This is a genomic window from Streptomyces sp. NPDC036764 (genome assembly GCF_055609385.1).
On record NZ_JBVJPT010000001.1, the window covers coordinates 405,689 to 461,422 of the forward strand.

53 protein-coding genes (2 of these 53 only partly in view) are annotated in these 55,734 nt (G+C 71.8%); 24 read left to right on the forward strand and 29 right to left on the reverse strand.

Translation table 11 applies throughout. The features are described from left to right. On the forward strand, positions 1-595 hold the 3' portion of the coding sequence (locus ACZ69Q_RS01735; protein WP_471034529.1) for an aminopeptidase P family protein. Its footprint begins 533 nt before the window's first position; the window shows 595 of its 1,128 coding nt (coding positions 534-1,128); its start codon lies beyond the left edge, outside the window; the stop codon is at positions 593-595. Positions 596-656: 61 nt separating this feature from the next. Then, complete coding sequence (locus ACZ69Q_RS01740; RefSeq protein WP_471034533.1) at positions 657-1,604, forward strand: aminoglycoside phosphotransferase family protein; 948 nt, start codon at positions 657-659, stop codon at positions 1,602-1,604. A gap of 147 nt (positions 1,605-1,751) precedes the next feature. Here ACZ69Q_RS01740 and treZ read toward each other — a convergent pair whose 3' ends face one another. Beyond that, positions 1,752-3,497 carry a malto-oligosyltrehalose trehalohydrolase gene (gene treZ / locus ACZ69Q_RS01745; RefSeq protein WP_471034536.1) on the reverse strand — a complete coding sequence of 582 codons (1,746 nt, stop codon included), beginning with the start codon at positions 3,495-3,497 and terminating at the stop codon, positions 1,752-1,754. A gap of 184 nt (positions 3,498-3,681) precedes the next feature. On the opposite strand from treZ, the gene ACZ69Q_RS01750 reads away from it, so the two are divergent. The 3 genes from ACZ69Q_RS01750 to ACZ69Q_RS01760 all read left to right on the forward strand — a co-directional run bounded on the left by ACZ69Q_RS01750 (position 3,682) and on the right by ACZ69Q_RS01760 (position 6,153). Next, positions 3,682-4,233 (forward strand): FHA domain-containing protein, encoded by a 552-nt coding sequence (locus ACZ69Q_RS01750; protein WP_471034539.1) that lies wholly within the window; start codon positions 3,682-3,684, stop codon positions 4,231-4,233. A gap of 139 nt (positions 4,234-4,372) precedes the next feature. Then, entirely contained in the window at positions 4,373-5,743 is a 1,371-nt protein-coding gene (locus ACZ69Q_RS01755; protein WP_471034542.1) for a M14 family zinc carboxypeptidase, read from the forward strand. Beyond that, positions 5,740-6,153 carry an SSI family serine proteinase inhibitor gene (locus ACZ69Q_RS01760; RefSeq protein ID WP_471034544.1) on the forward strand — a complete coding sequence of 138 codons (414 nt, stop codon included), beginning with the start codon at positions 5,740-5,742 and terminating at the stop codon, positions 6,151-6,153. The genes ACZ69Q_RS01755 and ACZ69Q_RS01760 overlap by 4 nt, the downstream gene beginning before the upstream one ends. Before the next feature lie 69 nt (positions 6,154-6,222). Here the strand turns inward: ACZ69Q_RS01760 and ACZ69Q_RS01765 are convergent, their stop codons facing one another. Then, the gene (locus tag ACZ69Q_RS01765) at positions 6,223-7,473 is read right to left on the reverse strand and encodes a M14 family zinc carboxypeptidase (RefSeq protein ID WP_471034548.1); all 1,251 of its coding nucleotides are present in this window, start codon (positions 7,471-7,473) and stop codon (positions 6,223-6,225) included. A 385-nt stretch (positions 7,474-7,858) separates the two neighbouring features. Continuing rightward, complete coding sequence (gene treY, locus ACZ69Q_RS01770) at positions 7,859-10,222, reverse strand: malto-oligosyltrehalose synthase (RefSeq protein ID WP_471034552.1); 2,364 nt, start codon at positions 10,220-10,222, stop codon at positions 7,859-7,861. A gap of 81 nt (positions 10,223-10,303) precedes the next feature. On the opposite strand from treY, the gene ACZ69Q_RS01775 reads away from it, so the two are divergent. Then, complete coding sequence (locus ACZ69Q_RS01775; RefSeq protein ID WP_471034554.1) at positions 10,304-11,989, forward strand: MFS transporter; 1,686 nt, start codon at positions 10,304-10,306, stop codon at positions 11,987-11,989. Here the strand turns inward: ACZ69Q_RS01775 and glgX are convergent. After that, on the reverse strand, positions 11,986-14,136 hold the full coding sequence (gene glgX, locus ACZ69Q_RS01780) for a glycogen debranching protein GlgX (RefSeq protein WP_471034559.1): 2,151 nt from the start codon (positions 14,134-14,136) through the stop codon (positions 11,986-11,988). The two genes, ACZ69Q_RS01775 and glgX, sit on opposite strands and share 4 nt — an antisense overlap. A 191-nt stretch (positions 14,137-14,327) precedes the next feature. Here glgX and ACZ69Q_RS01785 point away from each other — a divergent pair, with 191 nt between their 5' ends. From ACZ69Q_RS01785 to ACZ69Q_RS01800, 4 genes are all read left to right on the forward strand, one after another. Further along, entirely contained in the window at positions 14,328-15,137 is an 810-nt protein-coding gene (locus ACZ69Q_RS01785) for a Tat pathway signal sequence domain protein (RefSeq protein ID WP_471034564.1), read from the forward strand. An 85-nt stretch (positions 15,138-15,222) separates the two neighbouring features. Next, a complete protein-coding gene (locus ACZ69Q_RS01790; protein WP_471034567.1) occupies positions 15,223-16,533 on the forward strand; it encodes a copper amine oxidase in 1,311 nt (436 codons plus the stop codon). A 103-nt stretch (positions 16,534-16,636) separates the two neighbouring features. Beyond that, positions 16,637-17,875 (forward strand): SAV2148 family HEPN domain-containing protein, encoded by a 1,239-nt coding sequence (locus ACZ69Q_RS01795; protein ID WP_471034571.1) that lies wholly within the window; start codon positions 16,637-16,639, stop codon positions 17,873-17,875. A 144-nt stretch (positions 17,876-18,019) separates the two neighbouring features. Next, a complete protein-coding gene (locus tag ACZ69Q_RS01800; protein ID WP_471034575.1) occupies positions 18,020-18,757 on the forward strand; it encodes an exonuclease domain-containing protein in 738 nt (245 codons plus the stop codon). Positions 18,758-18,783: 26 nt separating this feature from the next. On the opposite strand, the gene ACZ69Q_RS01805 is transcribed toward ACZ69Q_RS01800, so the two are convergent. Together ACZ69Q_RS01805 and ACZ69Q_RS01810 are read right to left on the reverse strand one after the other, a co-directional pair. Continuing rightward, positions 18,784-19,284 (reverse strand): YbaK/EbsC family protein, encoded by a 501-nt coding sequence (locus tag ACZ69Q_RS01805; RefSeq protein ID WP_471034579.1) that lies wholly within the window; start codon positions 19,282-19,284, stop codon positions 18,784-18,786. After that, complete coding sequence (locus tag ACZ69Q_RS01810) at positions 19,245-20,213, reverse strand: DMT family transporter (protein ID WP_471034584.1); 969 nt, start codon at positions 20,211-20,213, stop codon at positions 19,245-19,247. The genes ACZ69Q_RS01805 and ACZ69Q_RS01810 overlap by 40 nt, the downstream gene beginning before the upstream one ends. 94 nt (positions 20,214-20,307) lie before the next feature. Between ACZ69Q_RS01810 and ACZ69Q_RS01815 the strand changes: the two genes are divergently transcribed. Further along, positions 20,308-21,231, forward strand: coding sequence for a LysR family transcriptional regulator (locus ACZ69Q_RS01815; RefSeq protein ID WP_471034588.1), 924 nt, complete (start codon positions 20,308-20,310; stop codon positions 21,229-21,231). 113 nt (positions 21,232-21,344) lie between these two features. Here ACZ69Q_RS01815 and ACZ69Q_RS01820 read toward each other — a convergent pair whose 3' ends face one another. Beyond that, positions 21,345-22,208: a phosphotransferase enzyme family protein gene (locus ACZ69Q_RS01820; protein WP_471034593.1), complete on the reverse strand. Its 864-nt coding sequence runs from the start codon at positions 22,206-22,208 to the stop codon at positions 21,345-21,347. Between the two features lie 170 nt (positions 22,209-22,378). On the opposite strand from ACZ69Q_RS01820, the gene ACZ69Q_RS01825 reads away from it, so the two are divergent. From ACZ69Q_RS01825 to mgt, 4 genes are all read left to right on the forward strand, one after another. Further along, positions 22,379-23,314 carry a carbohydrate ABC transporter permease gene (locus tag ACZ69Q_RS01825; protein WP_471034597.1) on the forward strand — a complete coding sequence of 312 codons (936 nt, stop codon included), beginning with the start codon at positions 22,379-22,381 and terminating at the stop codon, positions 23,312-23,314. Further along, the gene (locus ACZ69Q_RS01830; RefSeq protein WP_471034600.1) at positions 23,311-24,144 is read left to right on the forward strand and encodes a carbohydrate ABC transporter permease; all 834 of its coding nucleotides are present in this window, start codon (positions 23,311-23,313) and stop codon (positions 24,142-24,144) included. The genes ACZ69Q_RS01825 and ACZ69Q_RS01830 overlap by 4 nt, the downstream gene beginning before the upstream one ends. 5 nt (positions 24,145-24,149) lie before the next feature. Then, positions 24,150-25,427, forward strand: coding sequence for an ABC transporter substrate-binding protein (locus ACZ69Q_RS01835; RefSeq protein ID WP_471034604.1), 1,278 nt, complete (start codon positions 24,150-24,152; stop codon positions 25,425-25,427). Between the two features lie 98 nt (positions 25,428-25,525). Continuing rightward, positions 25,526-26,728: a macrolide-inactivating glycosyltransferase gene (gene mgt / locus ACZ69Q_RS01840; RefSeq protein WP_471034606.1), complete on the forward strand. Its 1,203-nt coding sequence runs from the start codon at positions 25,526-25,528 to the stop codon at positions 26,726-26,728. Positions 26,729-26,794: 66 nt separating this feature from the next. Here mgt and ACZ69Q_RS01845 read toward each other — a convergent pair whose 3' ends face one another. Next, positions 26,795-27,745 (reverse strand): zinc metalloprotease, encoded by a 951-nt coding sequence (locus ACZ69Q_RS01845; RefSeq protein ID WP_471034607.1) that lies wholly within the window; start codon positions 27,743-27,745, stop codon positions 26,795-26,797. 202 nt (positions 27,746-27,947) lie between these two features. Between ACZ69Q_RS01845 and ACZ69Q_RS01850 the strand changes: the two genes are divergently transcribed. Next, a complete protein-coding gene (locus ACZ69Q_RS01850) occupies positions 27,948-28,268 on the forward strand; it encodes a hypothetical protein (RefSeq protein WP_471034609.1) in 321 nt (106 codons plus the stop codon). 84 nt (positions 28,269-28,352) lie between these two features. Here the strand turns inward: ACZ69Q_RS01850 and ACZ69Q_RS01855 are convergent, their stop codons facing one another. Beyond that, complete coding sequence (locus ACZ69Q_RS01855; protein WP_471034611.1) at positions 28,353-30,620, reverse strand: MMPL family transporter; 2,268 nt, start codon at positions 30,618-30,620, stop codon at positions 28,353-28,355. Between the two features lie 326 nt (positions 30,621-30,946). On the opposite strand from ACZ69Q_RS01855, the gene ACZ69Q_RS01860 reads away from it, so the two are divergent. From ACZ69Q_RS01860 to ACZ69Q_RS01875, 4 genes are all read left to right on the forward strand, one after another. After that, positions 30,947-31,495 carry a DUF1697 domain-containing protein gene (locus ACZ69Q_RS01860; protein ID WP_471034612.1) on the forward strand — a complete coding sequence of 183 codons (549 nt, stop codon included), beginning with the start codon at positions 30,947-30,949 and terminating at the stop codon, positions 31,493-31,495. Next, positions 31,488-31,865, forward strand: a complete 378-nt coding sequence (locus ACZ69Q_RS01865) for a nuclear transport factor 2 family protein (protein WP_471034615.1) — start codon at positions 31,488-31,490, stop codon at positions 31,863-31,865. The genes ACZ69Q_RS01860 and ACZ69Q_RS01865 overlap by 8 nt, the downstream gene beginning before the upstream one ends. A gap of 2 nt (positions 31,866-31,867) precedes the next feature. Then, positions 31,868-32,884 (forward strand): ketopantoate reductase family protein, encoded by a 1,017-nt coding sequence (locus ACZ69Q_RS01870; RefSeq protein WP_471034619.1) that lies wholly within the window; start codon positions 31,868-31,870, stop codon positions 32,882-32,884. A 178-nt stretch (positions 32,885-33,062) separates the two neighbouring features. After that, positions 33,063-33,353: a hypothetical protein gene (locus ACZ69Q_RS01875; protein WP_471034621.1), complete on the forward strand. Its 291-nt coding sequence runs from the start codon at positions 33,063-33,065 to the stop codon at positions 33,351-33,353. Between the two features lie 24 nt (positions 33,354-33,377). Here ACZ69Q_RS01875 and ACZ69Q_RS01880 read toward each other — a convergent pair whose 3' ends face one another. From ACZ69Q_RS01880 to ACZ69Q_RS01950, 15 genes are all read right to left on the reverse strand, one after another. Next, positions 33,378-34,118 carry a sirohydrochlorin chelatase gene (locus tag ACZ69Q_RS01880; RefSeq protein WP_471034623.1) on the reverse strand — a complete coding sequence of 247 codons (741 nt, stop codon included), beginning with the start codon at positions 34,116-34,118 and terminating at the stop codon, positions 33,378-33,380. A 6-nt stretch (positions 34,119-34,124) separates the two neighbouring features. Then, on the reverse strand, positions 34,125-35,018 hold the full coding sequence (locus ACZ69Q_RS01885) for an ABC transporter permease (protein WP_471034625.1): 894 nt from the start codon (positions 35,016-35,018) through the stop codon (positions 34,125-34,127). Further along, positions 35,005-35,793 (reverse strand): ABC transporter ATP-binding protein, encoded by a 789-nt coding sequence (locus ACZ69Q_RS01890; protein WP_471034627.1) that lies wholly within the window; start codon positions 35,791-35,793, stop codon positions 35,005-35,007. The genes ACZ69Q_RS01885 and ACZ69Q_RS01890 overlap by 14 nt, the downstream gene beginning before the upstream one ends. A 41-nt stretch (positions 35,794-35,834) precedes the next feature. Further along, positions 35,835-36,938 (reverse strand): aliphatic sulfonate ABC transporter substrate-binding protein, encoded by a 1,104-nt coding sequence (locus ACZ69Q_RS01895; RefSeq protein ID WP_471034630.1) that lies wholly within the window; start codon positions 36,936-36,938, stop codon positions 35,835-35,837. A 187-nt stretch (positions 36,939-37,125) separates the two neighbouring features. Next, positions 37,126-38,460, reverse strand: a complete 1,335-nt coding sequence (locus tag ACZ69Q_RS01900; RefSeq protein WP_471034631.1) for a sulfate adenylyltransferase subunit 1 — start codon at positions 38,458-38,460, stop codon at positions 37,126-37,128. 2 nt (positions 38,461-38,462) lie between these two features. Continuing rightward, entirely contained in the window at positions 38,463-39,401 is a 939-nt protein-coding gene (gene cysD, locus ACZ69Q_RS01905) for a sulfate adenylyltransferase subunit CysD (protein WP_471034634.1), read from the reverse strand. Further along, on the reverse strand, positions 39,398-39,934 hold the full coding sequence (gene cysC, locus ACZ69Q_RS01910; RefSeq protein ID WP_471039994.1) for an adenylyl-sulfate kinase: 537 nt from the start codon (positions 39,932-39,934) through the stop codon (positions 39,398-39,400). Before cysC ends, cysD begins: the two co-directional genes overlap by 4 nt. A gap of 36 nt (positions 39,935-39,970) precedes the next feature. Next, on the reverse strand, positions 39,971-40,681 hold the full coding sequence (locus ACZ69Q_RS01915; protein WP_471034637.1) for a phosphoadenylyl-sulfate reductase: 711 nt from the start codon (positions 40,679-40,681) through the stop codon (positions 39,971-39,973). After that, a complete protein-coding gene (locus tag ACZ69Q_RS01920) occupies positions 40,678-40,857 on the reverse strand; it encodes a hypothetical protein (RefSeq protein WP_471034638.1) in 180 nt (59 codons plus the stop codon). Before ACZ69Q_RS01920 ends, ACZ69Q_RS01915 begins: the two co-directional genes overlap by 4 nt. Continuing rightward, a complete protein-coding gene (locus ACZ69Q_RS01925) occupies positions 40,854-42,551 on the reverse strand; it encodes a nitrite/sulfite reductase (protein ID WP_471034640.1) in 1,698 nt (565 codons plus the stop codon). Before ACZ69Q_RS01925 ends, ACZ69Q_RS01920 begins: the two co-directional genes overlap by 4 nt. A gap of 128 nt (positions 42,552-42,679) precedes the next feature. Further along, complete coding sequence (locus ACZ69Q_RS01930) at positions 42,680-42,763, reverse strand: putative leader peptide (protein WP_310591794.1); 84 nt, start codon at positions 42,761-42,763, stop codon at positions 42,680-42,682. 126 nt (positions 42,764-42,889) lie between these two features. After that, the gene (locus ACZ69Q_RS01935) at positions 42,890-43,462 is read right to left on the reverse strand and encodes a GNAT family N-acetyltransferase (RefSeq protein WP_471034641.1); all 573 of its coding nucleotides are present in this window, start codon (positions 43,460-43,462) and stop codon (positions 42,890-42,892) included. A 69-nt stretch (positions 43,463-43,531) separates the two neighbouring features. Beyond that, positions 43,532-44,821: a hypothetical protein gene (locus tag ACZ69Q_RS01940; RefSeq protein ID WP_471034643.1), complete on the reverse strand. Its 1,290-nt coding sequence runs from the start codon at positions 44,819-44,821 to the stop codon at positions 43,532-43,534. 145 nt (positions 44,822-44,966) lie between these two features. Then, positions 44,967-46,217, reverse strand: coding sequence for a GAF domain-containing protein (locus ACZ69Q_RS01945; protein WP_471034644.1), 1,251 nt, complete (start codon positions 46,215-46,217; stop codon positions 44,967-44,969). Between the two features lie 405 nt (positions 46,218-46,622). Beyond that, positions 46,623-48,257 carry an acyl-CoA dehydrogenase family protein gene (locus tag ACZ69Q_RS01950; RefSeq protein WP_471034646.1) on the reverse strand — a complete coding sequence of 545 codons (1,635 nt, stop codon included), beginning with the start codon at positions 48,255-48,257 and terminating at the stop codon, positions 46,623-46,625. 133 nt (positions 48,258-48,390) lie between these two features. Between ACZ69Q_RS01950 and ACZ69Q_RS01955 the strand changes: the two genes are divergently transcribed. After that, positions 48,391-49,542: a YihY/virulence factor BrkB family protein gene (locus ACZ69Q_RS01955; RefSeq protein WP_471034650.1), complete on the forward strand. Its 1,152-nt coding sequence runs from the start codon at positions 48,391-48,393 to the stop codon at positions 49,540-49,542. A 29-nt stretch (positions 49,543-49,571) separates the two neighbouring features. Here the strand turns inward: ACZ69Q_RS01955 and ACZ69Q_RS01960 are convergent, their stop codons facing one another. Then, positions 49,572-50,423, reverse strand: a complete 852-nt coding sequence (locus tag ACZ69Q_RS01960; RefSeq protein ID WP_471034653.1) for an NmrA family NAD(P)-binding protein — start codon at positions 50,421-50,423, stop codon at positions 49,572-49,574. An 80-nt stretch (positions 50,424-50,503) separates the two neighbouring features. Between ACZ69Q_RS01960 and ACZ69Q_RS01965 the strand changes: the two genes are divergently transcribed. Then, on the forward strand, positions 50,504-51,445 hold the full coding sequence (locus ACZ69Q_RS01965; RefSeq protein ID WP_471034657.1) for an AraC family transcriptional regulator: 942 nt from the start codon (positions 50,504-50,506) through the stop codon (positions 51,443-51,445). A 167-nt stretch (positions 51,446-51,612) separates the two neighbouring features. Next, a complete protein-coding gene (locus tag ACZ69Q_RS01970; RefSeq protein WP_471034660.1) occupies positions 51,613-52,314 on the forward strand; it encodes a helix-turn-helix domain-containing protein in 702 nt (233 codons plus the stop codon). A gap of 112 nt (positions 52,315-52,426) precedes the next feature. Here the strand turns inward: ACZ69Q_RS01970 and ACZ69Q_RS01975 are convergent, their stop codons facing one another. The 3 genes from ACZ69Q_RS01975 to ACZ69Q_RS01985 all read right to left on the reverse strand — a co-directional run bounded on the left by ACZ69Q_RS01975 (position 52,427) and on the right by ACZ69Q_RS01985 (position 54,616). After that, a complete protein-coding gene (locus ACZ69Q_RS01975; protein ID WP_471034663.1) occupies positions 52,427-52,825 on the reverse strand; it encodes a VOC family protein in 399 nt (132 codons plus the stop codon). 73 nt (positions 52,826-52,898) lie between these two features. Next, positions 52,899-53,531 carry a VOC family protein gene (locus tag ACZ69Q_RS01980; protein ID WP_471034665.1) on the reverse strand — a complete coding sequence of 211 codons (633 nt, stop codon included), beginning with the start codon at positions 53,529-53,531 and terminating at the stop codon, positions 52,899-52,901. A 62-nt stretch (positions 53,532-53,593) separates the two neighbouring features. After that, positions 53,594-54,616, reverse strand: a complete 1,023-nt coding sequence (locus ACZ69Q_RS01985) for a DUF5954 family protein (RefSeq protein WP_471034667.1) — start codon at positions 54,614-54,616, stop codon at positions 53,594-53,596. A gap of 149 nt (positions 54,617-54,765) precedes the next feature. Between ACZ69Q_RS01985 and ACZ69Q_RS01990 the strand changes: the two genes are divergently transcribed. After that, positions 54,766-55,425, forward strand: a complete 660-nt coding sequence (locus ACZ69Q_RS01990; protein ID WP_471034669.1) for a ThuA domain-containing protein — start codon at positions 54,766-54,768, stop codon at positions 55,423-55,425. A 145-nt stretch (positions 55,426-55,570) separates the two neighbouring features. On the opposite strand, the gene ACZ69Q_RS01995 is transcribed toward ACZ69Q_RS01990, so the two are convergent. Then, positions 55,571-55,734, reverse strand: the final stretch of a protein-coding gene (locus tag ACZ69Q_RS01995; protein WP_471034671.1) for a ferritin-like domain-containing protein. The gene runs 1,015 nt beyond the window's last position; only the last 164 of its 1,179 coding nucleotides appear in the window; its start codon lies off the right edge, out of view — the gene reads right to left on this strand; its stop codon occupies positions 55,571-55,573.

Consider the following 55,734-nt stretch of genomic DNA (forward strand, 5'->3'; position numbering starts at 1 on the left):
CGGTCGCCGCGAGTCCGAGGTGGCCGCCGACCTGGCCGCTCTGCTGCGCCGCTTCGGCCACTCCCAGGTCGACTTCACGATCGTCGCGTCCGGGCCCAACGGCGCCAACCCGCACCACGAGGTGGGCGACCGGCTGATCGAGAACGGTGACATGGTCGTCCTCGACTTCGGCGGCCTGAAGGACGGCTACGGCTCCGACACCTCCCGCACCGTCCACGTCGGCGCACCCACCCAGGAGGAGCGCCGGGTCCACGACCTGGTCCGCGAGGCCCAGGAGGCGGGCTTCAGGGCGGTGCGGCCGGGCGTCGCCTGCCAGGAGGTCGACCGGGCCGCCCGCGCGGTGATCGCGGACGCCGGATACGGCGAGTACTTCATCCACCGCACCGGGCACGGCATCGGCGTCACCACGCACGAACCGCCGTACATGATCGAGGGCGAGGAGCAGCCCCTCGTGCCCGGCATGTGCTTCTCCGTGGAGCCCGGTGTGTATCTGCCCGGCCGGTTCGGAGTGCGGATCGAGGACATCGTGACGGTCACCGAGGACGGCGGCCGGCGCCTCAACGACACGACCCGCGAGCTGGTCATAGTCGACTGACCCGCCGACCGATCCCGGCGCAAGGAGCCCCCGTAGACCCCCGAGCGACAGCGGCGCGACCATGACCCAGGCACCGACACCCACAGCGGACACCGTCCGCCGACTGGTCCGTTCCCTGCTCAAGGACGGCGTGGACGACTCGGCAGGACCCGAGGTCCGGCCCGCCTCCCCGGGCGCCCGACCCGCCACCTGGTGGGTCGGCACCCGCCACGTGCTGCGCCTCGCCCCCGACCGGGAGACCGCCGTCCGCAGGCGCCGCGAACTGCGTCTGCGCGACCTCGTCCGGCCGCACGTCCCCGTCGCGGTGCCGACCAGCGTCGCGTACGGCGAGTGGGCGCCCGGGCTGAGCTACACCCTGGACACCAAGGTCCCCGGCGGGTCGGGCGCGGAGCACGACGTCTCCGCCGTCGGGGAGGCGGACCTGGCCGGGCTGCTCACGGGGTTGCGCGAGGTCCCGGTGCGGCAGGCCGAGACGCTCGGCGTGCCGCGGGCCGCACCGCGCCCGCTGGATGCCCTGCGCCGGGGCGCCGAGAGCGCAGCCGCTCGCCTGGCCGACGCCGACGAGTTCGACGCCACCCGGCTGCGCCAGCTCACCCAGCCGGCCGCCGTGCAGCTCGCCGCGCAGCCCGGCACCGCCGTCCTCGTCCACCACGCCCTCACCGGCGACCACCTCGTCGTCAGCGCCGACGGCCGGGTGCGCGGCGTCCTGGGCTGGGCCGACACCGTCATCGGTGACCCCGCCGAGGACATCGCCGGGCTGGCCCGCGCCGTCGGATCACCGGCCGCCGTCCGCGCCGCCACCCTCGCCGGCTACGGCGCCCGCCCCTGCCTGCGCGGCCTGTGGCTGGCCCGCTGCGACGCGGTGGTCCACCTCGCGGCCCGCCTCGACGGCGAGGGCGAGGTGCCCCTCGCGCTGCTGCGGGCGCAGTTGCACCACGCCTGGGAGACGATCCTGCTGGAGCGCGTGACGGAGCTCAGGGAGGACGACGAAGAAGGCGACGAGCTCTAGACGAGGGGGACGACGATCTCTGGACGACGGACGACGAGCTCTAGACGACGGGGACGACGATCTCTGGACGACGGACGACGAGCTCTGGATGAAGGGGACGACGAGCTCTGGACGAAGGCGACCAGCTCTGGCGCCTCCCGCTCGGCATCAACCCTGCAACAGCACCACACCCGACTCCCCGGGCACCTGCAGCACCCCGTCCGCGCCCGGCGCCTCCACCGGCTCCCACGCCGCCAGTACGTCCGCCTTGCGCGGCCCCAGCGGGATCGCCGCCGGCTCCTTGGCGAGGTTGACGGCCACGCGTACGTCGCCGCGGCGGAAGGCGAGCCACCGCTCCTGCTCGTCGAAGGCCACCTTGGTGTCGGCGAGATCGGGATCGGTGAGGTCGGGCTGCTCGTGGCGAAGGGCGATGAGGCGGCGGTACCAGGCCAGCACACGCGCGTGGGGCTCGCCGTCGAGCTCGGACCAGTCGAGGCAGGAGCGCTCCCGGGTCGCCGGGTCCTGCGGGTCGGGCACGTCCTCCTCGGCCCAGCCGTGCGCCGCGAACTCCCGCCGTCTGCCGCGCCGTACAGCCTCGGCGAGCTCCGGATCGGTGTGGTCGGTGAAGAACTGCCAGGGCGTCCCGGCGGCCCACTCCTCACCCATGAACAGCATCGGCGTGAACGGCGCGGTCAGTGTCAGCGTGGCCGCGCAGGCCAGCAGGCCGGGGGAGAGCGTCGCCGCGAGCCGGTCGCCCTGGGCCCGGTTGCCGACCTGGTCGTGGGTCTGGCCGTAGCCGAGGAGCCGGTGCGCCGCGACGCGGGCACGGTCCAGCGGGCGCCCGTGGCCGCGGCCGCGGAAGCTGGAGTAGGTGCCGTCGTGGAAGTAGCCGCCGGTGAGGGTCTTGGCGAGGCCCGCCATGGGGGCACGGGCGAAGTCGGCGTAGTAGCCCTGGGACTCGCCGGTCAGGGCCACGTGCAGGGTGTGGTGGAAGTCGTCGTTCCACTGCGCGTGCAGGCCGAGGCCGCCCTTCTCGCGCGCGGTGATCAGCCGGGGGTCGTTCAGGTCCGACTCGGCGATCAGCGACAGGGGCCGGCCCAGTTCGGCGGAGAGTGCGTCGACGGCGGTCGACAGCTCCTCCAGGAAGTGGCACGCGCGTGTGTCCTTCAGCGCGTGCACCGCGTCCAGCCGCAGCCCGTCGATCCGGTAGTCCCGCAGCCAGGCCAGCGAGCTCTGAACGAGATACGCGCGCACCTCGTCCGAGCCGGGCGCGTCCAGGTTGACGGCGGCGCCCCAGGGCGTCTGATGCGTGTCCGTGAGGTAGGGGCCGAAGGCGGGCAGATGGTTCCCGGACGGGCCGAAGTGGTTGTGGACCACGTCGAGGACCACGCCGAGGCCCAGCTCGTGCGCCCGGTCGACGAAGCGTTTCAGCGCCTCGGGCCCGCCGTACGGCTCGTGCACGGCCCACAGCGAGACGCCCTCGTATCCCCAGCCGTGCCGCCCGGGGAAGGGGCTCAGGGGCATCAACTCGACGTGCGTGATGCCCAGTTCGGCCAGATGTCCGAGGCGCTCGGCGGCCGCGTCGAGCGTGCCCTCGCGCGTGTACGTGCCCACGTGCAGCTCGTACAGCACCGCACCGGGCAGCGGTTTGCCCGCCCACTCGGTGCGCCATGCGTAGGTGCCCTGGTCGACGACCGCGCTCAGCCCGTCCGGGCCGTCCGGTTGCCGGCGCGAGCGCGGATCGGGCAGCACGGGGCCGTCGTCGAGCGCGAAGCCGTACCGTGTGCCGTCCCGCGCTTCCGCCTCCCCCCACCACCATCCCGCGCGATCGGGATCGCGCTCCAACGCGCGCGCGGCGCCCTCGCAATGGAGCGTCACACGGTCGGCCTGCGGTGCCCACACCTCGAACTGCACGGACGGTTCCCCTTCGTCTGCTCACCGTGATGTAGCCCGTCCATGGTGCTTCAAACGAGATCAATCCGCTTTTGAATCTTCCCTTTTGCGGCGGGTGTCGCGGCGGATGCGCCGGGCGCGCGAGCGTGGCGGTCGTTTCCCCGTTTTCTGGACACCCGGGGTTCACTGACCGACAATCAGCACCGTGACGTCGTCATTCGAGTTCAACACGTACCCCGCGCGGCTCTCCGACGCGGAGCGCGACAGGGCGCTGAAGGTGCTGCGTGACGGCGTCGCCATGGGCAGGCTGTCGCACGACACGTTCGTGCGGCGCATGGAACTGGCCCTCGCCGCCCGTCGTGCGGACGAGCTCGCCGTGCTCACCGCCGACCTGCCCTCCGAGAGCCGTCTGTCGCGCGCGGTGTTCGGCACCGTCGAGGCGCTCTCCGGCTTCACCGTACGGCTGCGCAGGGCATGGCAGGCCGAGCGGCTGCCCAAGCTGCTGCTGCCCCACCCCACGAGCGGCCATCCGCTGCGGATAGGCCGCGACCCCGCCAACGGACTGCGGCTGACCCACGAGACGGTGTCCCGGGTGCACGCCGAACTCAGCCACCAGGGCGGTATCTGGGTCCTGCGGGACCTCGGCTCCACCAACGGCACCACGGTGAACGGCCGACGGGTGATCGGCGCCGTCATGGTCCGCGAGGGCGACCAGGTCGGCTTCGGCCGGATGTCGTTCCGCCTGGCCCTGCACTGAGCCGTCAGGTGGCCCGTGCCGTCGCCCGACCGGAACTGTCGAGGTAAGTCCCTTTGCCTTTCACGGTGTTGACGTAGTCGACAACTCGTGACTGACTGTGCGTACACCATGCACACCAGGTGAATCGACGGCACCACATTTGTGGAGGTGTGCCCTGCCGCCACTCCTCCGCTACCCGACCGTCGACGAGCTCGGCGCCCGGGCGGCCGCACTCGTCGCCCGCCGCCCCCGTGACACCCGGTTGCGCCGTGTGGGCACCTCCCGCGCGGGCACACCCCTGTGGCTGCTGTCCGTTGGCCACGGCAGCCGCCAGGCCCTGGTCGTGGCGGGGCCGCACGCCAACGAGCCGGTCGGCGGCGGCACCGTACTGCGACTGGCCGAACGGGTGCTCGCCGACCCCCGCCTGCACGAGGGCGCCGACGCCACCTGGAACCTGCTGCTGTGCCTCGACCCCGACGGCCTGCGCCGCAACGAGGGCTGGCTGCGCGGCCCGTACGCCCTCGGCGGCTACTTCCGGCACTTCTTCCGGCCGGGCTTCCTGGAACAGCCCGAATGGCTGCCCGACGGCGCGGACTCCGCCACGCTGCCCGAGACCCGCGCCCTGCTCGACCTCCAGGACGAACTGCGGCCCTTCCTCCAGTGCTCGCTGCACGGCGTCGACGTCGGCGGCGGCTTCGTCGAGCTCACCCACGACCTGCCCGGCCTCGCCCAGCGCGTCGCGCACTCCGCCGCCCGCCTCGGCATCCCGCGGGAACGCGGCCCCTACGACACCCTGTACTGGCCGGAGCTGGGGCCCGCCGTCTACCGGATCCCCAGGCCCCGGCGGGGCGACCTGGCCGCCGCGATCACCGAGGCGGCCGTCGAGTCGACCTGGTTCCATCCGCACCGGCACGGCACGGTCACCGCGGTGGTCGAGGCCCCGATGTGGGGTGTGGCCGCGGTGGAGGACGGTGCGCCGCCCGCAGATGAGGAAACGGTCCTGCGGATGGTGAGCCACACGCTCCGCCATGACACGGGCGTCCTGCAACGACTGCTGGAGCGCATACGGCCGCACCTGCCGGCCGGGCCGGAGACGGCCCGGCTGCTCGCCCCGGTCGACGACTATTTACTGGTCTGCCCCGGGCTGGCCGACACCTGGGACCCCGACCTCGAGGATCCCGTCGGCGCGCACGCCCTCCCTCCGCTCAGCACCGCCCACCTCGCGGCCCTGCGCATCGCCGGGCGGCGTCTGGCCCTGCGCACCGCCGGGCTGCTGCACCAGCTCGTGACGGGCGCCGGGCGCGATCCGGCCGGGGCGCTGCCGGAGCTGGACCGGCTCATCGACGAGTGGTGCGAGGACTACCGCGACGGCTGCGGGGCGCGCTGGATACCGGTCGCCCGCCAGGTGGAGTACCAGGCGCGGGTGGTGCTCGCCGCGTTCGAACTCGCCGCGCGCCACGCGCCCGCGTGCTCCCGTTCGGGTGAGGCGGGCTGGAATGCCGGCGCCGCCGTGCCGATACACCGGGAATGACGCGAAGCATCTCAGCGGTACGAGGCGGTCTGCTCGCGGCGGCCGCCGCCCTCGCCCTCGGCGCGGCCACGCCGCCGGCGACGGCACAGGACTCCGACTCCGGCAACTGGCTCTTCGTCACGGTCACCCGCGGCGACGGCCGACATGGCGGGACGCCCGGCACCCTGCTGCTGTGCGACCCGCCACAGGGTCACGCACGGGCGGCCGAGGCCTGCGCGGACCTCGACCGGGTGGGCGGCGACATCAGCCGGCTCCGGCAGAAGGACGCCTTCTGCCCCATGATCTACGCGCCGGTGACCGCCCACGCGCGCGGGGAGTGGAACGGACACCCGGTCGACTACCGGGAGACGTTCTCGAACGGGTGCGGGCTGGCCGCGCAGACGGGGGCGGTGTTCGCGCTGGACCGCTGACGCCGTACGGCCCAGGCCCTGGGCGCGGGTCCGGGGCACCGGGGCTGCACGCGCGTGTGGCGGCGCGGTTCAGGCCGCTCGTCCGCGTGCGTGCAGCGCCGCCGCGACGACCGTGCGGGACTGGTGCTCGACCTGATGCTCCAGGGGCACCCAGCGGGCGCGGAAACGTTCGGCGAAGGAGTCGCTCCAGGTCGCCACCAGGTGCTCCAGATGCTGTGCCCCGCGGTCGTCGGTCTCGTGCAGGACCCGCAGCAGCATGGCCGCCGCCCGCAGCGGCAGCCGGCGCCCGAAGGCGTCCACGCTCCCGACGTACGCCATGGTGTCGTCGGCCGGCGGCGTGTGCGTCCAGTCGGCGGCCAGCCCCGGCACCAGCTCCAGCGCCCACTTCGCGGCCCGCAACAAGGGCCCGTCGACGCCGTCCAGCCGCGGGAGCGCGTCGGCCAGCACCCGCTCCACCTCCAGCGCGTCCCGCCGCAGCCGGGCCGACAGCCGGCGCATCGCCCTGGCCGGGTCCGGGTGCGGCGCCGGGTCGTCCACCAGGTCGCTCGCCCACATCGGCACCTCGACGACCGCGGTGAGCCCGCCGTAGCGGTGCACGTGGTACCAGGTGCTGCTGCGCGCGTCGTCCGGCATGCTCGGATACGCCGCGCCCGCCCCCGGCGCCGGCATCACATGCACCCCGGGGCCGGCCGCGGGCCAGCCCGCCGCGTCGGAGGCGCCGGTCTCGACGGGGATGTGCAGCTCCGCCGCGGATTTCGCGAACGGTTCGGCGAGCCCGGGGACGTCCTTGGTCAACTGCACCCAGCTACCGCCCAGATCGGTGCCGTGCAGGGTCACCTGGAGGTAGGGCCGCAGCTCGTCGATGACCCGGGTCAGCGCGCGCGTCTCGGGCGGCAGCCGGTCCGGCGGCAGCGCGGCCGGAGCCCACTCGGGCTGCTCGGGCGCAGCGGGCCGGAAGAAGCCGAGGTGGTAGTCGAACAGGGTGCGGGGAGCGGGGGTGACGTGCAGACTCGCCCCGTCGGGATCCGCGCACAGCAGGAAGTGCCAGGAGATGTCGGCCCGCAACTCGCGCTCGCGCAGCACCCGTTCGGCGACGGCGAGGAGGGTCGGGCCACCCGTCGGTTCGTTGGAGTGCGCGCCCGCGACCACCAGGACGGCGCGCCGGGCATGGCCGATGGACAGCAGATGAAGGGGTCTGCCCGCCCGGGAGACCCCCACCTGTCTCAGCGTGCACAGGGCGGGTCGGTGGGCGGCCAGTGCGCGGGCGGACAGCACCAGTTCGGCAAGGGAGGGGTAGCGCAGCTCCGGCAGGAGACTCACCCCCGTCACGTCCGCCTGGCCTTCGCAATCCGCAGTACCCCACGGTTTGGTTTAGCTGTCAAGGAGTTGACGGGGGAGCCTCCCCGGGGCGCCCAGTTGCATTCAATGCTTGCAGGGCGGGGCGGCTTGCGTCAGCGGGAGTCACGGGTCCCTTCGGCCGGGGCACCGAACCGCGTTCGCCTGCGCTTTTGGGCGCAGAGCGCACGGGCGTGCGAGGCACCCGTCGCTCGCCGTCATGCGCCGACCGCCGTATACAAGCCCCGGGAGTGCGCGCGGGCCCGAGCCGGTCGCGGGCGGGCTCCCACGGCGCGCGGCAGAGCCGTACCCGCCGGGAGCGCGCACGGCCGACCCCGAGCACCCTCACTCCGCGCACCCCGCATGCGCCTCACACCGGCCCCTCCTCACCCACCCGCTCCAGCAAGGCCACCGGAAGCCGCTCGAAGAGCTCCTCCACGCGCGCGTGCCCGGTGAACTCACGCTCCGGGGCCAGCACATCGGCCCACCGCCCGGGCGGCAGCGGCAGCAGCGTCTCGCGCCAGCCGCCGGACCGCGTCAGCCGCAGCGACAGCCGCGTCACGGCCGTGAGCACCTCTCCGGACCGCACGAAGGCCACACAGTGCGCGGCGGCCGGTCCCTCGGCGGTGACGGGCGTGTACGACGCCGAGTCGCCGAACACCTCGGGGCGCCGTGAGCGCAGCCGCAGCGCCGCCCTCGTCACCGCGCCCTTGTCGCCCGGGTCCTCGGGCGGGAAGCGCACGGCGCGGCGGTTGTCCGGGTCGACCAGCGCCCGGTACTCGCCCTCCGTGCCCTGGTACACGTCCGGGACGCCCGGCATCGTGAGGTGGGTCATGGCCATGCCGAGCATGTTCGCCCGGATGTGCGGCTCCAGAGCGCTCCGGAAGGCCACCACGTGCTCGCCCGGCGCCCCGCACGGGCCCGCCGCGACGAACGCCGCCACCGCCTCCTCGTACGGCGGCTCCTGCTCCGTCCAGCTCGTGAACAGCCCGGCCTCGCGCACATGCTTCAGCAGCGCGCCCCGAACGCGCTCGACGTCCGCCTCGCCCAGCCCGAACACCGTCTGCCAGGCCGCCCACGCCAGTTGCGCGTCCGGTACGCCCTCGCCGTCGCGGGTGACCTCGGCCAGGACGTCCGCCCAGCGCTGCGGGCACTCGGTGAGTACGGCCAGCGCGGCCCGGACGTCGGCGCTGCGCTTGGTGTCGTGCGTCGACACGACCGTGCCGGTCGCGGGCCAGTCGCGCTGCACGCGCGCGCAGTACGCGTGGAACTCGTCGGGCGCGACGGCGGGGCTCCCCGGGTTCCCGCCCACCTCGGTCGCCGACAGCAGCGGCACATGGCGGTAGAACGCGGTGTCCTCCACGGACTTGGCCCGCAGCGCCGACGCCGTCTGCGCGAACCGCGTTCGGAACTCCGACTGGTCCGGCCCGTCCCCGGCCCGCCCGAGCACCAGATCGCGTACGACACCGACGGCGTCGGCCTCCTCGGGCACGGCGAACGCGAGCCGGGCCTCGGCCGCGGCCTCCTCGGTGACCACCCGGGCCGCGTCCCCGCAGGCGTAGGGCCGGTAGACCTCCAGCCGGACGAGGAGTTCCTGGAGGGCGGTGCGCAGCGCCCAGGGCGCCCGGTCGCGCAGCGCCGGCTCCGGGGACGTCGCGCACACCCGGCTCGCGACCCGCGTCAGCCGGTCGACCTCCGCGGCCAGCTCGTGCGTGAGCACCTTGTACGCCGCGCGCCGCACCGTCGCCTCCCAGTCGCCGCCCCGGTCCGTCTGCGGGGCCGCGAACCGCCGGTACAGGCCGAGGAGTTCCCCGAACCCCGCCGGGTCGGTGAAGAGGCCGTCGACGTGCCTCAGAGCGTCGTAGCCGGTGGTGCCCGCGACCGGCCAGGCAGCGGGCAGATGCTCCCCGTCCGACAGGATCTTCTCCACCACCGTCCAGCGTCCGCCGGTCGCCTCGTGCAACCGCCGGAGGTAGCCGTCGGGGTCGGCGAGGCCGTCGGGATGGTCGATGCGCAGCCCGTCGATCACGCCCTCGTGCAGCAGTTGGAGGATCTTCGCGTGCGTGGCGTCGAACACCTCCGGGTCCTCCACCCTCACCCCGATCAGCTCCGAGATGCTGAAGAACCTCCGGTAGTTCAGCTCGGTGCGGGCCAGCCGCCACCACGCCGGGCGGTAGAACTGCGCGTCCAGGAGCTCGGGCAGGGGCAGTCCCTCGGTGCCCTCGCGCAGCGGGAACACATGGTCGTAGTAGCGCAGGACCTCGCCGTCCACCTCCAGTCGGCCGAGTTCCTCGCCGAGCGGGTGCCCCAGCACCGGAAGCAGCATCCGGCCGCCCTGTGCCTCCCAGTCGATGTCGAACCAGCGCGCGTACGGCGACTTGGGGCCCTCGCGCAGCACCTCCCACAGGGCGCGGTTGTGACGCGGGGCCATGGCCATGTGGTTGGGCACCAGGTCCACGACCAGGCCCAGGCCGTGCTCCCGCGCGGTGCGGGCCAGCGCGCGCAGCCCCTCCTCGCCGCCCAGTTCCTCGCGCACGCGCGCGTGGTCCACGACGTCGTAGCCGTGCCCCGAGCCCGGGACCGCCTCCAGGACGGGGGACAGGTGCAGATGCGAGACGCCGAGCGAGGCCAGGTACGGCACGGCCGCAGCGGCGGCCCCGAACGGGAACGCGGGCTGGAGCTGCAACCGGTAGGTGGCGGTCGGCACCGTCGGGTCAGGTCGCTCAGGTGTCATGGAAACGTACGTACCCGCCCTGCCGCCCTTCGTGTCATCGTCCCCTCCACGTGGGCCCACGCGCGTGCCTAGCGTCGAGCCATGAGGACGAGGAGGAAGCGGGGGGAGAGGGGAAGAACGGGTCGAGGCGGCACGCTCGGGACCTACCGCGAGGTGATCGGCCTGACCGGGCCGCTGCTGCCGGTCGTGTCCTTCCTGGCGCGGCTGCCGACCGCCACGATCCAGTTCGGAAGCGTGCTGCTGGTCGCGCGGACCAGCGGCTCCCTGGCCGCGGCGGGGCTGACCGGCGGCGCGCTCGCGGTCGGGCAGGTGGCCTGCGGCCCGCTGGTGGGCAGGCTCGCCGACCGGCACGGCCAACGGGCGGTCGTCCTCGTCTTCTCCCTCGCCAACGCCCTCGCGATCGCCGGGTTGGTCGCCGGGGCGCTCGCGGGGCTGCCGACGCCCGTGACGGCGTTGCTCGGGGCCTGCGCCGGGGCGACGGTGCCGCAGATCGGGCCCATGGCCCGCGCCCGGCTGGTCGCGCTCGCCCGCCGGGCCGGGGCCCGCGATGCCACGGTGGGTGCCGCGCTGTCCTTCGAGAGCACCCTGGACGAGATCTCCTTCGTCCTGGGCCCGGCCCTGGTGGGCCTCGCGGCGGTGACGGCACATCCGGCGTACGCCCTGGGCGGCGCGGCGGTGCTGGTCGCCACCTGCGGAACCGGCTTCGCACTGCACCGGACGGCGGCGGCGACACGGCCCGGCCCCGAAAGACCGGCGCCGGCGAAACGGCGCCTCAGTGCCGCCTCGGCGCCCCGGGCGGCATCAACACACCCCGCTCCGACGTCCGGATCCGCGTCAACGGCTCCCGCTCCGACGTCCGGATCCGCGTCGACGGCTCCCGCCTCGACGCCCCGGGCCCCGTCAACGGCTCCCGCTCCGACGTCCGGATCCGCGTCGACGGCTTCCACCTCGGCGCCCCGGGCCCCGTCAACGGCTCCCGCCCCAACGTCCGGATCCGCGTCAACGGCTCCCGCTCCGACGCCCCGGGCCCCGTCAACGGCTCCCGCTCCGACGCCCCGGACTCCGTCAACGGCTCCCGCTCCGACGCCCCGGACTCCATCAACGGCTCCCGCCTCGACGCCCCAGACCCCCTCAACAGCTCCCGCCCCGACGAGCATCCCCCGCGCCGTCCACCCCCTGCGCGCCGCCCTCGCCCTCCAGGGGGCGATGTTCGGTGCCTGCCAGGCCGGCATCACCGCGCTCGCCGAGCGGCTCGGGCAGCCGGACCAGGCGGGGCTCGTGTACGCCGCCATGGGGGTGATGAGCGCCCTCGCGGGCCTCTCCATGGCCGCGGTGCCCGCCCGCGTCGGGCTGACCATCCGCTGGCGGGTGGCCACCGCGGCGGCCTGTGCGCTGTCGCTGCCCCTGCTGTGGACCGACGCGCTGCCCGCCCTCTACGCCACCGTCACCGTCCTCGGCGTCGCCTACGCCCCGCACCTCATCACGGTCTTCGGGCTCACCGAGCGCGTGGTGCCGCCCGCGCGGCTCGCCGAGGCGATGGCGCTCGCGACGAGCGCCCTGGTCGGCGGGCAGGCCCTGGCGGTCGCCGTCACCGGGCGCCTGGCCGAGTCGTACGGACCCACGGCGGCCTTCGGGGCGGCGAGCCTCGCCGCGGCACTCGCCTGCGTGATCGCGCTGACGGCGCGCCCGGCGTCGTACACCGGACGCACCGCCGAAGGCCACCTCCACGCGCGCGTGCCCGAGCAGGCGCCGGGCAAACCGTCCTAGACCGGCCGCTGCAACACCGTCAGGCTGCGGTCCACCAGCGTCAGCCGGTCGCCGGCCTGCACCTTCGCTCCCGTCCCGGGCGGCACCCCGTCCGTACGGGCGGTGTCGACGACCACCTGCCACTGACGGCCGTGATTGACCGGCACGACGAAGTCGAGGGACTTCGGGGAGGCGTTGAACATCAGCAGGAAGGAGTCGTCCGCGATGCGCTCCCCGCGCGCTCCCGGCTCCGAGATCGCGTTGCCGTTGAGGAAGACCGTCAGCGCCGACGCCTGCGCCCGGTCCCAGTCCCGCTGGGTCATCTCGTTGCCCTGCGGAGTGAACCAGGCGATGTCCGACAGGTCGTCGTGCGTGCCCTCCACGGGCCGCCCGTGGAAGAAGCGCCGCCTGCGGAAGACCGGATGGTCCCGCCGCAGCCACACCATCGCGCGCGTGAAGGCGAGCAGCTCACGCGGCAGGCCCTCCTCGGCCTCCGCACCCGCCGGGGCTTCGGAGCCGTCCTGCGGCCACCGCACCCACGCCAGCTCGCTGTCCTGGCAGTACGCGTTGTTGTTGCCGCGCTGCGTGCGCGCGAACTCGTCGCCGTGACTGATCATCGGCACGCCCTGGGACAGCATCAGCGTCGCGATGAAGTTGCGCATCTGGCGGGCGCGCAGTTCGAGGACCTCGGGGTCGTCCGTCTCGCCCTCGGCGCCGCAGTTCCAGGAGCGGTTGTGGCTCTCGCCGTCGCGGTTGTCCTCGCCGTTGGCGTGGTTGTGCTTGTGGTTGTACGAGACGAGGTCGTGCAGCGTGAACCCGTCGTGGCAGGTCACGAAGTTGATGGAGGCCAGCGGGCGCCGCCCGTCGTCCTGGTACAGGTCGGAGGAGCCGGTCAGCCGGGACGCGAACTCCGCGAGCGCGCGCGGCTCGCCGCGCCACAGGTCCCGTACGGTGTCGCGGTACTTGCCGTTCCACTCGGTCCACAGCGGCGGGAAGTTGCCCACCTGGTAGCCGCCCTCACCCACGTCCCACGGCTCGGCGATCAGCTTCACCTGGGAGACCACCGGGTCCTGCTGCACCAGGTCGAAGAACGACGACAGCCGGTCCACCTCGTGGAACTGCCTCGCCAGGGTCGCCGCGAGGTCGAAGCGGAAGCCGTCGACGTGCATCTCGGTCACCCAGTAGCGCAGCGAGTCCATGATGAGCTGGAGGACGTGCGGGGACCGCATGAGCAGCGAGTTGCCGGTCCCGGTGGTGTCCATGTAGTAGCGCGGGTCGTCGGTGAGCCGGTAGTACTGCGGGTTGTCCAGGCCCCGGAAGGACAGCGTGGGGCCCAGGTGGTTGCCCTCGGCGGTGTGGTTGTAGACCACGTCGAGGATGACCTCGATGCCGGCCTCGTGCAGTGCTCGCACCGCCGACTTGAACTCCAGTACCTGCTGGCCGCGGTCGCCCCAGGAGGCGTACGCGTTGTGCGGGGCGAAGAAGCCGAGGGTGTTGTAGCCCCAGTAGTTGTTCAGGCCCATGTCGACCAGGCGGTGGTCGTTCACGAACTGGTGGACCGGCATCAGCTCCAGCGCCGTCACACCCAGCTCGGTGAGGTGCTCGATGACCGCCGGGTGCGCGAGGGCGGCGTAGGTGCCGCGCAGCTCCTCGGGCAGCCCCGGGTGGCGCATCGTCAGGCCCTTCACATGGGCCTCGTAGATCACCGTGTGGTGGTACTCGGTGCGCGGACGGCGGTCGTCGCCCCAGTCGAAGTACGGGTTGACCACGACCGACGACATCGTGTGCGGCGCCGAGTCCAGGTCGTTGCGCCGGCCGGGTTCGTCGAAGTGGTAGCCGTACACCTCCTCGCCCCACCGGATGGAGCCGCTGATCGCCTTGGCATACGGGTCGAGCAGCAGCTTCGCGGAGTTGCAGCGCAGACCCCGCTCCGGGGCGTACGGGCCGTGCGCCCTGAAGCCGTACCGCTGTCCCGGCATGACGCCCGGCACGTACGCGTGCCGCACGAAGGCGTCGCTCTCCCGCAGTTCCACCGCCGTCTCCGAGCCGTCGTCGTGCAGCAGACACAGCTCTACTCGGTCCGCGGCCTCCGAGAAGACCGCGAAATTGGTGCCGGCGCCGTCGTAGGTGGCACCGAGTGGATACGCCTCTCCAGGCCAGACCTGCATGGACACGACTCTTTCAGCTCGAGCGCGCCACCGGGGGCGCCTTGACATCGAGTCTCCCCGAAAGTGATGGAACCACCTATGACTTACGTCCCTCTTACCGGGCGACCAGTGCAGACGCGGGTACGCCAGTAGGGGCGTACCAGTGGGGCCGACACGTACTCCCGGGGACGTACGGGGAGTAGGGGGAAGATGTGCGCAAGATAGTGCACCGCCACCTGGGCAAGGTGGTGGCAGGTGCGGCCATCGCGGTGGCCGGAACCGCCGTGATGGTCGGAATCACTCTGCCGGGGACGGCGGGGGCCGATGAAACGGGAGGAAGCAACGGCGGCCAGACGGCTCAGCAGGCCGGCCAAGGACAGGGGCAGGGGCAGGGGGCCGGCGCGGTGCCGCCGGGCGTCGTCGAGCAGGCCCCGAACGAGGGTGACAAGGGCACGGGCAGCGACCCGCTGACCGACGACGAGATGAACCGTGCCGCCCAGCTCGCGGCGAGCCCGCAGATGCGCAGGGCCGGTGAGGACGTCGACGGCGGCCGCGGCCCGCAGCGCCTCGGCGTCGACCTCGCCGAGTCGGACGCCGGCGCGGCGCGCCGGGCCGAGGTGACGTTCTACGACTACAAGGCCGACGAGCTCGTCACCAGGACCGTCAACCTCGACACCGGGAAGGTCGAGCAGACCTCCACCGAGCACGGCGTCCAGCCGCCGCTGAGCCGTGACGAGTACGCCGAGGCGGCGAAGATCCTCATCGCCGACCCGCTGGGCGCGGACCTGAAGGCCGACTTCAAGGACGCCACCGACAAGGAGCTCACCTCCCCGGAGCAGCTCACGCTCAACGGGGCTGTGTACCGGGCGGCTCCGGGCGCCCAGCCCGCCGTGCTCGACAAGTGCGGCGAACACCGCTGTGTGCGGCTGTTCCCGAAGGTTAAGAACGGGCCCTGGATCGACGCCCGCTCCCTCGTGATCGACCTGAGCGCCCGCAAGGTCGCCAAGCTCGACATGCGCTGAGCCGCACTCGGTTCACTTTTCCAACTCGTACTCCACGTACCTGCATCTCACGTACTTGCACCTCCTGTAAGGGAGTCACTTCTTCATGCGCGTGAACAGAATGAGCCGTGCCCGCAAGGGCGCCGCCGTCGGCCTGTCCATGGCCGCGCTGGCCGCCGGCGCGACCACCGGCGCCGGGTCCGCCTCCGCCCAGCCGAAGGCCGCCCCGGCCCCGGCCGCCGAGTGCAGTGCCGCCTACCGCATCGAGCAGAAGCTCACCGGCGGCACGACCTGGCGGATGTGCTGGCGCTACGACGGCAAGGCCGGGCTCGTCCTGGAGAACATCTCCTACCAGCCCAAGGGCGAGACCAAGCCGATCAAGGTCCTCAACAGCGCCCGGCTCGGCCAGATCCACGTCCCGTACGACGACGGAAGCGTCGAGTACGACGACCTGACGGGCTTCGGCTTCGCCCAGGGCCTGATGAACCTCGACCCCGGCGAGTGCCCCGGCGGCACCATCAAGACCGTCAAGGTCCCGGAGGCCTGGCAGGACCCGAACGTCAAGGGCCTGTGCACCACGACCCGCGCGCGGGGGCACGCCTACCGCATGCAGGGCGACACCGCGAACAAGGTCTACCAGGCCCAGAGCAAGGACCTGCTCGTCTACACGGTCAACCAGGTCGGCTGGTACGAGTACATGACCGAGTGGCGCTTCCAGGACGACGGCACCCTCACCATGAACGTCGGCGCGACCGGCAGCCTGTCGTTCGACGACTACGACGCCGGCGACGGCCGCGGCTGGCCCATCGGCAAGGGCGACCGGGCCAAGGCCACCAGCCACAGCCACAACGTCTTCTGGCGGCTCGACTTCGGGCTGGACGGCTCCACCAAGAACCGTGTCGAGCAGTACGACTCGACGGTGACCGCGCCCGCCGCCGGTGACCGCGCCCCGAAGACCAAGACCACCGTCACCAAGGTCGGCAAGGAGCTCGCGGGCGACGCCAAGGCCTACCGCTGGTGGCGCATGGTCAGCGCGACCGGCAAGAACAAGGACGGCCACGCGCGCTCGTACGAGATCGTCCCCGGCGCCACCACGAAGTACCCGGGCCGCAGCTTCACCAAGCACGACGTGTACTTCACCGAGTACGACAAGTGCGAGAAGTTCGCCACCAACAACCCCGGTTGCGGCAACGGCCACGGCCAGTCCGTCGACAAGTGGGTCGGTGGCCAGAACCTCACGCACCCGATCACCTGGGTCAACGTGGGCTTCCACCACATCGCCCGGGACGAGGACCAGCAGCCCATGCCCGTCCACTGGCAGGGATTCTCCATCGTCCCGCGTGACGTGACGGCTATGAATCCGCTCACTCCGGGCGAGCTCGCCTGGCAGAACGGGCACTGGCGGCCTCGTAGTTGAGAAACGACCCTGTCCATCCGGCTGCACCGCCCACTGCTTGCGGAGTACCCTTCCTTGATCGTTGAGACGGGGAGTGCTCGGGGGAGCGGAAGGCGGTGCGCGGGTGGGCTCGGGAGGGCTGGAGTTGCCCCCTGGTGACGAGGGTCACGAGGGGAACTCCACAGAGGTCCCACCCGGCACGGTGTCCCTGGCCCGGCCGATGGAGACCAGTTCCATCGGCCCGGAGCTGGACTGGGACACCGACGCCTGGCGCGAGGTGCGTACGCGCGCCAGGCGAGCCGGCCGGGCCTACATCTGGCTGAACCTCGTCGAGCAGCGGCTGCGCGCGGTCGTGGCCGCTGTGCTGCGCCCCATCTACGAACCCGTCCACGGCGACGACTGGGTGGTCGCGGCGGCCGGCCCGGCCGGCCAGGAGTGGGTGCAGCGCGCGGTCGCCGTACGCGAGGTCAGCCGCCGCAAGGGCTATCTGCTGGACCCCGCCGACGACAACGTCCTCAGCTTCCTGACGCTGCCGCAGTTGCGGGAGCTGATGGTGCAGCACTGGCCGTGCTTCGAGCCGTACGTCGACGACCGCCGGGACGTCGAACTCGCCCTGGACGAACTCGAAGTGACCCGTAACGTCGTCTCGCGCAACCGGGCCCTGTCCGAGGCGGTCCTCAACCAGGCGGAGCGCGCCTCGGCGCGGCTGCTGGAGGTTCTCGGCCAGAACGGCGACGTGCCCTCGGCCCGCCGGCTGCCCATCGACGCGGTCGAGGACCTGGTCGGCGACCGGTACGCCGACGTCGTCGCCGTGCACCCCGACCGGGTGCGGCTGCTGCGCCAGTTCCCGGCCGAGGACATCTTCGGCGGCGCGCGCCGGCTCGACGCCATCGGGATCGGCCTCAACCTCCTGGTGCAGAACTTCTCCGGGCGCCGTCTGGTGCGCCTCGCCGAGTCCGGCTGCCGGGTGCGGCTGCTGTTCCTGAACCCGGCCTCCAGCGCGGTCAAGCGGCGCGAGCGCGAACTCGGCATCAAGCGCGGTGAGCTGAGCCGCGCCGTCGAGATGAACATCCTGCACATGCGCCGGGTGCGGTCCCGGCTGCGCGACCCCGGCGCCTTCGAGATCCAGGTCTTCGACGAGACGCCCCGCTTCACGGCGTACCTCGTGGACGGCGACGGCGCCGACGGAGTGGCCGTCGTGCAGACCTATCTGCGGCAGACGCGGGGGCTGGAGGCGCCGGTCCTGGTGCTGCGCAACTTCAACAGAGTGGTCAAGTCGGACGAGATCGACGAAGGCGGGCTCTTCCCGACGTATCGCGAGGAGTTCGAACTCATGTGGGCGGATTCGCGCCCGGTGTCCTGAACTGTCCCACGGCAACCGGTGGCTGCCCACGACCGTCTCCGGCCCTTTGGGGCGGGTAAGCGGAATGCGGTCCTCTGATTGTCAGTGGCGCATGGGAGGGTGGAGACCACTGGGGGAACGCACCACCAAGAAGGGGGACCGCCCATGGGCTGGCACCGTGAGCTGCTGATCGGCTTCGACCTGGAGACGACCGGTACCGATCCGCGCGAGGCGCGCATCGTCACCGGCGCCGTGATCGAGGTCAAGGACGGGCAGCCCATCGGGCACAAGGAGTGGCTGGCGGATCCGGGCGTCGAGATCCCGGCGGACGCGGTCGCCGTCCATGGCATCAGCAACGAACGCGCGGCCGCCGAGGGCCGCCCCGCCGACCAGGTGGCGAACGCCATCGCGGACGTCCTGGTCACCTACTGGAACACGGGCGTGCCGGTCGTCGCGTACAACGCCGCCTTCGATCTGAGCCTGCTCTCCGCCGAACTGCGGCGGTACGGACTGCCCTCGCTGCGCGACCGCCTGGGCGGCCGGGAACCCGCCCCGGTCATCGACCCGTACACCATCGACCGCTGGGCCGACCGCTACCGCCGGGGCAAGCGCAACCTCGAAGCGGTCTGCCGGGAGTACGGCGTCGCCCTCGACTCCGCGCACGACGCCTCCGCCGACGCCCTCGCCGCGGCCCGGCTCGCCTGCGCGATAGCCGCCCGCCACCCCAAGGTCGCGGGCCTGGGTCCGGCGGAGCTGCACCGCCGCCAGATCGAGTGGTACGCCGAGTGGGCGGCGGACTTCCAGGACTTCCTGCGCCGCAAGGGCGACCCGACAGCGGTGGTCGACGGGACATGGCCGCTGCGTGAGCCCGTGGAGGAGAGGGTGGCGGGCGAGACGCTCTGAGCCGCCGCCCAGGCCCGCAGTCGTCTCTAGGCCGGTGCCGCGATGCGTTCGACGCGGGGCTTGGCCAGTCGCTCGTAGTCCGCGCCCGAGATGAGCAGCGAGCGGTCGAGCCGGGCCGCGTTGAAGTACAGCTTCGGCCTGGCGACGACGTCCGGATCGGCGACGACTTCGAGGCCGGGATCGAAGCTGAACGGCAGGACGGTGCCGGGCACGGCGTGGGCCAGCCGCTCGGCGGTCTCCGGGTCGCTGAATCCGACGTAGCGGGCGTCGAACAGGTCCCGGACGGCGTCCAGGTCCACGCGTCGGTCTCCCGGGACGACCGCGAGGACGTGACGTGTGGTGCGCCGGTCCGGCTTGACCCGCAGCACGATGCACTTCGCGGCTTCCGAGGCCGGGTGCCCGCGCAGCGCGCAGACGGCCTCGGTGCTGCCTTCGGGCTCGTGGTCGATGAGGCGGTAGTCGACCTGGGAGGAGTCGAGCAGGGCGATCAGGTGGTCGTAAGTGGCGTGGTGGGCGTGCTCGGGCATGCGGAGTCCTTGTCGGGGGTGTCGGCCGGGAGCGGTTGGCGCTGCGGTGCACGGCGGTGCGTGCGTTCCACCGTCTGCCCCCAGTAGGTGCCGGCGACCATGAGCGCCGCACCGAGGCCGGTGAGCGGGGTGAGGCGGTCGCCGCCGAGGGCGAAGCCCACCGCGACCGCCCAGACCGGCTCGGTGCCCAGCAGCAGGCTGGCACGGCTGGCGGAGGTGCGCTGCACGGCCCAGGTCTGGGCGAGGAAGGCGAACACGCTGCAGAACAGGGCGAGATAGACGAGCTGCGCCCAGGTCGCCGGGTCGGAACGCAGCAGCGTCGGCAGGTCATGGGCCGCGAGCGGCAGGAACACGACCGTGCCGACGAGGGTCTGCACGGTCGTGAGTTGCAACGGACGGATCGCCCGCCCGGCGGTGAGGCGGCCGACGAGTGCGACGTGCACGGCCCGGATCAGTGCGGCGCCGAGCATCAGCAGGTCGCCGAGGCGGGGCTCACGGAAGCCGTTGCCGGACATCAGCAGCCCGACGGCGAGGACACAGACGCCGGTCGCGGCGAAGAAGGTGGCGGGCAGCGCGCCGCGGTGGCCGCCGCGGTCGAGGAGCGGGGTGAGGACGATGGTCAGGCTGATGATGAGGCCGGCGTTGGAGGCGCTGGTGTGGGCGACGCCGTACGTCTCCACGACCAGGACCGCCGCCTGGGTCACGCCCAGGGGCAGCCCGATCCGCAGCTCCTCACGCGTCCACGGGCGTGCCCCGCGCCGCCGGGCGCCGACCAGGCCGAGACAGGCGAGCGCGGACAGGGCGTAGCGGGCGAACAGCACGAGCAGGACGGGGAGGGCCGCGGTCGCCGTCTGGGCGGACAGGTAGCTGGAACCCCAGACGAGCGCGACAAGGAGGAGTACCGCATCGGTACGGCGGACGTCGGACACCCGCCTACGGTGCACCGGTGACGTCCTTGAAGCCCAGTACCACTTTCTAAAACGATCATTTAGCGCGCCTACATCATCGCCCTACACTGGGGCGATGGACGAACGGCAGCTCCGGATCCTTCGGGAGCTCGGCGAACTGGGGAGTGTCACGGCGGTCGCCGAGGCGCTGCTGGTGACGCCGTCGGCGATCTCCCAGCAGCTTCGGCTGCTCCAGCGGGCGATCCCGGTACCGCTGACCGAGCGGCAGGGGCGGCGGCTGGTGCTCACCGACGCAGGGCAGGCGCTGGCGGGCGCGGCCGTGGAGGTCGAGACGGCGCTCGCGCGGGCGCGGCACACCGTCGAGGAGTTCGTCGAGCGGCCGGACGGGGAAGTGTCGGTGGCGGCGTTCCACAGCGCGGGCACCGCGTTCTTCCCACTGCTGCTTCGCGCACTCGCCGGGCCGGGCAGGCCGGCACCCAGGCTCGTCGACGAGGATGTGCCGCAGGAGGACTTCCCCCGGCTCACCCGGGAGTACGACGTCGTCCTCGCCCACCGCCTGGACCATGCCCCGCCCTGGCCGCGGACGGTGGCCGCGACGACGCTGCTGCGTGAGCCGCTGGACGTGGCCATGCCCGCCGACCATCCCCTGGCCGCCAAGCGACGCGTCACCCCGCGCGATGTGGCGGACGAGCCCTGGATCACCGTGCACGACGGCTTCCCGGTGCTGGCGGTCATCGAAGCGATCGCCGCGGCGGCCGGCCGACGCCTCCATCTGGCCCACCGCATCAACGAGTTCGCGGTGGTCGCGGAGGTGGTGGCGGCCGGGGGCGGTATCGCGCTGATGCCGCGCTGGACGATGCGCCGGCATCCGGCGCTGGCCCTGAGACCACTGAGCGGCGTCCAGGCGCGACGCCACATCGACGCCCTCTACCGCCCCGAACGCACGGCCCGCACAGCGGTCCGCACGGTCCTGACCGAACTGCGCCGAGCCGCGCGCGGCATCCAGAGCGGGAAGGCCGACGGCACGGTGACGCCCTGAAGGGGTGCGGGGCTGTGCTTGATCTGCGGCTCCGCCGCGTGGGCGCGATCAGCCACCCGCCACCCGCCACCCGCACTCGCCGTACTGCGAGCGGCTCCCCGAACCTCGGGCGCTCAGAACGGATACCACCGCACCGTCTCGTCCCCGTCCCGCAGTGAGGCCACCCGTCGTTCGAACTCGGCCGATGCCTTCGGGTTCGTCGGTGCGTGCTGGGCGACCCACGCACAGCTCGCGGTCTCGCGCGCGCCGCGCAGCACCGAGCAGCCCTCCCACTCGCGCACGTCCCAGCCGTAGGTCTCGACGAACGACCGGTAGTCCGCCGCGGGCAAGCCGTACCGGTCGCGGGAGAGAGCCATGACCACCAGGTCGTGCTCACGCAGATCGAAGGCGAAGGTCTCCAGGTCGACCAGGACCGGCCCGTCCGCCCCCACATGCACATTGCGCGGCAGCGCGTCCCCGTGGATCGGCCCTGGCGCCACATGAGGCGTCAGCCCCGCGGCGGCGGCCGCGAAACCGTCCCGCCGCTCTCGCAGATACGCCGCGTCCGCCGGATCGATCGCGTCCCCCGCCAGCCGCAGCCAACGCTCCACCCCGCCCAGCAACTCGCGCGGCGGCAGCGCGAAGGAGGGCGCGGGCAGGGCGTGCACGACCCGTAGCAGTTCGGCCAAATCCCGTGGCCCGGCGGGCCGTACGGGATCCGGCAGCCGGTGCCACACGGTCACCGGGTGACCCTCCACCAGACGTGCCTTCGGCTCGGCCGCCCGCACCGCAGGCACGCCCGCCTCTTCCAGCCACACGGCGATGTCCAGCTCGCGCCGCGCCCGGTCGAGGAGTTCGGCGTCACGGCCGACCTTGACGGCCAGGTCACCGGCGGCGAACACCGCGTTCTCACCGAGGGCGAGCAGCCGCGCGTCCCGCGCCGGTCCGGGCAGCACGTCCGCCGCGGCCAGTACGTCCCGCGCCCGTGCCTCGTCCATCGTCCGCCTCCGTGTGCTTCGCCTGCTGTCACGAACGGCGTCGGATTCCCGCCATCCGCGCTCAGTCTCGCATTTCCACAGGTCGGACCAAGTGCGCGCGACCTTGACGGGGTACGGCGCCTTCACGACCATGACGGGGCCCACCCGAGCCGCGCAAAGGGGCTGATTCCGTGACATCGGTGACCGAGGCGGAGAGGCCGGTGAGACGCGCGCCGGGCGGCAAGGAGCGGCGGAGCGTCATGGACCGCGGCGCCTGGTTCCTCGTCCTGCCCGCGCTCATCCCCATCCTGGTCCTGAGCGTCGGCCCACTGCTCTACGGCATCGCGCTGTCCTTCACCGACGCCCAGTCCGGACGAACCCGGCCCACGCAGTGGATCGGCGCGCTCAACTTCACGGACCTGCTGCACGACACCCTGTTCTGGGAGTCGTTCCGGATCGGCCTGGTCTGGGCGGTCGGCGTCACCGTCCCGCAGTTCCTGCTCGCGCTCGGCCTCGCCCTCCTCCTCAACGAGGACCTGCGCCTGCGCTGGCTCGCCCGCGCCCTCGCGATCGTCCCGTGGGCCATGCCCGAAGTCGTCGTCGGTGTGATGTGGCGGCTGGTCTACAACCCCGACGCGGGCATCCTCAACGAGACGATCCGCGATCTCGGTCTCGGCGACGGCCGCGACTGGCTCAGCGGGCTCGGCACCGCCCTGCCGGCCGTCATCGTCGTGGGCATCTGGGCGGGCATGCCGACCACGACGGTCGCTCTGCTCGCCGGCCTCCAGAACACTCCCCGTGAACTGCACGAGGCGGCGGCCGTGGACGGCGCCGGCGCCTGGCGCCGCTTCCGCACGGTCACCTGGCCCGCCCTGAGGCCCGTCGCCCTGTCCATCACGGCACTGAACCTCATCTGGAACTTCAACTCCTTCGCCCTGGTCTACGTCCTCACCAGCGGCGGCCCCGGCGGCCGCACCCGCCTGCCGATGCTCTTCGCCTACGAAGAGGCCTTCCGCTACGGGCAGTTCGGCTACGCGGCGGCGATGGGGTGCGTGATGGTCGCGGTGGTCTCGGTACTCCTCGCGCTCTTCCTCGTCGGCCGGCTCAGGGGAGGTGACCAGGCGTGAGGACCAGCCGAACCGCCCGCGCCGGACAGTACGTGGCGCTGCTGGCGTACCTCGTCTTCCTGGCCTTCCCCTTCCTCTGGCTGATCTCCACCGCCTTCAAACCCCCGCGCGAGCTGGGCAGTCTGCATCCCACCTGGATTCCGAAGGACCCCACGCTCGCCAACTTCCGCCAGGCCTTCGACGAACAGCCCCTGCTGCACGCCGCCCTCAACTCCCTGATCGCCGCGCTCGGCGCCGCCCTCGTCGCCGTGGTGCTCGCGACCCCGATGGCGTACGTCATGGCCCGCCAGCGCACCCCGCTCGCCCGGGCGGCGACCGGCTGGGTGGTCGTCAGCCAGGCGTTCCCGCTGGTCCTGGTGATCATCCCGCTGTTCCTGGTGCTGAAGAACCTGCGGCTGATCAACTCGATGCCGGGGCTGATCATGGTGTACGTGGTGTGGGCGCTGCCGTTCGCGCTGTGGATGCTCGTCGGCTACGTCCGTGCGGTGCCGCCCGAGCTGGAGGAGGCGGCGGCCGTCGACGGGGCCGGGCGCCTCAGGACCCTCGTCTCGGTGACCGCGCCGCTGCTGGCACCCGGCATCGTGGCGACGGCGATGTTCGCCTTCGTCACGGCGTGGAACGAGTTCTTCTTCGCCCTCGTACTGCTGAAGACCCCCGAGAAGCAGACCCTGCCGGTCATCCTCACGCACTTCATCGGCGCGGAGGGCGTCGCCGACCTCGGCCCGCTGGCCGCCGCCGCGTTCCTCGCGACGCTGCCCTCGCTGGTCGTGTTCGCGCTCATCCAGCGACGGATCACGGGCGGCATGCTCGCCGGGGCGGTGAAGAACTGATGCGCATGAGACTGCTGTCGGGCTGCCTGGCCCTGGTGCTGCTGCTCGCCGGGTGCAGCGGCGGCGACGGTGACTCCGCGGGCGGCCGCATCACCCTGCGCTTTGAGTCCCTGGCCTGGCAGGAGGAGTCCGTCCAGGTCAACAAGGAGCTGGTGGAGGAGTGGAACGCGAGCCATCCCGACGTCAAGGTCGAGTATGTGCAGGGCAGTTGGGACGGCGTTCACGACCAACTGCTCACCTCCTTCGAGGGCGGTGAGGCCCCGGACATCATCCACGACGCTTCGGACGACCTCGCGGACTTCGCGTACGGCGGCTATCTCGCCGACCTGACCGACCTGCTGCCCGAGCGGCTCAAGTCCGACATCCCTCAGCGCAGTTGGGAGACGGCGACCTTCGGGGACGGGATCTACGGCGTGCCGTTCCTCCAGGAGCCACGTGTGCTGGTCGCCAACGCGAAGTGGCTGAAGCAGGCCGGCGTGCGCATTCCCACCCCCGAACGGCCCTGGAGCTGGGCCGAGTTCCGGACGATCACCGAGCGGCTGAGCGGGGACGGCAGGTACGGCGTGGCCTGGCCGCTCAAGGAGCCCGTCTCCGCCACCCTCAATCTGTCGCTGTCTTCCGGCGGACAGCTCTTCCACCGGGACGCCGACGGCAAGGTGACCGTCCGTTTCGGAGCGGACGACGAGGTCATGCCGCGCACCGTCCACGACCAGGTCAACGCCGACCGCAGCGCCTCGCCGACGACCCTGGGCAGCGGCGGCTCGGACACCCTGCCCGGCTTCTTCGGCGGCCGGTACGCGATGGTCCCGCTCGGCTTCTCCTACCGCCAGCAGATCGTGCAGCAGGCCCCCAAGGGCTTCGACTGGCAGGTGCTGCCCGCCCCGGCCGGCGCCGACGGGCTCTCCCAGGGCGTCAGTCCGCAGACCCTGTCCATCGCCGAGGACAGCCCGCACCAGCGGGAGGCGGCCGAGTTCATCGACTTCCTGCTGCGCCCCGACAACATGGTGCGGCTGGCCCTGGGCGACTGGATGCTCCCCACCGGCACCGAGGCCCTGAAGGACCCGGCCCTGCACACCGCCGAGAACGACTGGGCCACCGGCACCGCCCTCGCCGCACATCTGCGCTCGGCGCCAGCGCAGTCGGTACGGGGCTACCCGGAGTGGAAGGACAAGATCGCCACGCCCGCCTTCCAGGAGTACTACAGCGGGGCCATCGGCCTCGACGAGCTGCGGGAGCGGCTGGAAGAGGACGGAAACCTGGTACTCGCGCGCTACCAGCGCTGAGGTAATCCGGCTGCACGCGTCACCGGGCGCCGCCCGACACGCGATCTCCGGTCAAATCAAGTTGCACGAGACGTATCGTCTCGAATAGCGTCGAGGATATGACCAGCCCCGCTCACATCGCCATGTTCTCCATCGCCGCCCACGGTCACGTGAACCCCAGCCTCGAAGTGATCCGCGAGCTGGTGGCGCGCGGGCACCGGGTCACGTACGCGATACCGCCGGCCTTCGCCGAGAAGGTCGCCGCCACCGGCGCCGAGCCGAAGCCGTGGCACTCCACGCTGCCCGGACCCGACGCCGACCCGGAGGCGTGGGGGAGCACCCTGCTGGACAACGTCGAGCCGTTCCTGGCCGACGCGATCCAGGCCCTCCCGCAGTTGATCCGGGCCTACGACGGGGACGAGCCGGACCTCGTCCTGCACGACATCACCTCGTACCCGGCGCGCGTCCTCGCCCACCGCTGGGGCGTGCCCGCGGTCTCGCTGTCGCCGAACCTCGTGGCCTGGGAGGGCTACGAGGAGGAGGTCGCCGAGCCGATGTGGGCGGAGCCGAGGAAGACCGAGCGCGGGCAGGCGTACTACCGCCGCTTCCACGCCTGGCTGGAGGAGAACGGCATCACCCGGCACCCGGATCCGTTCGTCGGCCGGCCCGACCGCTCGCTCGTCCTCATCCCGCGCGCCCTTCAGCCCAACGCCGACCGCGTGGACGAGGCGGTGCACACCTTCGTCGGCGCCTGCCAGGGCGACCGCGCCGCCGAGGGCGACTGGCAGCGTCCCGACGGCGCCGAAAAGATCGCACTGGTCTCACTCGGATCGAGCTTCACCAAGCAGCCGGCCTTCTACCGGGAGTGCGTGCGCGCCTTCGCCGGTCTGCCGGGCTGGCACCTGGTGCTCCAGGTCGGGCGGCATGTCGACCCCGCCGCGCTCGGGGACGTCCCGTCCAACGTCGAAGTGCTCAACTGGGTCCCGCAGTTGGCGATCCTGAAGCAGGCCGACCTGTTCGTCACCCACGCCGGCGCGGGCGGCAGCCAGGAGGGCCTGGCCACGGCCACCCCGATGATCGCCGTACCGCAGGCCGTGGACCAGTTCGGCAACGCCGACATGCTGCAGTCCCTCGGCGTCGCCCGCCACATCCCGACGGCCGAGGCCACCGCCGAGAGCCTGCGTGAGACCGCCCTCGCTCTCGTCGACGACCCGGAGGTCGCCCGCCGCCTGAAGGACATCCAGGCGCAGATGGCCCAGGAGGGCGGGACCCGCCGGGCCGCCGATCTCATCGAGGCCGAACTGCGCGCTCGGCGCGGCTAGTCCGTGGCCGCCGTCGTGACGGCCGCCCCATGGAAGGGGCGGCCGTCGCATCGGAACGGAGGCCCGTCACACCGTGACGGCCTGTTGGCTGAGTGCCAGACGCGCGTTGTCGAGAGTGGCGTCCATCCGGGCGGCCTGGCCCTTGGTGAACATGAACATCGCGGCGTCGTCGGTGTAGTCCATGTAGTTCATGAACATGTCGCCGTTCGGGCCGTTGCTGCACGTGGTGCTGGGGAATTTCGGTGAACCGACGTTCGGCCCGGCCTGGTTGGGGGTGTCCGCCACGAAGTCGCTGCCGCTGCACCCCTCGTCGTCGTCACCCCAGATGTGGCGCAGGTTGAGCCAGTGGCCGATCTCGTGCACGGCCGTGCGGCCGCCGTTGAACGGCGCGGCGGCGGTGCCGCGCGTGCCGAAGGCGCTGTGCGTGATGACGACGCCGTCCGTGGATCCGGCGCCGCCCGGGAACTGGGCGTAACCCAGCAGCCCGCGGCGCAACTGGCAGACCCAGACGTTCAGGTAGACGTCCGCGGGCCAGGCGTCACGTCCTCCGCTCAGGCTGAACTTGACCAGATCGTCCGTGTCCCAGTCCGCGTTCGAGGTCTGGGTGCGCGTGATGCCGTCCGTGGTCCGGCCCAGCGGATCGGTCCGGGCGAGATGGAACTGGATGCGCGCGTCGGCCACCAGGTCCCGCCACACCGGCGGCACCTGGTTGACATCGGCGTTCGTCCCGCGGAAGTCCTGGTTGAGGACGTCGATCTGACTGTTGATCTGGGCGATGTCGACGTTCTGCTCGGGGGTGTTGTGCACCACGTGCACGACGACGGGAACGTCGATGACGCCCTGTCGGGCGGCCTCCCGCCGCTGTGTCTCGTAGCTGAACGCGGTGTTCTCGATCAGGGCACGATTTGCAGCGTATTCGGGATTCAGGGTGAGGAGTCGGCGGTGCACTTCCATGGCGCCGCACCAGCGGCTGTAGTCGGCGGAAGTGGCGCGGAGATAGGACTGCGCATCGGACATGGCTGCGCCCCTCGATTGGTGTTGGATTTGCCGCGCGCACGGCTGCGCAACTGCGCGTCGGACACGCGCTGTGGGGGCCGCGCGACACCGGTCGGCACGGCCGGTTGCCCGCTCCCTCTGGACCCATACACTGATAATCCTAGGCATTCACGGAGAAGACCGGCAATTTGTGCGACATGGAAGTGAGCGAGGTGGCCGGGTCATGCGAGAGCCCCCTCCGGGTCTGTTCCGGTCCTGGATCCACTCCTACGAAGAGGATCACGGTGACGTGCGGGTCTACCGGCCCGACGGCTATCCGTTCCCGCCGGCCCGCGGACGCCGTGGCATGGAGTTCGCACCCGACGGCGCGTTCGTCGACCATCCCCTGGGGCGCGGCGACGCTCCCGCCGCCGTACCCGGTCGCTGGCAGCTCCTGACGGACGGCCATGTCCTGTTGACCTTCGAAGGAGCTCGCCCGGAGCGGGAGTTGGAGATTGTGCGCTGCGACGAGGCCGTGCTGGAGGTGCGTCGCATCACGGACTGAGGGCGTACACACTGAGGGCCCGTTGGTTCCCCCGGAACCAACGGGCCCTCAGCGATGGTGGGTCGACTCAGCCGGCGGGTCGTGTCAGACCCCTACGCGCTCTCCCTCGTCGTCGCGGGCCGCCCCGCGGGTCACGGCCTCGGGGGCCTCGTCGTGGGTCAGGTCCGGCAGGCGGTTCAGCCACTTCGGGAGGTACCAGTTGCGCTCGCCCAGCAGTGCCATCACCGCCGGGAGCAGGACGCCCCGGATGATCGTGGCGTCGATGAGGACCGCGGCCGCGAGGCCGACGCCCATCTGCTTCATGGACTGCATGGACAGCGTGCCGAAGATCGCGAACACGGCGACCATGATGACCGCGGCGCTGGTGACGACGCCGGCCGTGGTGACCACGCCGTGCTGGATCGCGTCCTTCGTGCTGCGGCCCCGCAGCCGTGCCTCACGGATCCGGGAGACCACGAACACGTGGTAGTCCATCGACAGGCCGAACAGGATCACGAAGAGGAACAGCGGCAGCCAGGTGATGATGGCGCCGACGCCCTCCGCGCCCACCAGGGACGCGCCCCAGCCGTGCTGGAAGACGGCGACGAGGATGCCGTACGCCGCGCCCACCGACAGCAGGTTCAGCACGATCGAGGTGATCGCGATGGTCAGGGAGCGGAACGACAGCAGCATCAGCCCGAAGGCGAAGACCACGACGAAGGCGAAGACCGGCACGACCGCTCCGGCGAGCTGGTCGTTGAAGTCCTTCGACCCCGCGACCTGCCCGGTGATCGGCGCCTCGACCCCGTCCACCTTGCCCAGCGTCGCCGGCCGCACGTCGTCGCGCAGCTTGTCCAGGCTCGCGCCCGCCTTGTCGAGGTCGGACCCGCCGACCAGCGGCACGTACACGAAGGCGACGTTCTGCTCGTCGTGCAGCTTGATCTCGACCGGGCCGCGTGAGGCACCCGAACTGATCGCCCGGTCACGGAAGTCGGCGAGCGCGGACTTCACCTCGGGAGCGTTGATGTCGTTCGCCTTGACGATCACCTCGGCCGGCTCGGAACCGCCCGGGAAGGCCTCGTTGACCCGGTTGTACGTCTGCACGATGGGCAGCGAGTCGCCGAATTCCTGGTCCAGCGTGAGGTTCTGCGTCTTCATGCCGACCGCGGGAGCCGCGATGGCCAGCAGCGCACCGGCGGCGACGACGACCGAGATGACGGGCCGGGCCAGCACGCCCTTGAGCACGGCCGTCCAGAACCGGCTCTCGCGATTGGCGCCGCCCCGATTGCGGCGGAGCTTGCTCTCCGGGTGCAGGAAGGGGATCTTGCCCTTCTCGACCCGCTCGCCGAGCAGCGACAGCAGCGCCGGCAGCACGGTGACCGACCCGACCATGGCGACCGCCACGACCATCAGTGAGGCCAGGCCCATCGCCTCGAACTCGGCGAGACCGGTGAACAGCATGCCCGCCATCGCCACGCACACCGTGACACCCGAGACGATGATCGCGCGGCCGCTGGTGGCGGCGGCGACGCGCAGCGCGGTCTGCGGGTCCCGCCCGGCCTGGCGCTCCTCGCGCTCACGGCGCAGGTAGAACAGGCAGTAGTCGACGCCGACGGCCAGGCCGACCAGCAGCATCACGGAGTTCGCGGTGTCGCTCATCGGCATGACATGGCTGACGATGCCCATCAGGCCCATCGTCGCCATGATCGCGGTGACCGCCAGCAGCACCGGCAGCAGGGCCGCCACCAGCGCGCCGAAGGCGATGAGCAGAATGCCGAGGGCCACCGGCACCGCGGAGTACTCGGCCTTCTGGAAGTCGTCCCCGAACGCGTCGTCGAACGTCTTCATCATGCTCGCGCCGCCGATCTCCTCGATCCGCAGCGAGCCGTGGTCCTTCTGGACGTCCTCGACCGCCTTCAGCACGGGCTCGACACGCTCACCCGCGGTGTCCGAGTCGCCGCGTATGTCGAACTGCACCAGCGCGCTGCGGCCGTCCTTGGAGATCGTCCGCGTGTCGTACGGCGATGTCACGTCCGTGACCTTGCCGGTGCCCTCGACCGCCTCGACGACCGCGGTGACGGCGCTGCGGAACTCCCCGTCGGTGGCCTTGAGCGAACCGCCCTTCGCCTGGATCAGGACCGTCTCACTGGCCGGCTCCTCGATCCCCGCGTCCTCGATGATCTTGGCGGCGGTGTGTGTCTCGCCCTTGAGCTGGTCGCTGTCCTTGACGTCGACCCGGCCGGCCGCCGAACCGAGCCCCATCGCCAGGACGACGAACAGCACCCAGATGCCGACGGCAGCCCATCGATGGCGGGCGCTCCAGCCGCCGGCGCGGGCGGCGAGGCCCCGTACCCGCGTTTCTCCGTTCCCCATGATGGGCTTGCCCCCTCGTCTTGCGGTGGCGGCCCCCTGCCGCCTCCTTTCGTTTCGAAGGTATGGGCCGGATAAAGCCATCTCGTCGTGCTCCCCGGTGAAGTGCGGCGGCCGGAACTCATCCCCTCGGACCGCGCTCCCTCCCCACTGGGGAGGATGGGGGTCCCTTACATCTATCCGGCCGGGTCGGGGGAGCGGATCAGGGAGACGGCGGCCTGCCGGATCGGGCGAAAGAGCTTGTGCTTCATGCTGACCGGTAAGTAACTTACGGGTCCGGTCGTCGTGCCCGCCCCCACTGGGCACGACGGCCGCCATAAGGTGACGGGATGACGACGACGTACGCGGCGCTGCTCCGTGGCATCAACGTGGGCGGCAGCAGAAAAGTCCCGATGGCCGAACTGCGCACCCTGATGACCGGTCTCGGCCATGGCGGCGTTCGCACCCATCTGCAGAGCGGCCAGGCGGTGTTCGCCGCCGATCACGGCGACGAGGAGTCCCTGGCCGCGGAGCTCGCGTCGGCCATCGAGAAGCACTTCGGCTTCGCCGTGGACGTGATCGTCCGCGACCACGCCTACCTCAGGGCGATCGCCGACAACTGCCCCTTCCCCGCAGCCGAGTTGGAGCCCAAGCAGCTCCATGTCACCTACTTCTCCGCCCCGGTCGAGGCCGAGCGCTTCGCGGAGATCGACCCGGCCGCCTTCCTCCCGGAGGAGTTCCGGCTCGGCGACCGCGCCCTGTACCTGTACGCCCCGAACGGCCTGGGCCGCTCCAAGCTCGCCGAAATCCTGTCGAGACCGCGGATCAACAAGGGTTTGATTGCCACCAGCCGCAACTGGAACACCGTCGTGAAACTCGTGGAGATGACAGGTGACTGAGGTCCGGACCACCGCCGTGGAAGCCGCCATCGAGGGCGAACTGCGCCTTCTCCGGCCGGAGGTCAGGTCCTCCCCGGAACTGCTCGCCGAGCTGCTGCACCCCGAGTTCCGGGAGTTCGGCGCGTCCGGGCGGTACTGGGACCGGCCCTCGATCATCGAGTCCCTGGTCGCGGGCGAGGACCCGGGGCCCCGACCCGTCGTCGTGTCACGGATGGACGGCGTGCAGCTCGCCCCCGATGTCGTCCACATCACCTTCGACACGGAGCACGACGGCCGCCGCGCACACCGCAGTTCGCTCTGGCGGCGCACGGACACCGGGTGGCGGATGTACTTCCACCAGGGGACGCCGTTCCACGCCGAGGGGGAGTGACCTTGCGCTACGTCATCATCGGGGCAGGAGCCGTCGGCGGCGTCATCGGCGGACGGCTCGCGGGCTCGGGACACGAGGTCGTCCTGGTCGCCCGGGGCACCCACTACGAGGCCCTACGGGACCACGGGCTGCGGCTCAGGGTGCCCGAGGGCGAGCTGACCCAACGGCTGCCGGTCGTCGACGGACCCGCCGCGCTCGGGGAACTGCGCCCCGACGACGTCCTCGTGCTCGCTGTGAAGACCCAGGACAGCGTGGCCGCGTTGCAGACCTGGGGCCCCGCCCCGGTCGCCGGCGGCGGTACGGCCGCCGAGCGACTGCCGCTGTTCTGCGCACAGAACGGCGTCGAGGGCCGGCGCCTGGCCCTGCGGCTGTTCCGACGTGTCTACGGCGTCTGCGTCTGGCTGCCGTCGACGTACGTCGAACCCGGCGTCGTCTCCGCGGCCGGCAGCCCCCTCACCGGAATCCTGCACCTCGGCCGCCACCCGCACGGCGCCGACGAGACCGCCCGCCTCGTCGCCGCCGACCTGGAGAAGTCGCACTTCGAGGCGCCGGTCGTCGCGGACGTGGCGCGCTGGGAGTACGCCAAGCTGCTGTCCAACCTCGGCAACTCCCTGGAGGCCGTGACCGGTCCCGTCTCCGACGAGGACGCCGTCGCGCTGTTCCGGCGGGTGCGGGCCGAGGGCGCTGCCGTGCTCGACGCCGCCGGGATCGCGTACGCGAGCACCGAGGAACAGCAGGCGGTTCGGGGCGACAAGGTCACCCTGGTCCCCCTGGACGGTGCCCCGCGCGGCGGCGGCTCCTCCTGGCAGTCCCTCACCCGCGGCACCGGCACCATCGAGGCCGACTACCTCAACGGCGAGATCGCCCTGCTGGGCCGGCTGCACGGCGTGCCGACCCCGCTGAACGAACTCCTGCAGCACCTCGCCGACACCTTCGCGCGCGAGCGGCGGGCGGCGGGCTCGATGCCGGTGGCGGAGCTGATACGGCTGGCCGACGAGGCGGTCGTCAACACATGCTGATCAACTGACCGCGGCTCCGCCCAACCACGCGACAAACAGCGGCCGTTGTCCCTATGGTGATCCGCGCCAGGACGGCGGGGAGAGCATGTCACCGTGGCGGGCGGCGCACCATGGGCCTGCCCGTCACGTCGCGGCACCGGCCGAGCCCTCGGCCGTGCAAGCCACAGGAGGCGGGACAGTGAGCACCTACAACATGCGCGACTTCGACGGCTCGACCCACGACGGTGCCGACCCCGTCGCGCTGCTGCGCCTCGCGGAGCGGCTCGTGGAGCGGCTGCGCATCGAGAAGCCCGCGCTGGTCCCGCAGGGGGAGATCGTCCGGGACGAGCTGCTGGAAGCCGCACAGGACGGTATGCCCGCCAACCGCGGCCGTATCCGCTTCGCCCTGGAGGCCATCGGCATGGGTGTGGCGGCGAGCGGCGGCTGCCTGATCCTGGTCCAGGAGATCGGCCGCGTGCTGGAGGTGTGACAGCGGGCGCCGGGCGCCTGGCGCTCAGGCCCCGACGGCCGCCAGCACCGGCACCCGCGCCGCCTCGTAGCGCTCCAGCAGGACCCGGGCCACCTCGGGCGCCGCCCCCAGCACGTCCGCGAGGACGTCCGCCTCGGCCGCGCCCCGGGCGATGCGGTCCGGGAGGAAGCCCGGCGCCAGGACGTACGGCGCCACGGCCACCCGCTCGCAGCCGAGCGCGCGCAGCTCGCGCACCGCGTCCTCGGTGCGGGGCAGAGATGCGGAGGCGAACGCAGGCCGCACGGCGCACCAACCGGTGTGCCGCCACTCCCGCGCGATTTCTGCGATCACTGCGATCGCCTCCGGGTCGGTGGACCCCGCCGAGGCCAGCACGACCCCGGTCGAGGACTTGTCGGCGGGCGTCAGGCCCGCCTCGTACAGACGCCGCTCCAGGGCCGACGTCAGCAGCGGCGACGGGCCCAGGACCTCCGCCTGCCGGATCCGCAGTTGCGGCGGCGCGTCCCGCAGGACCGCCGGGATGTCGGCCTTCGCGTGGAAGGCGCGGGTCAGCAGCAGGGGCAGCGCCACGACGTCCCGCACGCCCTGCGCCGCCAGCGACTCCAGCACGCCCTGCACGGACGGGATGTTGAAGTCCAGGAAGCCGGTCTCCACCCGCACGCCGGGGCGCAGCGAACGGACCCGCCTCACGAGTGCGTGCACGATCGCGGCATGCCGCGGGTCGCGGCTGCCGTGGGCGATGACGAGGAGGACCGGTTTCTTGGACATCGGGGTTCAGCTCCTTGCCAGCAGACCGCGGCTGCGCAGCACCCACCGCTCCAGCGGGCTGAAGATCAGCAGGTCGATGGCGATGCCGACGATCAGGATGAGCAGGATGGCGAAGAACACCATCGACATGGAACTGGTGTTGCGGCCGTTCTCCAGCAACTGGCCGAGGCCGACGCCGAGGTCCGGGGAAGACGCGATGATCTCCGCCGCCATCAGCGAGCGCCAGGAGAAGGCCCAGCCCTGCTTCAGGCCCGCGAGATAGCCGGGCAGCGCCGCCGGCATCACGATGTGCCAGGTGCCCTTCAGGCCCGTCGCGCCCAGCGTGCGGCCGGCCCGCAGGAACAGCGGCGGCACCTGGTCGACGCCGGAGACCAGGCCGTTGGCGATCGAGGGCACCGCGCCGAGCAGGATCACCGCGAACATCATCCGGTCGTTCAGGCCCAGCCAGATCACGGCCGGCGGCACCCAGGCCACCGACGGCAGCGACTGGAGGCCGGACAGGATCGGCCCGATCGCCGCGCGCACGAACCTCACGCGCGCGACCACCAGACCCAGCGGCGTACCGATCGCGAGCGCCAGCAGGAAGCCCAGCAGACCCCGCGAGACGGACGTCCAGATGTACTCGTGGAGAGTGCCCTCCAGCCACGACTCGCGCAGCTCGCCCCACACCTCGGACGGCGCGGGCAGCTTGGTCGGGTCGCCGGCGATCCCGGACGACACCAGGAACTGCCACACCGCCAGCACCAGCGCGACGGCGACGACCGGCGGCAGGATCTTCTGGGTAAGGGTCTTCCGGAACGGTGTACGGCCCGTCTGGACCGTCTCCAGGGCGTCCAGGCCCGCTTCGAGCCCGGCGAGATCGGCCCCGTCCTTGGCGGCGGTCGTCTCAGTGCTGGCCATGACGGCGGATCTCCCCACGCAGTTCTTCGGTGATCTCCCGGGACAGTTCCGCCACCTCGGCGTCCTCGATGCGGCGCGGCTGCGGGATGTCGACCGTCCACTCCCGCGCCACCCGGCCCGGGCGGGACGACAGCAGGACGACGCGCTCGGCCAGCCGGACCGCCTCGCGCACGTTGTGCGTGACGAACAGGACCGACACCCGCGTCTCGCGCCAGATACGGGTCAGCTCGTCGTGCAGCACGTCACGGGTGATCGCGTCGAGCGCGGCGAACGGCTCGTCCATCAGCAGCAGTTTGCTGTCCTGGGCGAGGGCCCGCGCCATGGCGACCCGCTGGCGCATACCGCCGGAGAGCTCGTGCACCCGCTTGCCGTACGCGCCCTTGAGGCGGACCAGTTCGAGGAGTTCCTCGGCGCGCTCGCGCCGCTCGGCCTTGGCGACGCCCCGGAGCTTCAGGGCGAGTTCGATGTTCTTGCCCGCGGTCAGCCACGGGAACAGGGCGTGCTCCTGGAACATCAGAGCCGGCCGGCCGTCGGTGGTGATGCTGCCCGCGCTGGGCCTGTCAAGGCCGGCCACCAGGTTCAGCAGGGTCGACTTGCCGCAGCCGGACGCTCCGAGGAGGGTGACGAACTCGCCGGGCGCCACATCGAGGTTGATGTCGTCCAGGACGAGCTGCTGCCCGGCGGGGCCGGCGAAGGACTTCGAGACGCGGTCGATGCGCGCGGCGTGCTCCACGGACACATCCGTGTCGGCGGCCTTGGCGAGGGCTGTTGCCATGGTCGTCACCTCCTGGGAACTCATCGGGATCAGTGCCTTGCTCACGACTTCGCGCCGAGTCCGGCGTCGTCGGCCTCGGGCTCGCCCTCGCCCTTGAGGACCTTGTTCAGCGGCGCCAGGTCGTAGATGCCGGTCAGGTCCGGCCGCTGGAGCAGCCCCGCCCTGACCGCGTGCTCGGCCTGGGTGTTCAGCGTGTCTGCCAGCGGGTCGTCCGTGACCTGGATGGACCGCCACGCCGGGTCGAGCACATCGGCAGGGAGCGGTTTGCCCGTGTCGGCCTTGAGCTGGGCGTTCGCCGCGGCCTTCGCCTTGTCCGGATGGGCGCCGATCCACTTGTTGGTCTTCACCGAGGCGCGCAGGACGGCCTCGACGACGTCCGGGTGCTCCTTGAGGAAGCTCTGCGACACGATCATGTTCGTGATCACGAACTTCTTGTCCGGCCACAGGTCGGCCTCGTCGAGGAGCACCTTGCCGCCCTCGGCGACCAGCTTGGACGCGGTCGGCTCGGGCACCCACGCGCCGTCGATCGAACCGGACTTGTAGGCGTCCGGCGTGATCTTGTTGTCGGTACGGACGACGGAGACGTCGCCCTTGCCGCTCTCGGCGTCGACCTTCCAGCCCTGCTCGGAGACCCAGTTGAGGAACGCCACGTCCTGGGTGTTGCCGAGCTGAGGCGTGGCGATCTTCTTGCCCTTGACGTCCTTGAGGGACTTGATCTTCTCCGGGTTCACGACGAGCTTCACGCCGCCGGAGGCCGAACCGGAGATGATCCGCAGGTTCTTGCCGCCCGCCTTGCTGTAGCCGTTGACCGCGGGGGAAGGGCCGATCCAGCCGATGTCGACGGAGCCGGAGTTCAGCGCCTCGATCTCCGACGGACCGGCGTTGAACGTGGAGTACTGCGCCAGCGTGCCGCCCAGCTCCTTCTGGAACAGCCCCTCGTGCCTGCCGACGAGTGCGGTGGCGTGGGTGAGGTTCCCGAAGTAGCCGATCTTCACCGAGTCCAGGCCGTCGACCTTGGCCGCCCCGGCGATGGCCTGCTCGGTGTTCTCCTTGGCCTGCGAGCCGTAGCCGCACGCCGCGAGGGCGAGCAGCGGCAGCGCGGCCAGGACGGCGAGCATCCGTCGCGGGGCGGGGGTGGCAGGCACGGGAGGGGTTCCTCTCGGTGGCCCGGCACTCACGCCCTGCTCAGGCGCGGCCGGGGGATCGGCAGATGGACGAAGGGCGGGTCAGCGCACACATCGCGCCACTCCGCCCTCGCCGCTGCCGAGGGCGCCGCTGCCGATGCGGCCGCCCTCCTTCGCGAACGTGGAGAAGTGGTCGAGGGCCTTCATGTCAGAAGTCCCACCCGTCGTCCTCGGCCTCGTCCTTGACCGGCTCCGGCGATGCGAACGACTCGCCGACCATGCCCGCGGTGAGCGTGGTGCCGTCGCTGGGGTCGATCAGGATGAACGAACCGGTGCGGCGCGAGTCGGCGTAGGAGTCGACCGGCAGCGGCTCGGCGGTGCGGACCTTCACCCGGCCGATGTCGTTGGCGACGAGCTGCCCCGGGTGCGGGTGCAGGGACAGGTCGTCGAGCGTCAGCCGGGACGGGATGTCCTTGACGATCGCCTTGACCGTGCGGGTGCCGTGCTTGAGCAGCACACGGTGGCCGACGGTCAGCGGCGCGTCGGCGACATGGCACACGGTCGCCTCGATGTCCTGCGTGGTCGCGGGCGCGTCCTTGGTCGGCACGAGCAGGTCGCCGCGCGAGATGTCGATGTCGTCCTCCAGCAGGACGGTCACCGACTGCGTGGTCCACGCGACGTCGACCGGCTCGCCCAGCACGTCGATGCCGGAGATCCTCGACGTACGGCCCGACGGCAGCACCGTCACCGACTCGCCGACGCGGAACGAACCCGCGGCGATCTGGCCGGCGTAGCCCCGGTAGTCCGGGTGCTCGGCGGTCTGCGGCCGGATCACGTACTGCACGGGCAGCCGGGCGTGGCAGTGGCTCAGGTCGTGGGTGACCGGGACCGTCTCCAGGTGCTCCAGGAACGTCGGCCCGCCGTACCAGTCCATGTTCGCGGACGGGTCCACCACGTTGTCGCCGGCCAGCGCCGAGATCGGGATGGCGGTGATCTCCGGGACGCCCAGTTCGAGGGCGTACGCCGTGAACTCCTCGGCGATCGCGGCGAACACGGACTCCTGGTAGTCGACCAGGTCCATCTTGTTCACGGCGAGCACGACGTGCGGCACGCGCAGCAGCGCGGCGATCGCGGCGTGCCGGCGGGTCTGCTCGACGACGCCGTTGCGGGCGTCGACCAGGACGACCGTCAGCTCGGCCGTCGACGCGCCGGTGACCATGTTGCGGGTGTACTGCACATGGCCCGGGGTGTCGGCCAGGATGAACCGGCGCCGGGGCGTGGCGAAGTAACGGTACGCCACGTCGATCGTGATGCCCTGCTCCCGCTCGGCCCGCAGACCGTCGGTGAGGAGAGCCAGGTCGGGGGCGTCCTGCCCGCGCGAGGCCGAGACGCGCTCCACTGCCTCGAGCTGGTCGACGAGGACCGACTTGGAGTCGTGCAGCAGCCGGCCCACGAGGGTGGACTTGCCGTCGTCGACGGAGCCGGCGGTGGCGAACCGCAGCAGGGTGGTGGCCGAGAGCTCCTCGGTCGTGGTCGTGCTCATGCTTAGAAGTACCCCTCGCGCTTACGGTCTTCCATCGCGGCCTCGGAGAGCTTGTCGTCGGCCCGGGTGGCGCCGCGCTCGGTGAGGCGGGACGCGGCGATCTCGGTGATGACCTGCTCCAGCGTCACGGCGTCCGAATCGACGGCACCGGTGCAGGACATGTCGCCCACGGTCCGGTAGCGCACGAGCCGCTTCTCCACGGTCTCGCCGTCCTTCGCGCCGCCCCACTCGCCGGCGGTCAGCCACATGCCGCCGCGCTTGAACACCTCGCGCTCGTGCGCGAAGTAGATCTCCGGCAGCTCGATGCCCTCCCGGGTGATGTACTGCCACACGTCCAGCTCGGTCCAGTTGGACAGCGGGAACACACGGACGTGCTCGCCCGGGGCGTGCCGGCCGTTGTACAGGTTCCACAGTTCGGGCCGCTGCCGGCGCGGGTCCCACTGGGAGAACTCGTCCCGGAGGCTGAACACCCGCTCCTTGGCGCGTGCCTTCTCCTCGTCCCGGCGTCCGCCGCCGAAGACCGCGTCGAACTTCTCGCTCTGGATCTTCTCGGTCAGCGGCAGGGTCTGCAGCGGGTTACGGGTGCCGTCGGGACGTTCGCGCAGCACACCGCGGTCGATGTAGTCCTGCACGGAGGCGACATGCAGCCGCAGACCGTGCTTGGCGACCGTACGGTCCCGGTATTCGAGGACCTCGGGGAAGTTGTGCCCGGTGTCCACGTGCAGCAGCGAGAAGGGGATCGCCGCGGGGGCGAACGCCTTCAGTGCCAGGTGCAGCATGACGATGGAGTCCTTGCCGCCGGAGAACAGGATCACCGGCCGCTCGAACTCGCCCGCCACCTCGCGGAAGATGTGCACCGCCTCGGACTCCAGCGCGTCCAGGTGCGAGAGGGCGTACGGGGAGCCCGTACCCTCCTCCACCTTGGCGACGGTCGTCGTCATGCCAGTCCCCTTTCGCTGAGCAGGGCGTACACCGACGCCGCGGACTCCTGCACGGTCTGGTTCTGGGACTCGATGCGCAGATCGGGTGACTCGGGTGCCTCGTACGGGTCGTCGACCCCGGTGAGGCCCGTCAGCTCACCCGCGGCCTGCTTGGCGTACAGACCCTTCACATCGCGTACGGAGCACACCTCGACCGGAGTGGCCACGTGCACCTCCAGGTACGCCGCCCCGCCCTCCTGGTGGCGCTTGCGCACCGCCTCACGGCTGTCGGAGTAGGGCGCGATCACTGGGACGAGCGCCTTGACGCCGTTGCGGGCGAGCAGTTCGGCGAGGAAGCCGATGCGCTGCACGTTGGTGTGCCGGTCCTCGCGGCTGAAGCCGAGGCCCGCCGAGATGAACTCGCGGATCTCGTCGCCGTCGAGCACCTCGACGCGGTGGCCCTCCTCGCGGAGCCGGCCGGCCAGTTCGTAGGCGATGGTGGTCTTGCCGGCGCTGGGCAGACCCGTGAGCCAGACGGTGGCTCCGCTCGTCACGTGGTTCTCCAAATTCGCAAGGGAGTCGGTCATGGGTCAGCCGTGCAGCCCGCACTCGGTCTTGCCGCGGCCCGCCCAGCGGCCGGCGCGCGCGTCCTCGCCCTCCAGCACCCGGCGGGTGCAGGGGGCGCAGCCGACGGAGGCGTAGCCGTCCATCAGCAACGGGTTGGTCAGCACGCCGTGTTCGGCGACGTAGGCGTCCACGTCGTCCTGCGTCCAGCGGGCGATCGGGGAGATCTTCACCTTCTGGCGTTTGTCGTCCCAGCCGACGACCGGGGTGTTGGCCCGGGTCGGGGACTCGTCGCGGCGCAGTCCGGTCGCCCAGGCCACGTACCCCTTGAGCCCGCGCTCCAGCGGCTCGACCTTGCGCAGCTTGCAGCACAGGTCGGGGTCGCGGTCGTGCAGCTTGGGGCCGTACTCGGCGTCCTGCTCGGCGACCGTCTGGCGCGGGGTGAGGGTGATGACGTTGACGTCCATCACGGCCTCCACCGCGTCGCGGGTGCCGATGGTCTCCTCGAAGTGGTAGCCGGTGTCGAGGAACACGACGTCCACGCCGGGCATGGCGCGGGAGGCGAGGTGGGCCACCACCGCGTCCTCCATCGACGAGGTCACGCAGAAACGCCCCCCGAAGGTGTCGACCGCCCACTGGAGGATCTCCAGCGCGGAGGCGTCCTCCAGGTCACGGCCCGCCTGCTCGGCGAGCGCCTTCAGATCGTCGGTCGTGCGCTCTTGCTGAACCGCGGTCATATCTCGTCCCCCCCTGCGTCATTGGGCTGAAGGCCCCGGGTGAGCAACCCGAGGAACTTCAGCGAGAATGCGCGGTTGCACGACGCGCATTCCCACGCGCCGTGGCCCTGCTCGCTCGGACGGAGGTCCTCGTCGCCGCAGTAGGGGCAGTAGAAGGGGGCGGCCCGCTCGCTCACGACAGGGCCTCCTCGGAGGCGCGCGCGGCCCACGTGGCGAACCGCTCGCCGTCCTCGCGCTCCTCCTGGAACCGCTTCAGGACACGCTCGACGTAGTCCGGCAGCTCCTCGGAGGTGACCTTCAGGCCACGCACCTTGCGCCCGAACCCGGCCTCCAGACCGAGCGCGCCGCCCAGGTGCACCTGGTAGCCCTCGACCTGCTCGCCCCGGTCGTTGACGACCAACTGGCCCTTGAGACCGATGTCCGCCACCTGGATACGGGCGCAGGCGTTCGGGCAGCCGTTGATGTTGATGGTGAGCGGCTCGTCGAAGTCCGGGATCCGGCGCTCCAGCTCGTCGATCAACTGGGAGCCGCGCGCCTTGGTCTCGACGATGGCGAGCTTGCAGTACTCGATGCCGGTGCAGGCCATGGTGCCGCGCCGGAACGAGGACGGCCGGGCGGTGAGGTCCAGCGCCTGAAGGGACTCGACGAGCGAGTCGACCTGCGCCTCCTCGACATCGAGGATGATCATCTTCTGCTCGACGGTGGTCCGGACCCGGCCCGAGCCGTGTGCCTCGGCGAGCTCGGCGATCTTCGTCAGGGTCGTGCCGTCCACCCGGCCGACACGCGGGGCGAACCCGACGTAGAAGCGGCCGTCCTTCTGCCGGTGCACACCGACGTGGTCGCGCCAGCGCTGGAGCGGCTGGGCGGGGGCGGGGCCGTCGATCAGCTCGCGCCCCAGGTACTCGTCCTGGAGGACCTGTCGGAACTTCTCCGCGCCCCAGTCGGCGACCAGGAACTTCAGGCGGGCGCGGGTGCGCAGCCGCCGGTAGCCGTAGTCGCGGAAGATGCCGATCACGCCCGCCCAGACGTCCGGGACCTCCTCCAGCGGCACCCAGGCGCCGAGCCGGACACCGATCTTCGGGTTGGTGGACAGACCGCCGCCGACCCACAGGTCGAAGCCGGGGCCGTGCTCGGGGTGGTGCACGCCGACGAACGCGATGTCGTTGATCTCGTGGGCCACGTCGAGCAGCGGCGAGCCGGAGATCGCCGTCTTGAACTTGCGCGGCAGGTTGGAGAACTCCTTGGTGCCGATGTACCGGCGGTGGATCTCGTCGATGGCGGAGCTGCCGTCGATGATCTCGTCCTCGGCGATGCCCGCGACCGGCGAGCCGATGACGACACGCGGGGTGTCGCCGCAGGCCTCGGTGGTGGACAGGCCGACCGCCTCCAGGCGGTTCCAGATCTCCGGCACGTCCTCGATCCGGATCCAGTGGTACTGGACGTTCTGCCGGTCGGTGATGTCGGCGGTGCCGCGCGCGAACTCCTGCGAGATCTCGCCGATCACCCGCAACTGCTGGGTGGTGAGCCGGCCGCCGTCGATGCGCACCCGCAGCATGAAGTACTTGTCGTCCAGCTCCTCCGGCTCCAGGATCGCGGTCTTGCCGCCGTCGATCCCGGGCTTGCGCTGGGTGTAGAGCCCCCACCAGCGCATCCGGCCGCGAAGATCGTTCGGGTCGATGGAGTCGAAGCCGCGCTTGGAGTAGATCGTCTCAATGCGTGTCCGCACATTGAGACCGTCGTCGTCCTTCTTGAACTGTTCGTTGCCGTTGAGCGGGGTGAAGTGTCCCGCGGCCCACTGGCCCTCACCGCGGTGACGGCTCACCTTGCGGCGGGGAGTCGCGGCGGCAGGCTTCTGCGGGGTGGCGGCCATGGTTGATACGTCCTTCGGGACAGGCGGGAAAGCGGCTCTGACCTGCGCATACGGGCGCATGGGTATAGGTGCGCGGCATTGCGCGGGAATGAAGCTGAAAGAGGGAGATGTCGGGCGCTGCGAAGCTGTCAGCGCGCCGGACAGATGGCGCTGGACATGCGGCCGAGGTCGACGTGCCGCCGACTCACCAAGGCAATTCCAGTTCCGGACATGACGGAAGCGTGTCACGGCGATCTGGACACAGTCCAGCTTCGTCCGTCATGTGGACACCCTTGTCCCGTAGAGTGAGACAAGAGTGTCGTCGGTCACATGGCCGTATTGGGCTGTTTCTTCCCAGGTCAGGCTGGGTAGGCCCCAGGCCACGGTCCGGGCGTGGCCGCCTCGGCCTCCTCCTCGACCTTGGTGTCGAAGAGCTTGAAGCCGCGGCGCTGATAGTTGGCCATGGCGTGCTCGCCGTCCTTGCTGCATGTGTGCAGCCATACCCGCTTCGTCGGCGCCAGTCCCGGCCAGCGCTCCGCCAGGTCCCAGGCCCGCGCGGTGCCGATCGCCAGCAGGTGCCCGCCGATGCGGCGGCCGCGGAAGGCCGGGATCAGGCCGAAGTACTCGATCTCCACGACCCCCTCGTCCTGCGGGCCCAGCTCCACATACCCGGCGGGCGTGCCCCGGTCGTAGGCCACCCAGGTCTCGACGCCGTCCCGCTCCAGGTGCTCCTGCCACCGCGCGTAGGACCAGCCGAGCCGGTCGGTCCACAGGATGTCGCCGCCGACCGAGGCGTAAAGGAACCGGCTGAACTCGGGCGAGGGCACCTCAGAGCGGACGACCCGCACGTCGCCCTGCGGGGCTTCGGCCGGGAGGAGGTCGTCGGGGGAGGTCTGTTCCAGGGACCAGGTGGTCACGGGGAGGCTGGGCATGGTGGCCAGGGAATCATCCGGGTGGGTGATTTGTCGATCGACTGCGGGGCCATCGTGGCCGGGCGCGCCTCAGTCGAGCGCCCGGTCGATCGACGTCAGCGGCATTGCGAACAGCATCCGGCCCGCCTGGGACCAGACCTCGCCGGTCGCTTCCCAGTAAGACAGGGGGCCGACCCGCGTGCCCCAGCACCTGGGGGCGTTCTCCTCGCCGCAGCGGGTCGCCTCGGCGCCCTCGGTGTCCTGACGCCACAGGCTGCCGTGCCGGTCCGTGCTGCCCGGAGCGCGACCGATGTACCAGGCCGAGTCCTCCGCCCCGCTCGCCCGGTGCGACAGGACGCCCTCGATGCCGGACGCGTCCGTCTCGTACGCCTCGACCGCCTGCGCGGAGCCGGTGGCGCCGGTGGCCAGCAGGCCGGGGCGGGCCGGGTCCGTGCTGAAGTCGTAGCGCCACAGCCGGGCCGGCCGGTCGCTGTCGGCGGACGTCCGCTCGCCGGCGACCAGACTGTCGGGCGCCGTGCTGCGGTCGAGGGAGATGCCGCCGAGGTGCGGGGCGGCGTGCGCGCCGGTCAGCCGGTACGAGCCGACGGCCGGCAGGACGAAGCGGTGGCCGTGGGCCGACCAGCCCGCCGCCACGCGGCCCACCGCGGCACTGTCGACCGTGGTGCGCTGGACGCGGTTCATGTCGTACACGTACAGCCCGTCGGCGGCGGTGACCAGCAGCTTGTCCTGGTACCAGACCATGCCGGAGAGACGGGAGGTCAGGGCGCGGTAGTCGCGTCCGCCGTTCACCGGGACGACGAGGAGTGCGGACGCGTACCTGAGGTGGGCCAGGTCGTTCGCGTCGACGAAGGAGACCCGGGCGAGGCCCCGGTCGGCGGTGCCCTCGTTCCAGCCGGAGAGGATCACCCGGTTGTCGTTCCACCAGCCGTCGTCGTCGGCGTCACCCGAGGTGGTGACGGCACCCGCCCGCCAGGCCCGGGTGTCGGCGGCGTCCCAGCAGTACGCGCGCGTGGCGGCGGGCGCGACCGGCAACGCGGTGCGCTCGGTCGCCGTGCAGCCGCTCGCCTCGCGCAGGCTCCGGTCAGCGGTCTCCAGGACGGCGCTCACCCCGACCGGCTTGCCCATCCCGGCGGAGAGTTCGTCGAGCGTGGCCCGCGGGACCAACTGCTCCTGAAGTCGCAGCGCGCCGGTCTCGGCGGCCCTGGTGAGAGGCGTCAGCGCCCCGGGGTTGTCGCCGACCGTGGCCTGCGAGGCGCTGATCATCGTGGCGGCGGCGGTCAGTGCCAGGGCGGTTCCGGCGAGGAACGCGCGCAGCGCACGCCCCTGCTTGCGTCGACGGTGTCTGCCGCGGTGCTTCATCAAACCTCCCGAGGCGAGCCAACTGCGGCCATTGGTTTGTGCGTTGACCAAAGGAGCAGGTGGGGTGGCCCGTACAGGGATGCTACGGCAGTTGAGCACGCTTGCGGACTAAGACCCTGCAAATATGCGGAAGAAGACTGCGGACTCAGGGCATCTCGGCCGAGAACCGCCCCCGCACCACCGCGGGCGCCGTCGAGTGCGGCAGCAGCTCGCGCGGATCCTGCGGCAGCAGCACCTCGACCTCCGCGTCCTCGCGGAAGCGGTACGGCCGGTGCTCCAGCAGGCCCCCGAGATAGCGCCGTACTCGCGACAGCTCCGCCCGCACCGTCACCGTGCGGCCCGGGTCGCCGAACATGTCCTCGGCCAGCCCCGCCGCGCTGCGGCCGTCCTGGTGCAGGGCCAGCAGATACAGCAATTCGGCGTGCCGGGGACTCAGTTCGTGGCTCCAGGTGCCCGCGCCGGCGGACACCGTCATCGACCAGCGGCGCGGCTGCGACAGATCCAGGGCGATCTGCGTGGCCCCGGCCGGCACCGGCTCGTCGGCGGGCCGCAGCAGCCAGCCGTCCGCCAGCGGCTCCACCGCGCACAGCCCGAGCGGCATCAGCCATCGCCGGCCCGGCGACAGCGTCTTGGGCAACGCGATCCGCCCCGTGTACGGCATCCCGGTCACCGCTGCCGTCCAGCCGTCCCGGTCCACCACCAGGGCCCGCCCGGTCAGCCGCGCCAGCACCGGCGCCGCCACCGCGCGCAACTGCTCCAGCGACGTCAGATGCAACTCCCGCAGCCGCGCCTCGGCGAGCTTGGCCACCGAGTCGACCCAGGCGAGCGTCGCCGGATGCATCGTCTCCAGCGGGCCGCTGACGTCGACCACGCCGAGCAGCCGGCCGTCGCGCGGATCGGTGATGGGGGCGCCCGTGCAGGTCCAGGAGGTCTGTGAGCGGTGGAAGTGCTCGGAGGCGAAGACCTGGACGGGCCGGCGCACCACGACCGGGGTGCCGATGCCGTTCGTGCCGACGACGTCCTCCCGCCAGTCGGCACCGAGTTGGAAGCCGAGGCCGTCGGCCTTGCGCAGCACGGAGGAGTTGCCCTCCCGCCACAGCACCCGGCCCTCGCCGTCGGCGACCACCATGATGTGGTGCGCGACGTCGGCGACCGAAAGCAGCCCCTCGCGCAGCACCGGCAGCACATGTCTGAGCGCGGTGGACTCCCGTCGCCGCTGCACCTCCTCGCGGGGCAGCAGCCCGGACCGGAAGTCGTGGTCCGGATCGACCCCGCCGCGCAGCATCCGCTCCCAGGACTGCTCGATCACCGGACGCGGTGCGACAGGCGCGCGTTGTCCGGCGAGGGTGGCGGAGCGGACCTCGCTCAGTACCCGCGCCGCCCGTGCCGCGTCCAAGGGTCCTCCCGGGAGAAGCGTTCTCATCCTGACCGTGTGTCTCATAGTGCCGCCCCGCCGCGCGCGGAGGGACACAGTCCGCACACAGTCGCCAACAAGTTGCAACCCCTTGCAACCCTGGTGGACCGCCCTGGCCTGATTGAGACTTGAGCGACGCCGTCCCGAGCGGCGTTCGCGGCCTCGAACGGGCCATGGCGGGGGTGGTGCCGTGTCGGCGCAGCACCACCCCTTCCCTCCGGCGGTTCGGCCGCGTTGCGCTTCAGAGGGTGCCGCTTGGTGTTCGTCGGCGGCTGCGGGTGCGTTGTGGCTGGTCGCTCCCCCACTCTCGGCTTCACTCGAGCGGGGGGACCGGACCCCCATCGCGGCGGAGCCGCATATCGATACAGCCCCGCGCCCCTGGACCGATCAGGCCTGCGGCCTTGATCGGTCCACCATGTAGGTCAGGTTCAGAGTCGACGGCAGGGTGCCGAACGCCGCGCCTCCGTCGCTGCCCAAGCGGGACGCGCAGAAGGCGTCGGCGAGCTCCGGTGGCGCGAATCGGACCAGGAGGGAGCCCTGGAGGACCAGTGCGAGGCGCTCGGTCACGCGCCGGGCGCGTGCCTCGATGCCCTCCAGGTCGGCCAGTTCCGTCAACAGGCCCTTGATCGCCGCGTCCAGCCGGTGATCGGCACCGCGTGCCTGCCCGACCTCCCGCAGATACGCTTCGAGCGCCGCGGGCTCCCGCTGCAAGGCCCGCAGCACGTCCAGCGCCTGGACGTTGCCGGCGCCCTCCCAGATCGAGTTCAGCGGCGACTCGCGCACCAGCCGGGGCATCCCGGATTCCTCGACGTACCCGTTGCCGCCCAGGCACTCGGCGGCCTCGACCGTCACCGGCGTACACCGCTTGGTCACCCAGTACTTGGCGGCCGGCACCGCGATCCGCAGCAGCGCCCGCTCCTGCTCGCCGCCGGTGTCGTAGGCCGCCGCGAGCCGCAGTGCGAGCGTGGTCGCCGCCTCGGACTCGACGGCCAGGTCCGCCAGGACGTTGCGCATGAGCGGCTTGTCGACGAGCCTGCCGCCGAACGCCTCGCGGTGGTCGCAGTGATGGACCGCCTGCGCGACGGCCTGCCGCATCAGCCCCGCCGAGCCGAGCACACAGTCGAGCCGGGTCGCCGCCACCATCTCGATGATGGTGCGCACCCCGCGCCCCTCCTCACCGATCCGGCGCGCCCACGTCCCGTCGAACTCGACCTCGCTCGACGCGTTCGACCGGTTGCCCAGCTTGTCCTTCAGCCGCTGGATCAGGAACACGTTGCGGCTGCCGTCCGCCAGCACCCGCGGCACGAGAAAACAGGTCAGCCCCTCCGGGGCCCGGGCCAGCACCAGGAACCCGTCCGACATGGGCGCCGAGCAGAACCACTTGTGCCCGGTCAGCGTGTATGTGCCCGGCTCGGCCAGCGCCGTGGCCGTCGTCGTGTTGGCGCGTACGTCGCTGCCGCCCTGCTTCTCCGTCATGGCCATCCCGAACAGGGCCCCGGCCTTCCGGCCCGCCGGGCGCAGCTCACGTTCGTAGACCATCGACGTCAGCAGCGGCTCCCACTCGGCGGCCGATCCGGGGTCGGTGCGCAGGGCGGGGACCGCCGCGTGGGTCATGGACAGCGGGCAGCCGTTGCCCGCCTCGACCTGCGTCCACATCAGGAAGGCCGCCGCCCGCCGCACATGCCCGGCCGGCCGTACCCAGGCCGCGGTCAGCCCCGAGGAGACGCCCTTGCCGAGCAGACGGTGCCATGAGGGGTGGAAGTCGACCTCGTCGATCCGGTGGCCGTAGCGGTCGTGCGTCCTCAGCCGCGGCGGGTTCTCGTTCGCCAGTACCCCCCACTCCTGCACCTGCGCCGAGCCGCAGGTCCGCCCGAAGGCGGTCAGCTCCCCGCGGATCTCGTCCAGCAGCTCGGGTGCGACATGACGTTCGACGGCCTCGGACAGGGCCCGGTCGGTGCCGTAGACATCGTGGCCGACCAGGGGCGGTGGCTGGTTGGTCACCGTGTGTGTGCTGCCTGCCATGGCTGTGAACCTCTCCCTCCGTGGGGCGATGTGTCCACCCTGACACGGTGGCGGCACGGGGAGCGGCACGCGGCGAGCGCGCCCGACCGGCGCCGCGATGAGTGCGGCGCCGCACGGCGGATACCTTTAGCTCGTGCAGTCAGCAAGTGAATCGTCTCCCCAGCGCTCCTCCGGTCGTCTCCACCGGGCGCGTGCCCTTTACCGGAACGTCTCCAAGCGCAGGACGGCCTGGCTGCTGCTCAAGGACACCGTCAATTCCTGCATCGAGTACCGCATCCTCGGACTCGCCGCCGAAGCCGCGTTCTTCACGCTGCTGTCCGTGCCCCCGCTCCTCCTCAGCCTCATCGGCCTCCTCGGTTACGTCGACGACTGGACCGGCACCGACACCATCAACAGCCTGGAGACCAACCTTCTGGAGGCCTCCCGCACCGTCCTGTCCGACAAGGGCGTGCGGCAGATCGCGCAGCCGATCCTGGACGACGTGATGAACGGCGGCCGGCCCGACGTGATCTCCGTCGGCTTCCTGTTCGCCCTGTGGTCGGGCTCCCGCGCGGTGAACGTCTTCATAGACACCATCACCGTCATGTACGGCCTCGACGGCGTCCGGGGCATCGTCAAGACCCGGCTGGTGGCGTTCCTGCTGTTTCTCGCGGCGCTGCTGATCGGCTCGGTGGCGCTGCCGCTGATGGTGGCGGGGCCGGACGCGGTCGTGCGGATCGTGCCCTGGTCGGAGACCCTGGTGCAGGTCCTGTACTGGCCGGTCGTGATCGTCCTGTCGGTCGCGTTCCTGACCACGCTGTACCACGTGTCCGTGCCGGTGCGCTCGCCCTGGATCGAGGACGTGCCCGGCGCGCTCGTCGCCCTGGGGATGTGGGTGCTGGGCAGCTTCCTGCTGCGCATCTACCTCCAGAACACCATCGAGGGCGCGACGATCTACGGCTCCCTCGCCGCCGCCGTCGCCGTACTGCTGTGGATCGGTGTGTCCGCGTTCGCGGTACTCGTCGGGGCCGCGGTCAACGCCGCGATCGACCGGGTCTGGCCGGCCGCCGCGACTGCCGCGGCCCGCGCCGCGAACGAGCGGATGCGCGAGGCCCAGGTCGCCGAGTACGTGGCCCGCGCCGCCGCGGGCCGCGACTCCGACTCCGACGACCCGGATGACCCGGACATGCCGTCGGAGTTCCCCGAGCGCTGGTCCCGCTTCCTGCCCCCGGAGGACCTCACGTCGAGGCTGCGGACGCATGTGAAGAGCACGCACCATCCGCCGCACAAGCCGGAGGATTCCTAGCGGCTCGCACGGCGGCGGTGCCACACCGCTCAGACCTTCCACGCCCCCGCCGCCGCGGCCTCCCTCGCGAAGTCGGTGAAGTCGCGCGGCGCACGGCCGAGGACCTCCCGGACGTCGTTCGTCAGATGGGCGTTGCGGCCGTCCATGAGGGTTTCGAAGACCTCCACCAGCAGCTCGACCTCCTCCGGCGGCACTCCGAAGCCCGCCAGGGCCTCGCCGTACGAGCGCGTCGGAACCGGTGTGTACGTGATCGTGGCGCCGTTCGCCGCGGAGATCTCCGCGACCGCCTCCCGCCAGGACAGCAGCCGCGGCCCGGTCAGCTCCAGCGTCCGCCCCACATACCGGTCGCCGGACGTCAGCACCGCCGTCACCACGTCCGCGATGTCCCGCACGTCCACGAACGGCTCCTGCACCTCGCCCGCCGGGAAGACCAGCTCCCCGTGGACCATCCCCTCCACCAGGGGCCCCTCGCTGAAGTTCTGCGCGAACCACGTGGCCCGTACGATCGTCCAGTCCGCGCCGGACGACTTCAGCGCCTCCTCGGTCGGCAGCGCCTGGTCCTCGCCGCGTGCCGACAGCAGCACGAGCCGGCGCACGCCGAGCCCCACCGCCTCCCGCGCGAGCGCGCCGACGCCCTCGGCCGCCGCCGGGGAGCCGACGTCGGACGGGTACATCAGATACGCCGCGTCCGCGTCCCGCAGGGTCTGAGCCCAGGTCGTCGGGTCCTCCCAGTCGAAGCCCCGGGCCCGCGACGCCGCCCGAACCGTGAGCCCCGCCTCGCGGGCCGCCTGCGCCACCCGGCTCCCGGTACGACCCGAGGCGCCGGTCACCACCACCGTCATCCGCTGCGTGTTCGCCTTCTCGGCTGCGTTCTCCGTCATGCCTCCAGTCAACGGTCGCGCGGCCCAACAGCCCATCGCTGAACGGCTCATTCCCATGCGCGGGCGTCTACGCTGACGACATGGACGCCCTTGCAGGTCTGCTGGAGGGTCCACGTGCCCGTGGCGCCTTCATGATCCGAGCGTGTTTCGAACCGCCGTGGTCCATCCGCATCGAGGACCGGGCCCCGCTCACCGTCATGGTCATGGTCCGCGGTGAGGCCTGGGTGCTCCCGGACCGGGGCGAGCGGATCCGGCTACGTGCGGGCGACCTCGCCATCGCCCGCGGCCCGGACCCCTACACCTGCGCCGACGACCCCGGCACCGCGCCGCAGGCCCTGATCCTGCCGGGCGCCGAGTGCAGCTACCCCGACGGGCGCTCCCTCAACGGCTCCATGGACCTCGGCGTGCGCACCTGGGGCGACCGGCTCGACGGCTCGGCCGTGATGCTGATCGGCACGTATCTGTGGGAGGGCGAGATCAGCGGCCGGCTGCTGAAGGCGCTGCCGCCGCTGCTGTCCCTCACCGCCGACGTGTGGAAATGCCCGCTCACCCCATACCTCATGGACGAGATCGTCCGCGACGAACCCGGTCAGGAGGTGGTCCTGGACCGTCTGCTCGACCTGCTGGTCATCGCCGCGCTCAGGGCCTGGTTCTCCCGACCGCAGGCGGAGGCGCCGGCCTGGTACGCGGCGCTCGCCGACCCCGTGGTCGGCCGGGTCCTGCGGCTCGTCCAGGACGACCCGGCCCTGCCCTGGACGGTGGCCTCGCTGGCCGCCAAGGCGGGCGTGTCGCGGGCGGCGCTGGCCCGCCGGTTCACCGAGCTGGTGGGGGAGCCGGTGATGACGTACCTCACGGGGTGGCGGATGGCGCTCGCGGCGGACGCGCTGCGCGACACCGACGACACCCTGGACGCCATCGCGCGGAGGGTGGGGTACGGGAGCGCGTTCGCGCTGTCCAGCGCGTTCAAGAGGGTGTACGGGGTGAGTCCGCAGGAGCATCGGGGACGGGTGGTGGTGGGGTAGGCCGGGATTCGCCGTGGGGTGTGCGCCTCGTTGCGGTCTGCGGGTGGGTCGTGGCTGGTCGCTCCCCCACTCTCGGCTTCGCTCGAGCGGGGGGACCCCCATCGCGGCGGAGCCGCATGTCGATACGGCCCCGCGCCCCCGGGACGCTGCGGCGTAGCCTGATGTGTATGTACGCGGAACGCGCGTCCCGTCTGCCTGGTGCCGTGGTCTGGACGAACAGCACCGACGGGTCCGGTCCGGGTCGTGTTCTGCCCGACGGCTGCATGGATCTGCTCTGGAACGACGGGCGGCTGCTGGTCGCCGGGCCCGACACACACGCGTACGTCACCGAGGGGGAGTCGAGCAGTTGGGCGGGTGTCCGGTTCTTTCCGGGGACCGGGCCGGGGCTGTTGGGTGTGCCCGCGCACGAAGTGCGTGACCGGCGGGTCGAGCTCGGGGACCTGTGGCCGGCCGTGGAGGTACGGCGGCTGCGCGGCCGTGTCGAGGCCGCCGCCGACCCGGTGACCGGACTCGAAGACGTGGCATTGGAGCGGGCCGCCGCCGTGGACGAGCCCGATCCGGTGCTACGACATGTCGTCACCGCCCTCGACTCGGGACACCCCGTCGCCGCGACCGCCGATGAACTCGGCCTCGGCGCACGGCAGTTGCACCGACGCTGTCTGAGTGCCTTCGGGTACGGCCCCAAGACGCTGGCCCGGATCCTGCGGCTGCAACGCGCACTCGCGCTGGCCCGGTCCGGTACGGCCTTCGCGGACACGGCCATTCGGGCCGGGTATGCCGATCAGGCTCATCTGGCCCGGGACGTCCGGGAGTTGGCGGGCCTGCCGCTCGGCGAGCTACTCGGCCGGCGAGCCGGCAGCGCCCCGTAGGGGCGCGGCGCTGTATCGATACGCGGCTCCGCCGCGATGGGGCCCCCGCTCGAGCGAAGCCGAGAGTGGGGGGCGACCAGCCACTACGGCGCCGCAGACGAACGACGGCCTCTCACCGCCCGTCCAGCGGAGCGAACAGGTCGACGCCGTTGCCGTCCGGGTCCTGTACGGAGGCGTACCGCTGGCCCCAGAAGGCGTCCCAGGGCTTGAGCTCGCCGTGACAGCCGGCGCCCACCAGCTCCTCGTACACCGAGTCGACCTCGGACGGGTCCTCGCACCGCATCGCCAGCGCGTGACGGCTGCCGCCGCTGGGCGGTCGCCACCCCGGGTGGAAGGACCGCACGGTCTCCTCGGTGTCGAGCAACAGACGCAGCCCGCCCGGCAGTTCGGCCTCGGAGTGCGGCTCGCTCTCGGCGCTGTCGGGGAACGCGAAGCCGAGGCGACGGTAGAAGGCGACGGAGGCGGCCATGTCGGTGACGACGAGGCCGATGGCATCGAATCGTGGAGTCATGCGGCCACCGTAGGCAGGGGGAGGCCGGCCGGTCTTGAAGGAATCGGACACCCCTGCTGCTCGCCGGATCGGCTCATCCGAAGGCCACCGCCCCCAGCGGCGTGTCCACCGTGAAGGAGATCCCCACCGGGCCCCTCGTGAGGTCGAGGTCCGTGCCGAGGGCCGCCAGCAGGGGCCGGATCTCGTCCGGATCGGGGGCGCTCGCGGTCAGCGACAACAGGGGGGTGGCGGGCAGGCCGGAGGCGGTGGGATGGACCGTGGCGCTCCAGTCGATCAGGAACGGGACGAGCCCGGAGGGGTGGGCGTCGTCGCCGTCCGTGAGGCGCCATCGGAGCAGTGTGCCGTCGGGCTTGCGGCGGCTCATCGACTGCGCCGGGCCGGGGTCGTAGCCCCGGGCGCGGGCCGCCTCGATGGCCGCGTCCAGGTCGGGCGGGCTGATCGCCCAGGTGACCGTGCGCGGGACGGTGACCCCGTCGACGTCGAAGGGGCGGGGCTCGCCGGGCGCGGCCTGCTCGGGGTCCGGGCCGATGATCTCCAGGTATCTGGTGCCGCCCAGGGACACCAGGTAGTTACGCGTGCCGAGCCCGACATGCACGCCACCGGGGGCGGGGGCCACACCGGTGCGCCGGGTGAAGTCGGCGACCGTGGCGGCCAGGTCGGGGGTCGCGAGGACGAGGTGATCGAGAAGCGCGGGAATGGCGTTCATCGTTGCCGAGGCTACGCAGAGCGGCCTCCGTCATGGAACACCTGTGCGCAAGGACGGGGCGGTCAGTCGTCGAAAACGACCGTGCCGTCGGGCAGCAGCGTCGGATGGATCTTCATGGGGCCGTACTCGTCCACGTCCGAAGGGCGCGCCGTCTCCGGACCGTCGGGACCCATGCGGAGCACCCGCTCGACACGGCAGATCCGGAACACCCGGCCCGCCACCCGGGCCTCGTCGGCGCGCTCCAGCGCCCGGAACTCCTCGGCCGCCTGGGCGTAGAGAGCCTTCTTGGCGTCGTCGAACCGGAACACCATGGGCCACATCTCGGTCATCGCGTCGTGCAGCACGCGCCGGGCGTCATGCGGGGTGGCCTGGAGCGCGAGGGCCGGCTCCCAATTGGTGTGCTCCCGCTCGACCACGCCGAAGCACGTGGGCAGCAGCACGACGTCCGGATGCGAGCGCACCGCCCGCTCCGAATCGCCGCGCATATCGGCCGGGAAGCGCACGCCCCGGTACGCGAAGCCCCGCAGCCACGCCCGCAGGGCTCCGGCCATCGGGCCGCCGTCCGGGCGGTCCGTGTCGAGGACGAGGTCCGGATCGGGGGAAGGGGTGTGGTCGTCCCGGAAGTTCCAGGTCCGTTCGGCGGGCTCCGGGTCGGTGGGCCGGGGCGGCTCCAGCCCCTGGTCGTCGCAGCGAGTGAACTCGTCCCCGCGCACGATCCGGTACCGCACCCCGCACACCTCGACCTCGTTCACCGGCTCCCGGTTCAACACCTCGACGGCGGCGAGGAGTTCACCGCGCACGGCCGGATCGTCGGTGCCGTCCTTCGCGCGGAACCACAGATACGTGTTCAGCGAGTCCCGGCACATCTGCGGCATCCCGTTCACGACCGGCTTCAGCAGTTGCCACCGCGGCCCCACCGCCGGATCCTGCACGGCGACCCCGAACACCGGCCCACGCAGGGCGAACCCCGGATAGCGCACCGAGGCGTCCACCGCGTCGGCCTCCCGCACCCGGGCGGCGGGGTCGTCGCGGCGCACCAACTCCTCGTGCAGCGCGTGGATCTGTTGCTGCCAGTCATGGGTCATGCACACATTGTCGCGAGGGTGCCGTCACGCCCAGGGGTGAACAGACCCAACAGCCCCGGCGGTTGGACGGCTCCGCGGACGCCGGTCCGAAACTTTCCGATCATCGCCGCCGGTGGGGCGGGAACCCCGGCTCGCCTAGGCTCGCTCGCATGCCTGTGCGGCTCCTTGTCTACACCCGCACCACCGCCTACCGGCACGCCTCCATCCCGGCCGGCGTCGAGGCACTCCGCACGCTCGGCGACTTCGAGGTGGTCCACACGGAGGATCCGCGAGCCTTCGAAGAGCCCCTCGACGCGTACGCGGCCGTCGTCTTCCTCTCCACCAGCGGCGAGGTCCTCACCCCGGCCGGGCGCGCCCGCCTCGCCGCGTACGTCGAGGCGGGCGGCGGCTTCGTTGGGGTGCACGCGGCGGCCTGCACCGAGTACGACTGGCCGTACTACGGCGAACTGCTCGGCGCCCGGTTCGACCGGCACCCCGACCACCAGCCCGGCAAGGCGATCGTCGAGGACCGCGAGCACCCGGCCACCCGCCACCTGCCGGCCGTATGGGACTTCGTCGACGAGTGGTACGACTTCCGCTCCAACCCCCGTGGCGCGGTACGGGTGCTGGCCCGCGCCGACGAGACGTCCTACGACGGCGGCGGCATGGGCGAGGACCATCCGCTGGTGTGGTGCCGTGAGCAGGGGGCGGGCCGCGTCTTCTACACGGCGCTCGGACACGCCTGCGAGGCCTACGAGGACCCCGACTTCCGCGCCCACCTCCTCGGCGGCATCGACTGGGCGGCGAGCCCCGGCCGCCGGCCGAGCTGACCTGGCCGGACGCGACGGAGGGCCACTGCCGCCCAGTGTCCGTCCGAGGGCGCGGGCTCTCAGGGCCGGGGGATCCGGGGATCAGGGACGCCTGCTGACCCGGTGTCCGGTCCGGCCCCGAGAGCCTGTCGTCACGGTGCAGCCCTCAGCGGCGGGGCCGGCGCAGGGTGCGGAACTGGGGGCCGTACGTGCCCCGGCCGGAGGGGATGGGGGTCTCCATCAGTTCCACGGCCGGATTGTGCAGTCCGCGCATGGTGCGGATGCCCGCGCCCAGGGTGCGGTGGCCGCCGCCCGCCCAGGCCGCGTCGA

Excerpts from the sequence above, each read along its gene's own strand:
- ACZ69Q_RS01740 (WP_471034533.1), top strand. The coding sequence starts at position 657 with ATGACCCAGGCACCGACACCCACAGCGGACACCGTCCGCCGACTGGTC.
- ACZ69Q_RS01760 (WP_471034544.1), top strand. The coding sequence starts at position 5,740 with ATGACGCGAAGCATCTCAGCGGTACGAGGCGGTCTGCTCGCGGCGGCC.
- treY (WP_471034552.1), bottom strand. The coding sequence starts at position 10,222 with ATGACACCTGAGCGACCTGACCCGACGGTGCCGACCGCCACCTACCGG.
- ACZ69Q_RS01775 (WP_471034554.1), top strand. The coding sequence starts at position 10,304 with ATGAGGACGAGGAGGAAGCGGGGGGAGAGGGGAAGAACGGGTCGAGGC.
- glgX (WP_471034559.1), bottom strand. The coding sequence starts at position 14,136 with ATGCAGGTCTGGCCTGGAGAGGCGTATCCACTCGGTGCCACCTACGAC.
- ACZ69Q_RS01790 (WP_471034567.1), top strand. The coding sequence starts at position 15,223 with ATGCGCGTGAACAGAATGAGCCGTGCCCGCAAGGGCGCCGCCGTCGGC.
- ACZ69Q_RS01800 (WP_471034575.1), top strand. The coding sequence starts at position 18,020 with ATGGGCTGGCACCGTGAGCTGCTGATCGGCTTCGACCTGGAGACGACC.
- ACZ69Q_RS01805 (WP_471034579.1), bottom strand. The coding sequence starts at position 19,284 with ATGCCCGAGCACGCCCACCACGCCACTTACGACCACCTGATCGCCCTG.
- ACZ69Q_RS01815 (WP_471034588.1), top strand. The coding sequence starts at position 20,308 with ATGGACGAACGGCAGCTCCGGATCCTTCGGGAGCTCGGCGAACTGGGG.
- ACZ69Q_RS01820 (WP_471034593.1), bottom strand. The coding sequence starts at position 22,208 with ATGGACGAGGCACGGGCGCGGGACGTACTGGCCGCGGCGGACGTGCTG.
- ACZ69Q_RS01835 (WP_471034604.1), top strand. The coding sequence starts at position 24,150 with ATGAGACTGCTGTCGGGCTGCCTGGCCCTGGTGCTGCTGCTCGCCGGG.
- mgt (WP_471034606.1), top strand. The coding sequence starts at position 25,526 with ATGACCAGCCCCGCTCACATCGCCATGTTCTCCATCGCCGCCCACGGT.
- ACZ69Q_RS01845 (WP_471034607.1), bottom strand. The coding sequence starts at position 27,745 with ATGTCCGATGCGCAGTCCTATCTCCGCGCCACTTCCGCCGACTACAGC.
- ACZ69Q_RS01850 (WP_471034609.1), top strand. The coding sequence starts at position 27,948 with ATGCGAGAGCCCCCTCCGGGTCTGTTCCGGTCCTGGATCCACTCCTAC.
- ACZ69Q_RS01855 (WP_471034611.1), bottom strand. The coding sequence starts at position 30,620 with ATGGGGAACGGAGAAACGCGGGTACGGGGCCTCGCCGCCCGCGCCGGC.
- ACZ69Q_RS01860 (WP_471034612.1), top strand. The coding sequence starts at position 30,947 with ATGACGACGACGTACGCGGCGCTGCTCCGTGGCATCAACGTGGGCGGC.
- ACZ69Q_RS01880 (WP_471034623.1), bottom strand. The coding sequence starts at position 34,118 with ATGTCCAAGAAACCGGTCCTCCTCGTCATCGCCCACGGCAGCCGCGAC.
- ACZ69Q_RS01885 (WP_471034625.1), bottom strand. The coding sequence starts at position 35,018 with ATGGCCAGCACTGAGACGACCGCCGCCAAGGACGGGGCCGATCTCGCC.
- ACZ69Q_RS01890 (WP_471034627.1), bottom strand. The coding sequence starts at position 35,793 with ATGGCAACAGCCCTCGCCAAGGCCGCCGACACGGATGTGTCCGTGGAG.
- ACZ69Q_RS01900 (WP_471034631.1), bottom strand. The coding sequence starts at position 38,460 with ATGAGCACGACCACGACCGAGGAGCTCTCGGCCACCACCCTGCTGCGG.
- cysD (WP_471034634.1), bottom strand. The coding sequence starts at position 39,401 with ATGACGACGACCGTCGCCAAGGTGGAGGAGGGTACGGGCTCCCCGTAC.
- ACZ69Q_RS01915 (WP_471034637.1), bottom strand. The coding sequence starts at position 40,681 with ATGACCGCGGTTCAGCAAGAGCGCACGACCGACGATCTGAAGGCGCTC.
- ACZ69Q_RS01925 (WP_471034640.1), bottom strand. The coding sequence starts at position 42,551 with ATGGCCGCCACCCCGCAGAAGCCTGCCGCCGCGACTCCCCGCCGCAAG.
- ACZ69Q_RS01930 (WP_310591794.1), bottom strand. The coding sequence starts at position 42,763 with ATGTCCGGAACTGGAATTGCCTTGGTGAGTCGGCGGCACGTCGACCTC.
- ACZ69Q_RS01935 (WP_471034641.1), bottom strand. The coding sequence starts at position 43,462 with ATGCCCAGCCTCCCCGTGACCACCTGGTCCCTGGAACAGACCTCCCCC.
- ACZ69Q_RS01940 (WP_471034643.1), bottom strand. The coding sequence starts at position 44,821 with ATGAAGCACCGCGGCAGACACCGTCGACGCAAGCAGGGGCGTGCGCTG.
- ACZ69Q_RS01950 (WP_471034646.1), bottom strand. The coding sequence starts at position 48,257 with ATGGCAGGCAGCACACACACGGTGACCAACCAGCCACCGCCCCTGGTC.
- ACZ69Q_RS01960 (WP_471034653.1), bottom strand. The coding sequence starts at position 50,423 with ATGACGGAGAACGCAGCCGAGAAGGCGAACACGCAGCGGATGACGGTG.
- ACZ69Q_RS01965 (WP_471034657.1), top strand. The coding sequence starts at position 50,504 with ATGGACGCCCTTGCAGGTCTGCTGGAGGGTCCACGTGCCCGTGGCGCC.
- ACZ69Q_RS01970 (WP_471034660.1), top strand. The coding sequence starts at position 51,613 with ATGTACGCGGAACGCGCGTCCCGTCTGCCTGGTGCCGTGGTCTGGACG.
- ACZ69Q_RS01975 (WP_471034663.1), bottom strand. The coding sequence starts at position 52,825 with ATGACTCCACGATTCGATGCCATCGGCCTCGTCGTCACCGACATGGCC.
- ACZ69Q_RS01980 (WP_471034665.1), bottom strand. The coding sequence starts at position 53,531 with ATGAACGCCATTCCCGCGCTTCTCGATCACCTCGTCCTCGCGACCCCC.
- ACZ69Q_RS01985 (WP_471034667.1), bottom strand. The coding sequence starts at position 54,616 with ATGACCCATGACTGGCAGCAACAGATCCACGCGCTGCACGAGGAGTTG.
- ACZ69Q_RS01990 (WP_471034669.1), top strand. The coding sequence starts at position 54,766 with ATGCCTGTGCGGCTCCTTGTCTACACCCGCACCACCGCCTACCGGCAC.